Genomic DNA, 57,671 nt, shown 5'->3' with positions numbered 1-57,671 from the left:
CGGATTGAAACCGTTCAACTCGATCACCAGGTCCGCAAGAAAGCGATACCCGGAACCATCGGCAGCATGGAAGTTGATCAGGTTCTGCCCGGCAAACGCACCGACCAGCGCCCGCACCTTGTTCGGGTTCTTGATGTTGAACGCCGGGTGCTGCATCAACGCCTTGACCCGTTCCAGGCCACCCGGCAGCACACTGCCAGACTGGACGCTGAACCATTGGTCCATGACCAGCGGGTTGTCCTTGAAGTGCTCGGCAAAGCTGGCCAGCGCCTTGGCTTTCTCGGCTTCGAACGGCGAGTTCACCAACACGGCAAGTGCGGTCAGGCGCTCGGTCATGTTGTCGCAGGTTTCGAACTGCTCCAGAGTCGCCGCCAGAACTTCCGGCTTGCCGCTGAGCATCAGGTACGACAGCGCGATGTTCTGCAGGGCGCGACGGGCAAAATGCTCGGCTTCGGCCACATACGGAGTTTGCTTCGACAGATCGCGGTTGGCCTGGTAACGCAGCCACAGCCCTTCGAACAACGCATCCGCCAGTTGCTTGCGGGCAAATTCGCGGGCGCTGTGAATGGCTTCGACATCCGCAACTTCACTGATCTCGGTCAGATAGGCTTCGCTTGGCAACGAGAGCATTTCGGCGACCATGGCCTGGTCCAGCGACTCGTCGGACAGCACGCTGCGCAGCGCAGAAACCAGACGCTGATCGAGCACCAGCGTTTCGCCCTTCTGTTGCTGTGCGATCAGCTCCTGCAGCACTAGCACCGACAACTGCTGGCCGGCATCCCAACGGTTGAAACCGTCGCTGTCATGCTGCATCAGGAACATCAGTTGATCGCGGCTGTACGGGAAGCTCAGTTTCACCGGCGCAGAGAAGCCACGCAGCAACGACGGCAGCGGCTGTTCGGCGATGTCGACGAAGGTGAAAGTTTGTTCGGCTTCGGTTACCGAGATCACCCGGGTTGTGCCTTGGGCGGCGGCTTCACCGGCCAGACGCAGGGCAATCTCACCGCCCTTGCTGTCGAGCAGGCCGAGTTCGACCGGAATCACGAACGGCAGTTTTTCAACCTTGTCCGGGGTTTGCGGGCAGCTTTGGCGGAAGGTCAGGCTGTAGGTTTTCGCCGCGGCGTCGTAGGACTCGCTCACCACCAGACGTGGAGTACCCGCCTGGCTGTACCAGCGCTTGAACTGGGTCAGGTCGACGCCATTGGCATCTTCCATGGCCTTGATGAAGTCATCGCAGGTCACGGCCTGGCCGTCATGACGCTCGAAGTACAGGTCGCTGCCTTTACGGAAGCCTTCGGCGCCGAGCAGGGTGTGGATCATGCCGACCACTTCCGAGCCCTTTTCGTACACGGTCAGGGTGTAGAAGTTGGAAATCTCGATGAAGCTGTCCGGGCGCACGGCGTGGGCCATGGGGCCAGCGTCTTCGGCGAACTGGTGGGTACGCAGGTACGCTACGTCCTGGATGCGCTTGACCGTCGCCGAGTTCATGTCCGAGGAGAACCCGGCATCGCGGAACACGGTGAAGCCTTCCTTGAGCGACAGCTGGAACCAGTCCCGGCAGGTCACGCGGTTGCCCGACCAGTTGTGGAAATATTCGTGGGCGACGATCGCCTCGACCCGCTGGTGCGCGGCGTCTGTGGCAGTTTCAGCCCGGGCAAGCACGGCGCTGGAGTTGAAGATGTTGAGGCCCTTGTTTTCCATCGCACCCATGTTGAAGTCATTCACGGCAACGATCATGAAGATGTCCAGATCGTATTCGCGACCGTAGACCTCTTCGTCCCAGCGCATGGATTTCTTCAGGCTGTTCATCGCATGCTGGCACTTGTCGATGTTTTCCGGCTCGACATAAATACGCAGCGCCACGGAGCGCTCGGTCATGGTGGTGAAGGTGTCTTCGACGCACCACAGGTCCCCGGCCACCAGCGCAAACAGGTAGGCCGGCTTCTTGAACGGGTCTTCCCAGGTCGCCCAGTGCCGCCCGTCCTCGCCCGGACCCGAGGCAATCGGGTTACCGTTGGACAGCAGCACCGGATAGCTGTGCTGCTCGGCGACGACCGTGGTGGTAAACGTGCTCATCACGTCCGGGCGGTCGAGGTAATAGGTGATCTTGCGGAAGCCTTCGGCTTCGCACTGGGTGCAGAACATCGTGCCGGACTTGTACAGGCCTTCCAGCGCGGTGTTGGTTTCCGGGTGGATCCTGACGCTGGTGTCGACCGTGAAGGTGGTGCTGGTCGGGTGCAGGGTCAGGTGACTCTCCGTCAACTGATAGTCGACGTCGCTCAACTCGCGATCAGCCAGGGTGACCGACAGCAGCTCCAACTGCTGGCCGTCCAGCACCAGCGGCGGCAGGCCCGGGCCGCGCTCGGGGTTGCGGCGCATCACCAGTTGCGCATGGACCAGGCTGTGGTCCTCGAACAACTCGAAGGTCAGGTGCGTCTCGTCGATCAGGTACTCGGGCGCCTGATAGTCCTTCAGGTAGATCATCTTCGGTTGTTCGGTGCGCATGCTGGAGTCCTTATTGATGCACGGCGAGCTGGTAAGCCGTGTATTTACGAATATTGATCACGCCGGTATCGAAAATCAGGTATTGGCCCTTGATCCCCAGCAGCGTGCCTTCGACAATCGGGTTCTTGTCCAGGTTGAAGCTGACAATTTTCGCCGGGTACTGCTCGACCGGAAAGCGGATTTCAAGGGGCTCGACGTCGGCAATGGTCTGGATCGCCTGCAAGCCGAATCGTTCCTGCAAAGCTTGCAGGCCCTCGGCGCAGCTGTCGAACAATTGGTCACGAATCTGCGGCAGATCCACTGACACTGCATCGCCCTTGAGCAAGGCACGCCAGTTGGTCTTGTCGGCCACCTGAGTGCGAAACAGGTCTTCAACGAAGCCCGATTGCTGGCGAGTGGAGACGCGCATGATCGGCAATGCCTGACTGGCGCCCTGGTCGATCCAGCGGGTCGGTACCTGGGTGGCACGAGTAATCCCGACCTTCACCCCGGAGGAATTCGACAGGTACACAATGTGATCGGTCATGCAGAACGTCTGGCCCCACTCCGGCTCACGGCAGGTGCCGGCCTCGAAGTGGCAACGCTCCGGGCTCATGATGCACACGTCGCACTGGGCCAGTTTGGTCATGCACGGATAGCAGTAACCCTGGCTGAAACTGGTCTTGGTCTTGCGCCCGCAATGGGTGCAGTGGATCGCCCCCAGGTATTCCAGGCGCACCGTGCTGCCGATCAACGGATTGACCGGAACCTCGGTTTCGCCCAGACGAAAAGCATATTGAACATTCGGCCCGTCCAGGCGCGCCGACATTTTGCTGATTGCACCGCGGCCAATCTCGATCAATGGATGGCATCCGACTTGAACAGGATATTGGGCACTTCAATCGACTTGGAGGCGCATTCCTGCGGGCCCATGTAACCGGTACGCTGGTCTTCGGGCAGGTTCTGGATCTCCCAGGCGATCATCGCCTGCAGCGACAGCTCCCGTTGCTCGGCGGTGAGTTTGCCACCGTCGGACCATTTACCGATTTCCACCGCCAGCTTCAGGCTCTCGTAGATATCGGGTGTGATGTTTTTGATCATTTCATTAAAAGAGGACATCAGGTCTCCGTGCTCTTTATTACATGTCTTGAATTAGACGGCCAGTTTACGGCGGTTGTACAAACCACCCAACAAACCGGTGAAGCATCCGATGAGTAACCCGCTGACGTGGGCCGCGTTGGCGATATCGCCGAAACCGATCATCGAGACCAGCCCGGACAGGCACAGCACCAGCCACACCAGCATCATCACCAATACGCCGCGCGGCAGGCGATAGGCCGGGTTTGGCGCCAGCAGTTGAAAGATCCAGCAATGCCCCAGCAGGCCGTACAAGACGCCGGACAGGCCACCGAACAGGCTCGGACCGCTGAACAGATACTGGGTGAAATTGGACACCAGGCTGAACAGCAGGGTCAGGCCGATCAGGTTGATACTGCCCTGGCGCGATTCGATACGCCGGCCCAGCTCCCAGTACCACATGCCGTTCATCGCCAGGTGCAGGATGCCGAAGTGGATCAGCATCGGTGTCACCAGGCGCCACCACTGCCCCGCCGCCAGACTGTCGGCCAGTGGCGTGAAGTGGATGTACTCGCCGACCACACGGAATTCGAGGAAGGTCAGCCAGCGCATGGTTTCCAGGTTGTCGCCCAGCAGCGTCACCGCGCCGACGATCAGGCTCAGCAAGAGCACCAGCGCGGTGGCCCTGGCATGTCGAACCTGCTCGGCGAAGCCTGGGCGGGCCCGGGTTTGCGCGACCGGTATGTCCAGTTGCTGATCGGGATCGCCCGCCGGAAAACGCTCGTACAGCGCACGAACGTCTTCGCTGATGTTGTCGGGCACCCACAACACCTGCTCACCGGCCTCTTCACTGACCCGGTGGGGCACCTGCATGCGTTGCAGCAATTTGACGAACCCGCTCAGGTCCACCGCCAGGGGCAGGCGCAAAACCGCTACGGTGCTCATCGCAGTACCTCCGGTCGCTCGACGTCGACCCAGACGAACTTGTTCGGATCAAGGCGGGTTTCCTGGTCCAGGCGATAGGCGACCAGTTTTCCGTAGAGCACCGCGCTGTAGTCCAGGCAGGCCAGGTTCGATCGGATGGGTGCCGGTTTGCCGCTGCGCCAGTAATGGCCGACGAACAACAGCGGCTCCTCGGCGCCATAACGCAGCAGGTTGTTCTTTTCGCTGGACGTCAGTGGCGTGCGGGCCACGGGTTCTGGCAAGGCGTCTGGCTGGAACACAATGTCTCCATAGGTTTTCGGGTCGTCTTCCCAGAATTTGGTGCGGAAGAACGAACGCACCAGGCCGTCACCGCTGGTCATGGTCAAGCCATGGGGCAAGCGCATGTCGGTGCCGCGCAGCAGGCGGTCGAACACGGTGCAGGCAAAGGTGCCCGACTCGGCCGATGTCTGCAGGAAGTGCTCATCGACACAACCATTGGGGAACAATCTGCGCAGAGGCTCAATCATGCCGGCGTCCCAACAGGCGTGCACCACACGGAAGCGCCCGGCATCGAGGAACAGCGGCAGTTGGTAAAACCACTGCAGGAAGTCATGCCAGTCACCCGGATGGTCTTCGAACTGGGTCAGGGTTTCGTGCAGCAGGCGGGCATGGCGCGGGGTGTGTTCGCGCACGAACTGTTTGCCGCTACCGGGCAGCGCCGGCGTGCTCCAGCCCAGCGCGTTGAATTCATGGTTGCCCATGATGCACAGCGCCTGACCGGCCTCGACCATGTCATGGACGATGTGCAGCGCCTCGCGAATCCGCGGGCCGCGGTCGATGATGTCGCCGACGAACACCGCCATGCGCGAGGCATGGCGCCAGACGCCGCCCTGTTTGTGGTAACCGAGCCGGTCGAGCAAGTGCTCCAGGGTCAGAGCGCAACCGTGCACGTCACCGATCAGGTCGTAGCTACGCGCGGGATCGAGCATCAGTCGCCTCCACCCCCCAACTTGCTGCCCCAGCCGAGCTTGGTCCGGCAAACCTCATAGTAGTTGTGGTCGAGCGGATGAATCAGGCGCAGCTTCTGCGCTTTTTTGCTGATGGTAATGGTGTCACCGGGCGCACAGGTAAAGTGGTTCTGCCCGTCACACGAGACTTGCGGGTAAATCTGCATATCCTTGGACACGACGATTTTCAGCTCACTGTTGCCATCGACCACAATCGGCCTGCCCGACAAGGTATGGGGGTACATCGGCACAATCACAATAGCGTCGAGCTTGGGATGCATGATCGGCCCGCCGGCAGACATCGCATAGGCCGTGGAGCCGGTCGGCGTGGCGACGATCAGGCCGTCGGCCTTCTGGCTACAGACGAACTGACCGTCGATGTACAGCTCGAACTCGATCATCCGCGTCGATTTGCCGGGGTGCAGCACCACGTCGTTCAACGCGTCGCCCTGGCCGATGGCCTCAGCGTGGCGGCGCACTTCGGCCTGCAGCAGGAAGCGGTTTTCCACCAGATAGTGGCCGTCGAGCACTTCGGCGACTTTGACTTCCAGCTCGTCGGGACGGATGTCGGTGAGGAAACCCAGGCTGCCGCGGTTGATGCCGAGCACCGGAATATTGTGCCTGGCCAGCGCCCGGGCGGCGCCGAGCAGGCTGCCGTCGCCGCCGACCACAATGACCATGTCGCAGACTTCGCCGAGCATCTTGCGCGACGAGGTTTGCAGGCCATGCCCCGGCAGGACTTCGGCGATGGTGTCTTCGAGGATCACGTGCAGGTGACGATCGAGCAGAAACCGTTTCAGTCGGCGGACGGTATCCAGCACCTGAGAACTGCCCAGGCGACCGATGATGCCGATATTGCGAAATTGCTCCATGGGGCTCCTGCGGGGGTCGCGGCGAAAAGCACGATTATGGGCGAAAGCCGGCCATAGACAAAATCCTTTCAGCTTCAAGGGTGTGCCCGGGTTTCGGGCTATGCTCGCAAGATGATCCTATTTCCAGACTTGCTTCGCCTGCCCCACCAGTTGCGCCACCCCGAAGTGCGTGACCTGGCGTGGGTCATCCTGGCGCCGCCAATGCTCGGCGATACCCCGTGGCCGCAGCGTCACCCCTTGGCGGGCAGTGACTGGGTGCAGGCACCGGAGCGCCTGGAGCACTGGTTGCTGCAACTTGATCGCGACAGTTATGGCTTGTTGCACTGGCTGGCCCAGGCCCGCACCCGACGCCTGGGCCTGTATTACGAACGGCTCTGGCAGTTCGCCGTGCAGCACGCTCCCGGCATCGAACTGATTGCCGCCAACATGCCGATCCGTCGCGAGGGCCATACCCTGGGCGAACTCGACATGTTGCTGCGTGACCGCGATGGCGTGCATCACCTGGAACTTGCGATCAAACTCTACCTTGGCCCGCAAACCGGCGACGGCCAGGATACTGCGCAGTGGCTTGGTCCCGGCTGCCATGACCGGCTGGATCGCAAGCTGGCGCACCTGAGCCAACATCAACTGCCGATCTCGGCACGCCCGGAGAGCCGCGAGGTGCTGGCGGCGCTGGATATCCGCCAGTTCAGCGCCCATTTGTGGCTCGGCGGCTATCTGCTTTACCCGTGGCCGGGGCAGTCCGTCTCACCGTTGGGTGCGCATCCGCAGCATTTGCGCGGGCGCTGGCTGCATCAGAAGGACTGGACAGCCTTTCTGGCCCAAAGCCCGCCCGGTCGCTGGCAACCCCTGCCCCGCCATGCCTGGCTGGCGCCGGCACATTATTCGGCGGAGCACACCTGGAGTCCACAACAGATGGAGGCGTGGCTGGCCGAACTCGACCCACTGGCCCCGGCACAGTTGCTGGTGCGCCTGACGGAAAATGCCCATGGCGACTGGGAAGAAGCCGAGCGGCTGTTTCTGGTGGCGGATCTGTGGCCGAATGTGCCGGGCAATGCCTGAGTTATTGCGGCGTGTGGTCAGGCCCCATCGCTGGCTCACAGGACACCCGAAAACCCGGCACCACGCCCCTCACGCCGATATCAAACCTTCTTATGCTGCTCCACCCACTGCCCATAAGCATTGATGAAGCTCTGCAGAAACGGCTTGACCTTTTCGGACAACTTTCCCGATTCATCGAACGCCGTACCGGCACCACCCAGATAAGCTTCGGGCGCCTGCATGCACGGCACATCCAGGAACACCATGGATTGGCGCAGGTGATGGTTGGCGCCAAATCCGCCAATCGCCCCCGGCGAAACACTGATGATCGCACCGGGTTTACCACTCCAGGCGCTTTTGCCATAGGGGCGCGAACCGACGTCGATCGCATTTTTCAGCGGCGCCGGCACCGAGCGGTTGTATTCTGGAGTCACAAACAGCACCGCGTCGGATGAACTCACCCGTTGTCGGAAAGTGCTGTAGGCTGCCGGCGGTGAAGCGCCATCGATGTCTTCGTTGTAGAGCGGCAGATCACCGATCTCGACGATCTCGAGCTTGAGGCTGGCCGGTGCCAGGTCGGCCAGGGCCAGCGCGATCTTGCGGTTGATCGATTCCTTTCTCAAGCTGCCGACCACGACGGCGATCGTATAGACGTTGCTCATGGGAGATTCTCGACTGTCCGATGGAAAGAGCTTGTAGTTATAGATGACGATTTGAACAGTGGGCGATGAAAAAACACCCCCCCTGACTATTTTTTTCCCGCAGGAAAACTTACCTCGCCCAAGCACGGTCTACTGAGCCGCAAATTGAGTGATTAATCCCCAGAGGTTCTAAACAGATGGCAGCAGTACTCGTCGGTCAGTTTCATGCAAGAGATGCGCAAGGCCGTATCTACTCGGTGCACGAGTTTCAGGAATCCACCCCGGCGGCCGACGGCTCAGGGCCTGTCACCACGTATAAACTGGCCATCGGCGACCGCGTCAACAGAGTCGATGACAACGAGTTCATGCTGGTGCAAACCGGTGTAACTATCATCCGGGAACCGCAGACCGCTGTTGTTTCATAACCCGCCGTTATGAGCAGAAGTCATATGCGCACACTTGCGGTAGGATTCAGCCACTGACTCCTCCCACCTGCTGAACATGGACTTCACGCATGCGCTTACGCCATATCGAAGTGATCCAGGCGCTCCTGCAGACCGGTCACCTGGGCACCGCCGCCGAATGGCTGCAGTTGCCGGTGGCCGAAGTCGAGCATCTGTTGCGCGATGCCGAGGATCAGTTGGGTTTCATGCTGTTTGCCAGCGTGCGTGGGCGTTTGCAGGCCACCCGCGAAGCGCGGGAACTGCAGCTCGAAATTGCCAGGGTGTACGATGCGCTCGAACCAGTGCAACGCCTGGCCAACAGCCTGAGGCAATACCTGGCGCCACCCCTGCGCATCATCTGCACCCCGCCCCTGGCCCAACACCTGTTGCCGCAAAGCATCGCAACCCTGCGCCGACGCCTGCCCGATGCGCCCTGTACGCTGCTAAGCCAGCCCACCCGAGACATCGTCCGAAGCCTGCTGCTGCGCGAAAGCGACCTGGGGTTGAGCCTGCATGATCCCGATCACGCCGACATCCAGTGCCAGTTGATCGCCCAGGGAAAACTGCAACTGCTCGCCCCCCATGGCTGGCTGCAACCCAAGCAAAAGTACATCTCGCTGCAGGATCTGGCCGGCCAATCGATGATCGGTCTCGAAGGCCATGACCCCCTGAGCCCGGCGCTGGAGAACAAGCTGCACGCCCTGCGCCCGGCTCCGGTGATCCAGACCCGGGTCCAGACCCATCAGATGATGCGCAGCATGGTCGAGGCCGGTGAAGGCCTGGCCATCGTCGACCCCTTCACGGCCCTTGGCGCCAGGTCCTCGGGGCTGGATGCCTGCCCCCTCGCACCTGCGGTGCCAATCAGCCTTTATGCCTTGACCTTGAAGAACCACGAGCCTGCACAGGCGGTCCAGACCCTGCTGGCCATCATCACGGAACAAGCCGCGGCGATGCTGGCGAACTGAGCGCGGTTTCCAGCGGGTTTTCGAACAATCGGTACCAGAACAGCGCGACTTCGGCGGTGTTCGGATCGATGCCGCGATAACGCAGATGGTCGACCCCGCCAACCACATAGCCACAACGCTCATAGAGTCGGCAGGCGTCGAGGTTGTTGTTCTGGGTTTCAAGCATGATGCCTGGCAGCTTTTTCTTGCGACTCCAGAACTGCGCGACGTCCAGCAGCGCTCTGGCCACGCCATGCCGGCGTGCCGGCGCATGCACGGCCAACTCGTCGATATGGGCAAAGCCGTTCCAGTTGGTGCTGACCACCAGATGTCCCACTGGCTGGTCATCGAGATAGGCCATGAAGATCGCACTGTCGGCCGCATCGCGAAAACTGCTGAACTCCTCAGGATCGATGCCGTAGCATTTACGATAAGGCGTGATCGGGGTCACCGGCCACTGCGCCACCGGTTTGCCAATTTGCGCCGCACCATAGGCCGCGACTTCAAAACTGAAGTCGCTGCCCCAGATGTAGGCGGCAAAACCGTCATCGGCAACCCGCACCGAGAGCCCTGGGTAATTCGGATTGATAACCGGCTGCATACTGGGAAAGGTCCTCACTCCTTGATGCAATCGACGGTGTATTGCCGCCCATTGCCCTCATCTTCATGTTGCAATCCGTGCACATCGGCCACGAACCCCGGAAAACTGCTATCGAACGTACGGGCAAATGCCAGGTAGTCGATGATCGAGCGAGTCGCTTCGGTAAAACGTTCGCCAGGCATGATCAAAGGGATTCCCGGCGGGTACGGCACCAGCATGACCGCGGCGATGCGCCCGTCCAGGGCATCGATCGACACCGCTTCAACTTCACCCCGCACCAACTGATCATAGGCGTGCGCCGGCTTCATCGCGACCTCCGGCAACACCGTATACATGCGCTTGAGGTGCTTGGCCGTGGCGTTGCTGCGGTAGCAGGCGTGCAACTGGTCGCACAGGTCGCGCAGGCCCATGCCCTGATAGCGCGCGATATTTGGTTGCGCCACGCACGGTAGGCAGCTTGCCAGGCTGACGTTGGCGTCGTAGCTGCGCTTGAACTCCAGCAGTTCGGTGAGCAGCGTGCTCCATTTGCCCTTGGTGATGCCCATGGAGAACAACACCAGGAACGAGTACAGCCCGGTCTTCTCCACCACCAGCCCGCGCTCCCAGAGGAACTTGCTGACCACTGCTGCCGGAATCCCGCGCTCGCTGAGGGTACCTGCGGCGGTGAGGCCCGGCATTACCAGCGTGACCTTGATGGGATCGAGCAACACATAATCGTCGGTCACGCCGCCGAACCCGTGCCAGTCGGCGTCGGGTTGCAGCAGCCAGTCTTCGGTAGCGACCCGCTCGATGCCTTCGACCGAAGGTGGCTGCCAGATCGAGAACCACCAGTCATCGGCGGCAATATGCTGACGCAGATTGGCCAGCGCGCGGCGAAAGCTCAGGGCCTCGTCGAACATTTCCTGGAGCAGCGAACGCCCCGCCGGCCCCTCCATCATGGCCGAAGCCACATCCAGGGACGCGATGATGCCGTACTGCGGCGATGTCGAGATGTGCATCATGAACGCTTCGTTGAAGCGATCGCGGTCCAGTTGGCGCGCGCCGCCGTCCTGCACGTGGATCATCGATGCCTGGCTGAACGCCGCCAGCAGTTTGTGGGTGGAATGGGTGGTGAACACCAGCGGACTGTCTTCGCCGCGGGACGTGCCCATGCCGTATCGCCCAGCGAAAAACTCATGGAATGCCGCATAGGCGTACCAGGCTTCGTCGAAGTGCAATACCTCGACACTGTTGCCCAACTGCTGCTTGATCAGTTCGGCGTTGTAACACAAGCCGTCATAGGTCGAATTGGTCACCACCGCGAGCTTGACCTTTGGCGCCCGGCCTTTGGTCAAGGGGCTGGCGTCGATCTTGGCCTGGATTGATTCGCGGCTGAATTCGCTCAGCGGAATCGGGCCGATGATCCCCAGTTCATTGCGTTCCGGGCACAGGTACAGCGGGATCGCGCCGGTCATGATGATCGAGTGCAGGACCGATTTATGGCAATTGCGGTCCACCAGCACCAGGTCGTCGCGGCCAACCATCGAGTGCCAGACGATCTTGTTCGCCGTGGAGGTGCCATTGATCACGAAGAAGGTGTGGTCGGCGCCAAAATTGCGCGCCGCGCGGGCTTCCGCTTCGGCCAGGGGGCCGGTGTGGTCCAGCAGCGAACCGAGTTCCGGCACCGACACCGACAAGTCCGAGCGCAAGGTGTTTTCACCGAAAAACTGATGGAACGCCTGCCCTACCGGGCTTTTGTGATACGCCACGCCACCACCGTGGCCGGGGGTGTGCCAGGAATAGTTGGAATCGGCGGTGTGTTGCACCAGTGCCTTGAAAAACGGTGGCAGCAAGCCATCGAGGTATTTGCGCGCAGCCCGTGCCACCTGGCGGGCGAGAAAGGGCACGGTGTCTTCGAATAGATAAAGAATCCCGCGCAACTGATTGAGCTCGGCCATGGCATCGGCGGGGGCGTTTTCCAGGGTGACTTTTTCGCCCAGGGCGAAGATTGGCAGATCGGGTGCACGAACCCGGGCCAGGCCGATCAATTCGGCCATATTCTGCAACAGATGCGAGTGGGTGCTGGCGTCTTCCGAGGCAATCAACATGCAGGACAAACCGTGGTAGGTCGACGCAACCAGTCGCCCTTCGGTGTAATCCACTGCCGAGACGATGCTGAAACCTTCCTGCTCCAGTTCCCGGGCAATGCCGCGCACGCGATCACCGGCCACGGTATCGGCCTTGATGTCGCGATGAACGATCAGGACCGGGAATTTCAAATCTTTATACATGAGGCTCAGTGTCCTGAGGCGGCAGACCTTGGCCTGCCAATCACCTCAGGGTAGAGGGTTGCAGCGGAAGTGGCGAGTGGGACGCCCCAATATGGGTCGGTCAATGTGATCAGAGGACTCAAGTGCAATCTGTGCATTTGTGGCTTGGGGGGCTGTGGCAAGTGGGGCTTGCTGTATCACGGGGGCTTCTGTGGCAGGTGGGGCCTCCTGTGGCAGGCGGGGTCTCCTGTGGCAGGCGGGGGTCTCCTGTGGCAGGCGAGGGTCTCCTGTGGCGAGGGGGCTTGCCCCCGTTCGACTGCGAAGCAGTCGTAAACCATTACATGCGGTGTATCTGTTGCACCTCAGTGACGGGTTTTGGGGCCGCTTCGCGACCCAACGGGGCGGTGCGGCGGTCCGACAAGCCCCTCCCCTCGTCACAATCAGGCCTGGCCTTGCGCCTCGGCCAACTGCACCCACAGCGCCGGAGCACCGGCGGATTTGCCGATGATCTCCAGGCGAGCCGCATGCCGGGCCAGGTCGTCTTCACTGGCGCGAATGATGCGCGTCAGCTGACGGTCGGCAGGCAAGCGGCGAATTTCCGTGGCCGAGTTGTCCGCTCCGTCACCGGAACCGTTGCCATCGGAAGCATTCCCCGCCAGGGACAAGCTGGTCTGCCCGCCGGTCATGGTCAGGTAGACGTCGGCAAGAATCTCGGAGTCGAGCAAGGCGCCGTGCAGTTCACGACCGGAGTTGTCGACACCATAGCGCTTGCACAAGGCATCGAGGCTGTTGCGCTGCCCCGGGTGACGTTCCCGGGCCATCATCAGGGTATCGAGAATCGAGCAGTGTTGCGTGATGTCCGCGCGATCGTGCTGCCCCATCAGGGCAAATTCGTTGTTGATGAAGCCAACGTCGAACGCCGCGTTATGGATGATCAGCTGCGCGCCCTTGATGAACTCGAAGAACTCGTCGGCCACTTCATTGAAGCGCGGCTTGCCGACCAGGAATTCGTTGGTGATGCCATGGACGCCGATCGCGCCCTCGTCACTCTCACGATCCGGCTGCAGGTAGACGTGGAAATGCCGGCCAGTCAGGCGCCGCCCCATCAGCTCGACACAACCGATTTCGATAATCCGGTGGCCGTCGGTCACCGGCATGCCGGTGGTTTCGGTATCGAGTACAACGGATCTGGTGGCCATCAGTGCTCAGCTCTCAATCGGTCAATCGTGCAAAAACGCGGATCTTAACATGCTCGCGGCTGTGTTTCAGGTAGACCGTGTCGCGCCCTTCGCGAGCAAGCCCGCTCACACATTGAGACCGGGACCGCACACGATTTTGTGCTCAGCAGGGATTAAATGTGGGGGCGGGCTTGCTCGCGAAGGACACTACGCGGTTTGCAGCCGAGCTAGGCCTGCTTGTACCCGCGCACTTCGTCCACGCCACGGTTGGCCAGCTGGTCAGCCCGCTCGTTGCCGTGATGGCCAATATGCCCGCGCACCCATTTCCACGTGACCTTGTGGCGGTTGACCTGCTCGTCGAGCAGTTTCCACAGGTCGGCGTTTTTCACCGGCTCTTTCGCCGCGGTTTTCCAGCCACGCTTTTTCCAGTTGTCCATCCACTCGTTGATGCCCTTCATCACATACTGGGAGTCGGTCACCAGCAGTACCTCGCAGGGGCGCTTGAGCTCTTCCAGGCCGCGGATCGCGCCCATCAGCTCCATGCGGTTGTTGGTGGTATTGGCTTCGCCGCCCCAGAGTTCCTTTTCCACGCCCTTGCACACCAGCAATGCGCCCCAGCCGCCAGGGCCCGGGTTGCCTTTGCAGGCACCGTCGGTGAAGAGTTCTACGCTATCGCTCATGCCAATCAATCCAGAATATGCAGTGGCTCACCGATCGCTGATCGACGACGCCTGAAGCCGGGACTTGCCCGGCCGGAAATAAAAAGAGGTGTTACGGCTCGATGTTGCGCCGGTTGACCTTGGCCATCGGCAACGGAATCAGCTTGCCCATCGGCTCGCGACGTTCCTGACGGACCGGCCGCAGGCCTACCACGATCTTGCGTGCCACCAATAAATAGAAGCCGCCACCGGACAGCTGCCAATCACCGGCCTTGCGCTCCCAACCGGCCAGACGGGTCTGCCAGGTGGGGGAAGCAAGCGGCGGACGATAGCACCCGAAGCGGCGTTTCTCCAGCGCGAAGCCCAGCAGGTTCAACCAGTCGGCAACCCGCGACGGCGAAATGCAGCGGGCCTTGCGCAGGGCATCATGGGCGAACACATGGCGCAGGCCCCAACTGCTCCAGGGATTGATCCCGATGATCAGCAGATGCCCGCCGGGTCGCACGCTGCTTGCCGCTTCACGCAACAAGCCGTGGGGTGACAGGCAGAAATCCAGGCCATGCTGCAGCACCACCACATCGGCGGCATGCTCGCTCAACGGCCAGGCCTGCTCCTCACAGACGATCTCGACCCCCGGCAACGGCGCGCCAAGGCGCACGTTACGCTGCACCTGAGGCGCCGACGGCGGCGTCTGGGCCGATGGACCGTAATGCACAAGGTAACCACCGAAAAACCGCCCGAGCTCGTCTTCGAGCATGCGCCGCTCTTCGTCCAGCAGGAATTGCCCGAGGGGACCGGCCAGCCAGTCACGGGCCGCGCTGATCAATGCCAGCCAGTCAGGATCGGCCTGTGCGAACGCTTTATCAGTCATTGCATTCTCCAACGCGCCAGGAAGTTCTAAGATGCACCAATGTTTTCCGCTTGGCGAATCACTCGATGATACAGATCACTGCCCTACCCGCCTTCACTGACAACTACATCTGGTTGTTACAAGACCACAGCACCCAGCGCTGCGCCGTCGTCGATCCGGGCGACGCCGCCCCCGTACAGGCCTGGCTGGCCGCGCACCCCGGCTGGGTGTTGAGCGATATCCTGATCACTCACCACCACCATGATCACGTCGGCGGCGTCGAGCAGCTGAAAAAAGCGACGGACGCAAAGGTCAGCGGGCCGGCCAGTGAAAACATCCCGGCACGGGAGGTTGCGCTCAAGGACAACGACCGCATCAGTGTGCTTGGCTGGGAGTTCGATGTCTTCGCCGTCCCCGGCCATACCCTGGGGCATATTGCCTACTACCATCATGGCCTGCTGTTCTGCGGCGATACCCTGTTCGCCGCCGGCTGCGGACGCCTGTTCGAAGGCACGCCGCAGCAGATGCACGACTCGCTGACCCGCCTCGCCGCGTTGCCTGAGGACACCCTCGTCTACTGCACCCACGAATATACCCTGAGCAATCTGAAATTTGCCGCGGCGGTCGAACCGAACAATCCGGACATTGCCGAGCGCTTGGCCAAAGTCACTCGCCAACGAGAAGCGGGGATCATGACCCTGCCGTCGACACTGGCGCTGGAAAAGCTCACAAATCCGTTCCTGCGCACCGGCGAAACATCCGTTAAAGAAAAAGTGGACGAACGGACCGGCACCGATAACCTGGCGCCAAGCACGATCTTTGCTACGCTTCGAGCTTGGAAAGACAAGTTCTAAACAAGCGGCTGCAAGGTGTTGAAATTCTGAACGGTTGACCTCGCAAGGTGCGCTTTCTAGAATCGTCCGATATTTTTGCCCGGAACTAACTTCCAGCCAATGTCGTCACCTATTCGCAAAGCCATCAGTTCAGACGCATTGACCCGCTTGGCTCAAGCCATCGCGGTGGCTGTGTCCGCCACACTGGCGGGCTGCTCCAGCCATGCGCCGCAGACCGATGCGGCGCACACGCCGAACATCGCCGCGCGCGCCAAGCAGAAGCCGGTCTGGCTCAGCGAAAAACCAAGCCCGCAAATCCCCCAGGACGTCTGGGAGCGCATGCGTCAGGGCTTCCAGTTGCAGGACGAAGCAGGCGTCAACCCACGCATCGAGCAACAGCGCCTGTGGTTCGCCAGTAACCCGTCTTTCCTGGAAAACGCCGGCGAACGTGGCAGCCTTTATATCCACTACATCGTCGAGCGTCTTGAAACACGCAACATGCCACTGGAACTGGCCCTGCTGCCAGTGATTGAAAGCGCCTACAACCCGATGGCCTATTCCCGTGCCCACGCGGTGGGACTCTGGCAATTCATCCCCTCCACCGGGCGTTACTTCAACCTGCGCCAGACCCACTTCTATGATGGCCGTCGCGACATCACTGCCTCGACCACCGCCGCGCTGGATTACCTGACCCGCCTGCACGACATGTTCAACGGCGACTGGCTACTGGCCCTGGCCGCCTACAATGCCGGCGAAGGCACCGTCAGCCGGGCTATCGAACGCAACGAAAGACTTGGCCTGCCGACCGATTACTGGAACCTGCCGCTGCCAGCCGAAACCCAGGCTTACGTACCCAAGCTGCTGGCCCTGTCGCAAGTGGTGATGGCGCCCGAAGCCTATGGCGTGAACCTCAACCCGATCGCCAACGAACCGTATTTCCAGGTCGTCGAAATCAATCAGCGCATGGACCTGTCCAAGGTCGCTGAAGTGGCCAACATCGACGAAGACGAACTGTTCCAGCTCAACCCCGCCTTCAAGCAGCGCACCACCATCGACGGCCCGCAACACCTGCTGGTGCCGACGTCCAAGGCGCAGTTGCTGACCTCCAGCCTGCAAACCATGCGTCCGGAAGAGCTGATCAGCAAGAAGTCGCTCAAGCCGGTCTTCGAAAGTGCCGACGGTCCGGCGGTGGCAAGCGCCAAACGCAGCTACCGGGTCAAGCGCGGCGACAGCCTGGGCTCCATCGCCAAGGCCAACAACGTCGACGTCAAAGACCTGCAGCGCTGGAACAAGCTCAGCGGCAAGAACCTCAAGCCAGGCCAGAAACTGGTCATGCAGGACACTGGCAAGCGCGGCTCCGGCCGGGTCAACACGGTGGTCGCGGCCAACTCCAAGACCCGTAGCGGGAGCAAGAAGGCGCAGACCCAATACAAGGTCCAGCAAGGCGACTCGCTGTACATCGTGGCCAAGCGTTTCAATGTTGAAATGCAGCACCTCAAGCGCTGGAATCCTCGCGTGGGCAAGGCGCTCAAGCCCGGGCAAATGTTGACGGTTGCCAAGCCCCACTAAAAAGGCCCCTGAAACCAGGTAACGCTGTTCACTGAAGCGGGTAGCACACTTTGTGGCGAGGGGGCTTTTTATGCGTGCCCGGTTCATAAGCGAGCGCAATCCCTGTGGGAGCGAGCCTGCTCGCGATGGCTGCGTAACTGCTTGCATTGATGTCGACTGAACCACCGCCATCGCGAGCAGGCTCACTCCCACAGGAATTACGGCCTGGCCGAAATCACGCATTCAGCGCCTGTCTTTTTCCTGCCCGGACAAGCTGTTACTGTACCGTCCACAAAGCCCAAGCCGCCCGGATCGGATTCCATATTTGAAGCGCCCCCTGCTCCTGTTCCTGATCAGCCTGGCCTTGAGCTCCACCGCAAGCGCGACGATCAGCGAAAGCCATGGTTATGCGCAGTTCGGCACGCTCAAGTACCCGGCCCGATTTACCCACTTCGACTGGGTGAACCCGCAAGCACCCAAGGGCGGTACGTTGCGGGTCATGGCGTTTGGCACCTTCGATACGCTCAACCCATACACTTTCAAGGGGACCAGCCCGGTCACCACCCCCGGCTTCCTGCAATACGGCATCAACGAACTCAACGAACCGCTGATGGTCGGCACTGGCCAGTACGCGCCATCCGGCGATGAGCCGGCGTCCAGTTATGGCCTGATCGCTCGCTCGGTGGAGTACAGCGAAGATCGCAGTTGGGTGGTGTTCAATCTGCGCCCTGAAGCACGTTTTCATGACGGCACCCCGATCACTGCCCGCGACGTCGCGTTCTCCTACCGTCTACTGCTCAAGGAAGGCCACCCGCTGTACCGCACCAGCCTGCAGGAAGTGCTGCGGGTCGATATCCTCAACCCGCAGCGCATTCGCTTTGTGTTCAAGCGCGCCGGAAATCCGTTGTTGATCCTGCGTTTGGGCGAGTTGCCAGTGCTACCTCAGCATTACTGGAAAAATCGCGATTTCAAGGCCACCACCTTCGAACCGCCTCTGGGCAGCGGGCCCTACCGCATTACCTCAGTCACGCCGGGGCGGCAGATCGTCTTCGAACGGGTCAAGGACTACTGGGGCAAGGACCTGCCGGTCAATCGCGGCAAGTACAACTTCAATCGCATGGAGGTCGACTTCTACCGCGATAGCGGCGTGGCTTTCGAAGCGTTCAAGGCTGGCGAGTTCGACATCTATATCGAACATCAGGCGAAGAACTGGGACACCGGCTACAACTTCCCGGCAATTCGCCGTGGCGAAGTGATCAAGGCGCAGATCCCCCATCAGATCCCGACCCAGACCCAGGGCCTGTTCATCAACAGCCGCCGCCCGGCATTCGCCCAGGACAAGGTCCGTGAAGCGCTGGGACTGATGTTCGACTTCGAGTGGACCAATCGCACCCTGTTCAGCGGCGCCTACAAGCGCGCCATGAGCTACTACCCCAACAGCGAGTTCTCCGCCACCGGTTTGCCGGTCGGGCATGAATGGCTGCTGCTCAAGCCCTGGCGCGAACAGTTGCCGGCCAGGCTGTTCACCGAGCCATTCACCTTGCCGCAAACCGATGGTCGCGGCATTCCCCGGGAAACCCTGCGCAAGGCCCTGGGCCTGCTCGCCGAAGCCGGCTGGAAGCTCAATGGCCAGCGCCTGCAGAACGCTGCCGGGCAGCCGCTGCGAGTGGAGTTGTTGCTGGTCAACCCGAACCTGGAACGCATTCTCCAGCCCTACGTCGAGAACCTCGCCAGCATCGGCGTCGATGCACGGCTGCGCACCGTCGATCGCGCCCAGTACAAGCAGCGCCTCGACCAGTTCGACTTCGACATGATCCTGATGCCCCTCAACCAGACCCTCAGCCCGGGCCTGGAGCAATGGCAGTACTTCCATTCCAGTCAGGCTACCGTCAAGGGCAGCAAGAACTACGCGGGCATCGCCAACCCTGTGGTCGATCACCTGCTAGAACAATTGCTCGCGGCAAAGACCCGCGATGAGCAAGTCGCCGCCGGCAAAGCCCTCGACCGGGTGCTGCTGTGGCAGCACTTCATCATTCCCAACTGGTACCTCAATAATCACCGCCTGGCCTACCGCAGCCGGCTGGCCTTCGTCACCACGCCGCCCTACACCCTGGGCTTGAACACGTGGTGGCTGAAGTCTTCGGAGAAAGATCAATGAAACCTGTACGCGCCCTGCTCCTGCAGGCCAGCGGCCTGTTGTTCGCCGGGCTGGCCTGCGCCGCCCCGCAACACGCCCTGACCCTGTACAACGAGCCGCCGAAATATCCGGCAGGCTTCAAGCACTTCGACTACGTCAACCCCGACGCCCCCAAGGGCGGGATCTTCCGTCAGGCCGGCTTCGGCGGCTTCGACAGCCTCAACCCGTTCATCAGCAAGGGTGTGCCGGCCGACGATATCGGCATGATCTACGACACCCTGGCCAAACAGGGCCTGGACGAGCCGTTCACCGAGTACGGCCTGATCGCCGGGCAGATCGAAAAAGCCCCGGACAACAGCTGGGTGCGCTTCTACCTGCGCCCCGAAGCACGCTTCCACGACGGCCATCCGGTCCGCGCCGAAGACGTGGTGTTCAGCTTCCAGATGCTGACCAAGGACGGCGCTCCGATGTATCGCGGCTACTACAACGACGTGGCAGAAGTGATCGCCGAAGATCCCCTGCGCGTGCTGTTCAAGTTCAAGCACAGCAACAACCGCGAACTGCCGCTGATCCTTGGCCAGTTGCCGGTGCTGCCCAAGCACTGGTGGGCAGAACGCGACTTCAACAAGGGCAACCTGGAAATCCCCCTGGGCAGCGGCCCGTACAAGGTCAGCGAAGTCAAAGCCGGGCGCTCGATACGTTATGAGCGGGTCAAGGACTACTGGGGCAAGGACCTGCCGGTCAACCGAGGCTTCTATAACTTCGACGTCATGACCACCGACTATTACCGGGATAACACCGTCGCCCTGGAAGCGCTCAAGGCCGGGCAGTTCGATTTCTGGCAGGAAATGTCGGCAAAAAACTGGGCCAACGCCTACAACATCCCGGCGGTCAGTGAAGGCCGCATGGTCAAGGAACAGATCGCCAACGGCAACCCGACCGGCATGCAAGGTTTCGTCTTCAACCTGCGTCGCCCACTGTTCCAGGACGTGCGCGTGCGTCAGGCGCTGACGCTGATGCTGGACTTCGAATGGACCAACAAGCAGCTGTTCAACGGCGCCTACGCCCGCACCCGCAGCTATTTCGAGAACTCGGAAATGGCCGCCACCGGCCTGCCCGATGCCGATCAGCTGGCGATCCTCGATCCGTTTCGCAGTCAGTTGCCCACGCAGGTATTCGACGCGGCCTTTGAAAACCCGAAAACCGATGGCAGCGGCATGATCCGCACCCAGCAGCGGCAAGCCTACCAACTGCTGCAGGATGCCGGCTGGCGCATCGTCGACGACAAGATGGTCGATACCACCGGCAAACCGGTGGTCATCGAATTTCTTTTGGCCCAGACCGAATTCGAACGGGTGCTGCTGCCGTTCAAACGCAACCTGAGCGACCTGGGCATCGACCTGGTGATCCGCCGGGTCGACGTCTCGCAATACATCAACCGCGTACGCTCGCGGGACTTCGACATGATCGTCGGCAGCTTCCCGCAGTCCAGCTCGCCGGGCAACGAGCAGCGCGAATTCTGGATGACGGCCGCCGCCGACAAACCCGGCAGCCGCAATTCCATGGGCCTCAAGGACCCGGTGGTCGACCAACTGGTCGAACACCTGATCAACGCCGACTCGCGCAAGAGCCTGGTGGCCCACGCCCGAGCGCTGGACCGTGTGCTGCAATGGGGCTATTACGTCATACCCAACTGGCACATCAAGACCTGGCGCGTGGCGTACTGGAACCACATCGGCCATCCAAAAGTCTCGCCAACATATGACATCGGCACGGCCACCTGGTGGGTCAAGCCCGACATCACGCCGGCGATAGAAGTCGAAACCAAACTGCAGACTGATCCTGCGGGCACGGAGTAATCAGATGCTGGCGTATATTTTTCGGCGACTGCTGCTGATCATTCCGACCTTGTTCGGCATTCTGCTGATCAACTTCGTGATCATTCAGGCGGCCCCCGGCGGGCCGGTGGAACAAATGATCGCCAAGCTTGAAGGCTTCGAAGGTGCCACCAGCCGCATTGCCGGTGGCGGCGCCGAAGTCTCGGTAGCCGGCTCGGCCTATCGCGGCGCCCAGGGCCTGGACCCGGCGCTGATCAAGGAAATCGAGCACATGTACGGCTTCGACAAATCGGCGCCGGAACGCTTGTGGATCATGGTCAAGAACTATGCGTCCCTGGATTTCGGCGATAGCTTCTTCCGCGACGCCAGGGTCATCGACCTGATCAAGGAAAAGATGCCGGTGTCGATCTCCCTCGGGTTGTGGAGCACCCTGATCATGTACCTGGTGTCGATCCCCCTGGGGATCGCCAAGGCCACGCGCCATGGCAGCCACTTCGACGTGTGGACCAGTTCGGCGATCATCGTCGGCTACGCGATCCCCGCCTTCCTGTTTGCCATCCTGCTTATCGTGGTATTCGCCGGCGGCAGTTATCTGGACTGGTTCCCCTTGCGCGGGCTGACATCGAACAACTTCGATGAGCTGAGCATGGGCGGCAAGATCCTCGATTACTTCTGGCACCTGGCCCTGCCGGTGACCGCGCTGGTGATCGGCAACTTCGCGACCATGACCCTGCTGACCAAAAACAGCTTCCTCGACGAGATCAACAAACAGTACGTGGTCACCGCCAAGGCCAAGGGCCTGACCAACCACCGCGTGCTGTATGGCCATGTGTTCCGCAACGCGATGCTGCTGGTGATCGCCGGCTTCCCGTCGGCCTTCATCGGCATCTTCTTCACCGGTTCGCTGCTGGTCGAGGTGATCTTCTCCCTCGACGGTCTAGGCCTGATGAGTTTCGAAGCGGCGATCAACCGCGACTACCCGGTGGTGTTCGGCACGCTGTTCATCTTCACCTTGCTGGGACTGGTGGTGAAACTGATCGGCGACCTGACCTACACCTTTGTCGATCCACGCATCGACTTCGAAAGCCGGGAGCATTGAGATGAACCTGTCCCCCCTCAATCGCCGCCGCTTCGAACTGTTCAAGGCCAACCGCCGTGGCTGGTGGTCACTGTGGCTGTTCCTGATCCTGTTTGGCGCCAGCCTCGGCGCCGAGCTGATCGCCAACGACAAACCGCTGGCCGTGCACTACGACAACGGCTGGTATTTCCCGGCCCTCAAGCGCTACCCGGAAACCACCTTCGGCGGTGAATTCCCGCTGGAAGCCAACTACAAGAGCCCGTACATCCGTGAACTGCTCAAGGCCAAGGACGCCTGGGTGCTGTGGGCGCCGATCCCCTACAGCTACCAGAGCATCAACTACGACCTGAAGGTTCCGGCGCCGGCGCCCCCTTCGATGGACAACCTGCTGGGCACCGACGACCAGGGCCGCGATGTGCTGGCCCGGGTGATCTATGGTTTTCGCATCTCGGTGCTGTTTGCCCTGACCCTGACCGTGCTCAGCTCGATCATCGGTGTGATCGCCGGTGCCCTGCAGGGTTTCTATGGTGGCTGGGTCGACCTGGCCGGCCAGCGCTTCCTGGAAATCTGGTCCGGGCTGCCGGTGCTGTATCTGCTGATCATCCTCGCCAGTTTCGTCCAGCCGAACTTCTGGTGGCTGCTGGGGATCATGCTGCTGTTCTCGTGGATGAGCCTGGTGGACGTGGTGCGCGCCGAGTTCCTGCGCGGGCGTAACCTGGAATACGTGCGCGCCGCCCGCGCCCTGGGCATGCAGAACGGTGCGATCATGTTCCGCCACATCCTGCCCAACGCGATGGTCTCGACCATGACCTTCATGCCGTTCATTCTCACCGGCGCCATCGGCACCCTGACCGCCCTGGATTTCCTCGGCTTCGGCCTGCCGGCGGGCAGCCCGTCCCTGGGTGAGCTGGTGGCCCAGGGCAAGTCCAACCTGCAAGCGCCATGGCTGGGAATCAGCGCGTTTACCGTGCTGGCATTGATGTTGAGTCTGCTGGTGTTCATCGGCGAGTCCGCTCGCGATGCCTTCGACCCGAGGAAGTGAAATGAATCAGGACAATCTGATCGAAGTGCGCGACCTGTCAGTCGAATTCGTCGTCGGCAATCGCTGCCAGCGAGCGGTCGAAGGCATCAGTTTCGATATCAAACGCGGTGAAACCCTGGCCTTGGTGGGCGAAAGCGGCTCCGGCAAATCGGTGACCGCGCACTCGATCCTGCGCCTGCTGCCCTACCCGCTGGCCCGGCATCCGTCCGGCACCATCGAATATTCAGGGCGTAACCTGTTGAGCCTGGATGAAAAAACCATCCGCCACATCCGCGGCAACCGGATCGCCATGATCTTCCAGGAGCCGATGACCTCGCTCAATCCGCTGCATTCGATCGAGAAGCAGATCAACGAGATATTGGGTATCCACAAGGGCCTGGTCGGCAAGGCCGCGACCAGGCGCACCCTTGAGCTACTGGAATTGGTCGGCATCCCCGAGCCGCACAAACGCCTCAAGGCCCTGCCCCACGAATTGTCCGGCGGCCAGCGCCAACGGGTGATGATCGCCATGGCCCTGGCCAATGAGCCGGAACTGCTGATCGCCGACGAGCCAACCACTGCGCTGGACGTGACCGTTCAGCTGAAAATCCTCGAATTGCTCAAGGAACTGCAGGCGCGCCTGGGCATGGCCTTGCTGCTGATCAGCCACGATTTGAACCTTGTGCGAAGAATTGCGCATCGCGTATGTGTCATGCAGCGAGGTTGCATCGTCGAACAGGCATCGTGTGAACAATTGTTCCGCGCGCCGCAGCATCCGTACACTCGAGAACTGCTGGCAGCGGAGCCCAGCGGGACGCCTGCGACCAACGTGATCGGCCCGCCCTTGCTGCAAGTCGAGGACCTGAAAGTCTGGTTCCCGATCAAGAAAGGCCTGCTCAAGCGCACGGTGGACTACGTCAAGGCAGTGGACGGCATCAATTTCAGCCTGCCCCAGGGCCAGACTCTGGGGATTGTGGGGGAAAGCGGTTCCGGCAAATCCACGTTGGGCCTGGCGATTTTGCGGCTGATCGGCAGCAAAGGCGCGATCCGTTTTGAAGGCAAGCAGCTAGACTGCCTGACGCAGAACGAGGTTCGCCCGTTGCGTCGGGAGATGCAGGTGGTGTTTCAGGACCCGTTTGGCAGCCTGAGCCCGCGGATGTGCGTGAGCGACATCGTTGGCGAAGGCCTGCGGATTCACAAGATGGGCAGCGCCGCCGAGCAGGAAACGGCGATAATTGCGGCATTGAAGGAGGTAGGTCTGGATCCGGAAACCCGGCACCGCTACCCCCACGAATTTTCCGGTGGGCAACGGCAGCGAATCGCCATTGCCCGGGCTTTGGTGCTGAAACCGGCGCTGATCCTGCTGGACGAGCCGACTTCGGCGCTCGACCGGACGGTGCAGCGGCAAGTGGTGGAGCTGTTGCGTTCACTGCAAGCCAAGTACAACCTGACGTATTTGTTCATCAGCCATGATCTGGCTGTTGTTAAAGCGCTGAGCCACCAGTTGATGGTGGTCAAGCATGGCCAAGTGGTCGAACAGGGAGACGCGCAAGCTATCTTTGCCGCCCCCCAACATCCGTATACACAGCAGTTGCTGGAAGCCGCTTTTTTGGCACCAGCCACTGCGCAATAACCTGAAAGAGGAGCAACACATGGGTTTTCTCGCCGGTAAGCGCGTACTGATCGTCGGTGTCGCCAGCAAGCTGTCCATCGCATCCGGCATCGCTGCCGCCATGCATCGCGAGGGCGCTGAGCTTGCCTTCACTTATCAGAACGACAAACTGAAAGGTCGTGTCGAAGAATTCGCACAAGGCTGGGGTTCGAGCCCTGAGCTGTGCTTCCCGTGCGACGTGGCCAGCGATGAAGAAATCGCCAAGGTCTTCGAAGAATTGAGCAAGAAGTGGGACGGCCTGGACTGCATCGTGCACTCCGTGGGCTTCGCCCCGGGCGACCAACTGGACGGCGACTTCACCGAAGCCACCACCCGTGAAGGTTTCCGCATCGCTCACGACATCAGCGCCTACAGCTTCGTGGCCCTGGCCAAGGCTGGCCGCGAAATGATGAAAGGCCGCAACGGCAGCCTGCTGACCCTGTCGTACCTGGGTGCCGAGCGCACCATGCCTAACTACAACGTAATGGGCATGGCCAAGGCTTCGCTGGAAGCTGGCGTACGTTACCTGGCCGGCTCCCTGGGCCCGGACGGCACCCGCGTGAACTGCGTATCGGCAGGCCCGATCCGCACCCTCGCCGCTTCCGGCATCAAGAACTTCCGCAAGATGCTGGCCGCCAACGAAGCGCAAACCCCGCTGCGTCGCAACGTCACCATCGACGAAGTCGGCAACGCCGGCGCCTTCCTGTGCTCGGACCTGGCGTCGGGCATCAGCGGCGAAATCATGTACGTGGACGGTGGCTTCAACACCACGGCCATGGGCAGCATCGAAGAGTAATCTTCGACCGGCCTGAAAAAACCCGCCTTTTGGCGGGTTTTTTGTGCCTGCGATTTCGCCGCACGTGCAGAATCTGTGGGAGCTGGCCTGCTGGCGATTAGGCCGGTACATCCAACATCTCTGGTGACTGATACTCCGCCATCGCTGGCAAGCCAGCTCCCACAGGGATTGATCGCCAGCCGTGATTTTTTGTGTTCACTGAAGATCAAACTGTGGGAGCTAGCCTGCTGGCGATGAGGCCGGCACATCCAGCATCAAGGGCGACTGACACGCAGCCATCGCCGGCAGGCCAGCTCCCACAGGGATTGTTTTCCGGCCAGATTTTTTGTGATCACTGAAGATCAAATTGTGGGAGCGGGCTTGCTCGCGAAGGCAGTGTGTCAGCCAACAATGATGTTGAATGTGCCCGCACTCATCGTCGGAACGCCGCCCCGAGCAAGCCTCTTCCCACAGGAGGATGTGTGTTTAATCAACGATCTGTGTGTCCAGGCACTTGGCAAACAATTGCTGTATCGGCTGCGTCCGCTGGCTGTATCGTTGCAGCAGCACTATCTCCCGATAGAACGTCAACGCCCCCAACCGAATGATCCGCACCTTTGCTCCATGCTCGAGCCACAACCCCGCCTCGGGCAGCAGCGATACACCCAATCCGCATTCGACCATTTTCACAATGGCCTCCAGCTCATCCAGTTCCAGCGCGACATGCACATCAAGTTGCTGTTCACGCAGGAACCGCGTCACCAGACGCCCGCCGAAGGAGTTGCGGTCGTAGCGTACATGCGCATGTTCGGCCAACAGTTGCAGCGGATCGTCCCCTTCAAGCTGCGCCGGCACAATCAGTACGAACGGCTCTTTGCGGATGACTTGTATCGACAGTTCCTTGGGCAATTCGAATGGCGGTTTGATCACAATGGCCAGGTCCACTTCGCCGGTATCGACCTGGCTCAACAGGTTCAACGAAACACCGGGCACCAGTTTCGCTTCCAGCAACGGTGCCTGTTGACGCAAACGCAGCAGGGCCTGTGGCAGTAATCCAGTCTGCACCGTGGCCACTGCACCGATTTTCAGTTCGCCGCGAAAATCGCTGACATCCTCGCTGACAGCCATGCGTGCGAAAATGTCCAGCATCTCCCGGGCCATCGGCAACGCACGCTGGCCGGCGGCATTGAGCAATGCCTGGCGTCCTGTGCGATCGAACAGACGAATACCCAGCGCCTGTTCCAGGTTGCGGATCTGCGCACTCACCGCCGACTGGGTCAAGCCTGTGTGCATGCCTGCCGCAGCAAAGGTGCCGTAGCGCGTCACGGCAATGAAGGTTTTCAGTTCGCGCAACATAGGCTTCTCGACTGATCGAAATAATTTGAGCTCGCTGCAAAAACTATCGTCTTTCAATCGAAATGCACAGGGGTAAACTCAGACTCAACTGCAGACAGTCGAGAAGAGCCCATGCAACTATCCCCGTTTCACCTGGCCATCCCGGTTTACGACCTGAATGCCGCACGCACCTTCTACGGCCAAGTGTTCGGTCTGGAAGAAGGTCGCTCCAGCGACCATTGGGTGGATTTCAACTTCTTCGGCCATCAACTGGTCATTCACCTGGCGCCGAAAAACGCCTCCCAGGAAGCTGCGCACACCAATGCCGTAGACGGTCACAACGTGCCGGTACCGCACTTTGGCGTGGTATTGGGCATGCCCGAATGGGAAGCACTGGCACAGCGCCTGCAAGCACTGGGCACTGACTTCGTGATCGAACCGGGCATTCGTTTTCAGGGGTTGGTGGGCGAGCAAGCGACGATGTTTCTGTTCGATCCGTGCGGGAATGCCCTGGAGTTCAAGGCATTCAAGGACATCGATCAGTTATTCGCCAAATGAATTCTGCCTGCCCTGACACCTGAGCTGAGCTGAGCGAAGCCAAGACTGATCTTAAAATTCGATCGTGCCTTGATGACAAATATCATCGAGAGCCGCCATTAAGCGCTCCACCGAACGATGGATGTCGGGGTCGAATTCGAGCTGAGCGATACTGAAGCCGATGTCATAACCGCGATGCAGCGTCCCGTTGCGCTCGTCGAGAATCTCTTCGAGCCGCGCCCTGATCGCGCTGATTTCCACGGCGCCGGACCCGGTCAGCAACGCAGCGAACTCATCGCTACCCAGCCGGCCGATCACGTCGCTCTCACGAAAAGCGATACGCAGCACATCGGCAAAGGTTTTCAGCGCATCGTCGCCTTCGGTGCGGCCATACAGTTCGTTGATACGTTTGAACTGATCGAGATCGAAAAACAGCAGGGTCGCCGGTTTGTCCAGTTCCTGACACGCATCCAGCCCAAGCTGCGCCAAGGCCTGAAAGCCATGCCGATTCGAGAGCAACGTCAACTCATCCATGCTTGCCATTTGCACAGCCATCAACTCCCGTTCGGCTTCGCGTGCCAGATCCCGTAGCCGTTCGCGCTGCTGCAGCGCACTGTCGAAAACCTTGGTCGCGGCACCCAAGCCTGTTGTAACCGGATTGCCTGGAGTAATCATCATCCACTCCGTTGAAGGGTATACACATTAGAGATGGCAATGACCGGTTTGACTCCCGCCAGGACTACCGCTGGTCAGCTGCCCTCCAGTGGACATGGCCCTCCGGCGCCAGCCCAGAGCTTGAATTGAGTGACGAAGATGTCGTGCGGCACCGGCACGGGCGCACGGTTGCCGCCCGGATTCCAGCCCCACAGCACCAGTTTGTCATCACTGACGTGCTTGATCAGCGCCGCGAAATCCCGATCGCCATTGCCGGAACGGTCCTTGATCATCGCGCACAAGCGGTCGGCCGGCAGGCCGATCCAGGCCATGCGCTGCGCGGCCGGCGGCAGGCTCCAGTGCGGTGCGCCCGGAGGCGCGTGGGGGCCGTAACTGGCAGGCGGATTGCTTTCGCCATGGCACGAGGCACAGGGTAAACCGGCCGCCCCCTTGCCATCCAACCCGCGCACCACGTTCATCCCATGGGGAATCCCGGCATCGAATTGCAGTGGTGAGTCACCCGGAATGTGGCAGTTCTGGCAGCGCGGGCTCTGGAAAACCTTCTGCACGGTACCGAACGCCTGCAAGGCTTCCCGGTCGTCAGCCAACAGCCCGGTTGCATAGATAAACAGGCCAATCAGCAGCACCGCCCCGCGTAGCCAATGATGTCGTTTCATCTCACACCCCCGACAACTGCAGCGGCAACTCGCGCAAACGCTGGCCAGTCAGGGCATACACCGCATTGGAGACTGCCGGCGCCGTCGGCGGCACACCCGCCTCGCCTATGCCGCCCGGCTTGTCGCTGCTGGGCACGATGTGCACTTCCACCACCGGCATCTCGTTGAGCCGCAGCACCTGATAGTCGTGATAGTTGGACTGCACCACCTGCCCGTCCTTGATCGTCAGTTTGCTGTGCAAGGCAAACCCGAGGCCGAAGGTGATACACGACTCCATCTGCGCGGCAATGCTCTGCGGGTTGACCGCAATGCCGCAGTCCACCGCACACACCACCCGGTGCACACGAATTACCAGGTTGTCCTGGGACACCTCGGCGACCTGCGCCACGTAGCTGCCGAAGGATTCATGCACCGCCACGCCCAAGGCATGACCATCCGGCAAAGGCGCTTTCCAGTCGGCCCTCTCCACAGCCAGGTTCAACACGCCAAGATGGCGCGGATGGTCCTTGAGCAAGGTGCGTCGATACTCGACCGGATCCTTGCCGGCAGCGGCGGCCATTTCGTCGATCAATGACTCCATGACGAATGCGGTGTGGCTGTGACCCACAGAGCGCAACCACAGCACGCTGATCCCGGTTTGCGGTGAATGCAGTTCGACCTGATGATTGGCCAGGCCCTTGATATACGGGCTGTCGGCGACGCCTTCGACGGAGGTCTTGTCGATGCCGTCCTTGACCATCGTCGCTTCGAGGGAGGTGCCGGCCATGATCGACTGGCCGACCAGCACGTGTTTCCAGGCCAACGGCAAGCCATTGGCTCCCAGGCCAATCCTGGCATGGTGCAGGAACGCCGAGCGGTAATAGCCGCCTCGGATGTCATCCTCCCGCGCCCACACGGTTTTCACCGGCCCGCCCGCCGCCTTGGCGACATACACCGCTTCGCTGACGAAATCCGAAGTCGGATTGGCCCGGCGCCCGAATCCGCCACCAAGAAACTCAGTGTGAATCTCGACCTGCTCGGGTCTGAGCCCGGTGATTTTCCCCGCGATCATCTGGTCCAGGGTCTGGAACTGCGTACCGGTCCAGATCTCGCACTTGTCCTGGCTGATGCGCACCGTGCAGTTGAGCGGCTCCATCGGTGCGTGGGCCAGAAAAGGCACGTTGTATTCGACGTCGATGGTCTTCGCCGCCTTCGCCAGCGCCGCCTGAGTATCGCCCGCCTTGCCCGCGTCCAGCCCCTGTGTGGCAGCAAGTTTGCGGAAACTTTCCAGCATGGCGCCGCTGTCGAGCCCGGCATTGGGCCCCGCCTCCCACTCGATTTTCAGCGCATCGCGGCCCAGCTTCGCCGCCCAGTAGTGATCGGCGATGACCGCCACCCCCGTCGGCACCTCCACCACTTTATGCACGCCGGGAATCGCCAAGGCCCCGGCACCTTCGAAGGACTTCAGGCTACCGCCGAACACCGGCGGCCGGGCAACCATGGCCGTCATCAAGCCGTCGAACTGCACGTCCATGCCGAACTTCGCCCGGCCGCTGATTTTTTCCGGGGTGTCCAGGCGTTGTGTGGGTTTGCCGATCAGCCGCCAGTCCTTCGCCTCCTTGAGTTTGATCGAGGTTGGGTCAGGCATGGGGAGCTTGCCGGCGTCATCGGCCAGCTCGCCATAAGTCGCGCGGTGTTCACCGGCAATCACGATGCCCGACTCGGTGTGGATTGCCGACGGTGCAACGTTGAAACGCTTGGCGGCAGCCTCGATCAACATCAGGCGAGCGGCTGCACCCGCCTGGCGGTAACGGTCGAACTCCATCCAGGTCGAGGTCGAGCCGCCGGTGATCTGCATCCCGCCAAACCCGGCCATGCCGTAATCGGCGGCCGATGCCGGGGAGTGCTCGACGCGGATTTTCGACCAGTCGGCGTCCAGTTCTTCGGCAATCAGCATGGTCAGGCCGGTCCAGATGCCCTGGCCCATTTCCGAATGACCAAGCAGTACGGTGACGCTGTTGTCATTGCCGATGCGCAGGAAGGCATTGGGGGCGAACACGTTGCCCTGATTCTCTGCGCCCATGGCAAAACGGTGTGCCCCGGGAATGACAAACGCCACCACCAGACCGCCACCGAGCAAAGCACTGCCCTTGAGAAAGCCACGACGCGATAACGGATTGCCCGGGTTCATGGTCGTCTCATCCCAATTCGGCAGCGCGTTTGACCGCCGCGCGAATCCTTGGATAGGTGCCGCAACGACAGATGTTGCCCGATAATGCCTGGTCGATATCGCTGTCGGTCGGTTGCGCAATTTTCGCCAGCAAGGCCGCCGCTGACATGATCTGCCCGGACTGGCAGTAACCACACTGGACCACATCGAGTTCCGCCCAGGCCTGTTGCACCGGGTGCGTGCCGTCAGTGGAAAGGCCCTCGATGGTGAGGATTTTCTGGCCATGGGCCACGGCCATGGCGGGGGTGATACAGGAACGCCGCGGTGCGCCGTCGACGTGCACCGTGCAGGCACCGCACTGGGCCATGCCGCAACCGAACTTGGTACCGGTCAGGTGCGCGACGTCGCGCAGGACCCACAACAGGGGCATATCGGCGGCTACATCAAGCTCTTGGTCCTGGCCATTGATGTTCAGGGTCAGCATTGCGCATTTCCTCAGACTCACGGTGATCTGAAGGGGCGCAGCTACAGCAGTACCGTGCCTGCGCGCGCCTCGGGTTATCCCTTCAGCTAAGCGCAGTTTTAATGGAACGCCGAGGCGCATCGACCACCGGTCAAAAAATGTCCGAATGTGCCTTCAATACATCCATGCCCCCTCCCCCGTAGGAGCGAGCATGCTCGCGATGGTCTGTCATTCACCGCTGGCTTGCAGGTGTACATATCCATTCCTGCGCCAACGGTTACTCAACACTCACGCCACCCACCCTGTAGGAGCGAACATGCTCGCGATGCACGCGAGGACGCTGTGGGGCATCAGGCACCCAGCGTCTTCGTTGACGACCTTCGCGAGCAAGCTCGCTCCTACAGGGAATCGGCACAAGCCAATAGCAGCCCGGTTCATCAGGCGACCACTGCGGCCACCTGCGAGTGAATCCGGTACTGGGACAGCAGCCGCATCACATAACCAACTTTCAACAAGGTCGGGCCGAGAATGGTCAAGGCATGCATCGATACCAACACAAGGATCGACAGCGTGCCGGCATAGAGATAGGCGCCATAAATTCCGCCGAGCAACATCACCAGACCGACTGCCAGCACCTGGCTGGACAGGCGCAGAACGTTATGAGGGTTGCTGAAAAAATGGAACATTTTTCGATACTCCTGAAGTCGTTCAGTTAGTACCTTGCTGTTTCATGTTCCGTGCCAAAATTCTACCCCTGCAATATCAATGACCTGGACCAAACGCAGTCATTTAGACCAAATTGGAAAGCAGTCATTTACACCCGAAATAGAGTCATTTTGACAAACCAACCTCCCCTTTCCAATGAACACACCCTAAAAGCAAACCAATATCATTTGCGTCACCGATGGCATTTTGGTTTAATCGCGATCAATTCTTATTTGTACAAGGGCGCGTATCGCCCATGGACCTGCATTGCCCATGACGGCTGTCGACTCCTCCTGCGTCCAGACGCTCTACACCAGCCATCACCGCTGGCTGCAGGAGCTGCTGCGGCGTCGCCTGAACAACGCGTTCGATGCCGCCGACCTGGCCCATGACACTTTCATCCGGGTCCTCAAGCGCCCTCAGGTTTTCCAGGGCGAAACCCACGAACGCTCCTACCTGGCGACTATCGCCCGGGGCCTGTGCATCGATCACTGGCGGCGTCGACAGCTGGAACAGGCATGGCTGGAGACTCTGGCTGCGCAGCCACAAGCCGTGCAGCCGTCGCCGGAGCAACGGGCGATCATCGTCGAAACCCTCTACGAGGTGGACGCCATGTTGCAACGTCTGCCCCAGCGGGTATGCGATGCGTTCATCCTCGCCCAGGTGCATGGCCTGCCCTACCGCGCCATCGCCGATGAAATCGGTGTGTGCGAACGCATGGTGAAAAGATACCTGGCCCAGGCACTGATGCATTGCGCGATGCTCGAAGCAGAACTTGATGGCCTGCTGATCCAATGACCCAGGCCTGCGCAAACGCAATCAGTCATGCCAGCCTCGAACAGGCGGCGCAGTGGTACGTGCAACTCAACGATCTGCAGGTCGACGAGCAGCAGCGTCGGCACTGGCAAGCCTGGCTGGCGCAAAGCGGTGAACATCAGGCTGCCTGGCACTATGTCGAGCGGGTTGGCCAACGCTTCGCCGCCTTGCAGCAAGAGCATCCCCATGCAGCCAGCCATGTGCTGCGCAACACCGAACGCACGGCCATCAGCCGCCGCCAGGCCGTCAAGAGCCTGCTGGTGCTGGTTTCAGGTGGTTTGCTTGGATGGAGCGCCTGCAAGCAAAGCGCGCTGCCGCTTGCCTTGGCGCGCTGGACCGCCGACCTCGCCACCGGCACGGGCGAAACCCGCGAAGCCCGGCTCAGCGATGGCAGCCGGATCTGGCTCAACGCACTGAGTGCGGTGAATGTACGCTTCGACGCCAGCCAGCGCCTGCTGCTGTTGCAGGCCGGCGAAGTACTGGTCGATACCGCCAAAGACCCCGATCGTCCATTGCGGGTACAAACCGCCCAGGGCTGGATGCGCGCGCTGGGCACCCGTTTCAGCGTGCGCCAGGACAACCTGCAAACGTTGCTGAACGTTTACGAAGGCGCCGTCGAAGTCCGCACGCGCGAGGGTCAGGTCCGGGTGGTCGAAGCCGCAAGCCAATTGCTCTTCAGTGACAACCACAGCCCTGTCCCGACTACCGCCACGGCAACCCGCGAAGCCTGGCGCCGGGGCCTGTTGCTGGCGGACAACATGCCCCTTGGCCAACTGATCGAAGAGCTGAGCCGCTACCGTCCGGGGCACTTGGGGTGCGATCCGGCGGTCGCCAGCTTGCCGGTCATGGGCTCGTTCCCGCTCAGGGACACCGACCAGGCGTTGCGCCTGCTGGAGGCAGCCTTGCCGGTGCGGGTGATAAAGACCCTGGATTGGTGGGTCAGCGTCGGCCCGAAAGCCTGAAGATTTTTTGTTACGCCGGTTCCCTTTCGGGTTTTTCGCTCGGTTAACCCTCAAGGCCCCTCGTTTGTCGATCGATCCACTTCCCGGGAACTCCATGCCGCGCTTCACCCTTGCCCGCTACCGCTTTGCCTTGCGCCCGCTGGTGCTGGCCCTCGCGGCTGTCCTGGCGGGCCTGGCAGCGCCACTGAGCCATGCGGACAACCCGACCGGCAGTGAACAGTCCTCCAGCGAGAAGCGTCATTACGATATCGCCGCCGGCTCCCTGATCAGCGCCCTCAACCGCTTTGCCGAACAGGCCGGTATCTTTCTCGCCGGTCACAACGACATCGCGGCCGGCAAACTCAGCTCCGGCCTGAACGGTGACTACAGCGCACAACAAGCGCTGCAACGACTCCTGCACGGCAGCGGCCTGCAGGCGCTGCCCCAGGGTCATGGCGGCTACGTGCTGCACACCGCGGCGGCCGCGCCAGGAGCCCTGGAGCTGGGCGCCACGAACATCTCCGCGCAGCCGCCAGGGGGGATCAGCGAAGACAGCGGCTCATACACCATAGGCTCGACCTCTTCGGCCACCGGGCTGCCATTGTCCCTGCGCGAAACGCCACAATCGGTCTCGGTCATCACCCGTCAGCTCATGGACGACCAGGGCTCCAGCAACATTGCCGACGCCCTGCGCCGGGTGCCCGGGATCAGCGTGCAAAACTACGACAGCGAACGCTGGGAGTTTTCCAGTCGCGGCCTGCCGATCAGCAACTTTCAATACGACGGAGTCAACACCGACTACGACGGCGTGTACGACTACGGCACCAGCAGCACCGATCTGGCGCCTTACGATCGCGTCGAGATCATCAAGGGCGCGACCGGCCTGATGACCGGTGCGGGCGATCCGTCGGCGACGGTCAATCTGATCCGCAAGCGACCCACCAAAGTCTTCAAGGCCTCGCTCAGCGGCGCGGCCGGTTCCTGGGACAGCTATCGCGGCGAGGGCGATATTTCCGGCCCGTTGACGGCGGACGGCGCAGTGCGCGGCCGGTTTGTCGGCGCCTGGCAGGACCGCAGTGCCTACATCGACCATTACCAGAACACCCGGGACATCGCCTACGGCATAGTCGAAGCCGCTCTCACGCCTGACACACTGTTGACCTTGGGCATCGACCAGCAGGACAGCCGCTCCCGCGGCGCCAGCTGGACCGGTTTCCCGATGTACAACAGCGACGGTTCGCGTACCCGTTTCTCCCGTTCCTTCAACCCGGCCACCGACTGGAGCCGCCGCGATTTCAGTAACCAGACGCTCTTCGCATCGGTAGCGCAGCAACTGGCCAGCGACTGGTCCCTCAAGATCAGTTACGACCGCAAGCACCGCCGTCACGATACCTTCCTCGCCTCCGCCAGTGGCGGTAATCCGGACCCGGTCAGTGGTGACGGCATGTTCATGTACATGGGCAAGTTCGAGGGCGATCAGGTGCAGAACAACATTGATGTCAACCTCAGCGGTCCGTTCACCTGGCTCGGCCGCGGGCACGAATTGATCGCCGGTTTCATGTCGATGGACGCCCGCCAGGACAACCCGGTGTACGGCTCGGTCTATCCGCCCGTGGACGGCAGCATCAACGACTGGCAAGGCGAGTACCCGAAACCGCAGATTCCCCAGGTGGGCGACGACGAAATCGTCCAGCGCCAGAGCGGCGCCTACCTGGCCACCCGGCTCAAGCCGGGCGACGATCTGGCGCTGATCTTCGGTGCACGCGTCAGTGACTTCAAGGGGCACGACGACCTGGACTACCACGACCCGAACAGCGCCGACGTGCGTGACAGCTATCACCAGACCGGGGTGGTCACGCCCTACGCCGGGCTGGTCTACGACCTCGACGACACCTGGTCGGTGTACAGCAGCTACACCAGCATCTACCAGCCGCAGATGAGCAAGGACGCCGATCGCCAGTTGCTCGATCCGGTGCAAGGCAAGAGTTATGAGGCGGGAATCCTCGCCGGATACTTCGGCGGACGCCTGAACGCGCGGTTCGCCCTGTACCGGATCGAGCAGGACAACATCGCCCAGTACGTCAGCGGCGTCGATAGCGACTCGGTGTACCGCGCGACCCAGGGCGCCACCACCAAGGGTTTTGAGCTCGAACTGGCCGGTGAAATCCGCGACGGCTGGAGTCTGTCCGCCGGCTACACCTACAACCACACCCGCGATGCCAAGGGGGATCATGTCTACGCCTCGATCCTGCAAACCACGGCACCGGAACAGGTCATACGCCTGTTCAGCGCTTACCGGCTGCCCGGGACGTGGAACAAGCTCACGGTCGGTACGGGAGTGAACTGGCAGAGTGAATTCCTTGGCCAGGTGTTCCAGCCCAATCCTGACGACAGCGTCGATTTCGGCCAGTCCTCGACCATCACCCAGCCGGACTACGCCCTGATCGATGTGATGGCGCGCTATCGATTCAACGAGCACCTGAGCACCACGCTGAACGTGAAGAACCTCTTCGACAAAACCTACTACACCGGGCTCGGCAACTTCGGCACCGGTTTCTATGGCGAGCCCCGCTCGTTGCAACTGAGCACCCGCTGGGATTTCTGAGCGCGGGTCGATCTACGGTACTGCCGAACGCGCTGTGGCTGGCTACGCTTTAAATCCTGCCTGCATAACCTGCCGAGGAGTGCCTGCCATGCAACGCGTCCAAAAACTCACGCCCTGCCTGTGGTTCGATAATGAGGCCGAAGAAGCCGCGAAATTCTACTGCTCGATCTTCGATCACTCGAAAATCACCGCAACCACCCACTACAGCGAGGCCGGTTTCGAGTTCCACGGCAGGCCTGCGGGCTCGGTGATGACCGTCAGTTTCGAACTCGACGGACAGAGTTTCACCGGTCTCAACGGCGGGCCGCAGTTCAAGTTCAGCGAAGCGACCTCGTTTCAGGTCAACTGCCAGACCCAGGACGAAGTCGACCATTTCTGGGGCAACCTGTCCACCGGCGGCCCTGTCGAAGCCCAGCAATGCGGCTGGCTCAAGGACAAGTTCGGGTTGTCCTGGCAGATCGTTCCGATCGTATTGATGGACATGATGAAAGACCCCGACACGAAGAAATCGCAACGGGCCATGGAAGCCATGCTGCAAATGAAAAAACTCGATATCGCGGCGTTGCAGCGAGCCTTTGACGGCGAGAGCTAATACACTCGGGTGCTGAACTGCCGAGGACCGACCATGAAGCATGCCGCTGCCAAAGACGCCAACAAGGCCCCGCGTTTCTGGCGCGATGACGCCCTGCCCTTCATCGAAGCCCGCTCCATCGCCGACGGGCGCGAGGTCTGCTACACCCGGCATGCCCACGAGCATTTTTCCATCGGTGCCATTACCGCCGGGCGCAGCACCTACCTCCATGAGCAGTCGGCATTCGAAGTCAGCGTCGGCACCGTGGTGCTGATGAACCCTGGCGATGTCCACGCCTGCAACCCCATCGACGACCAGCCCTGGTCGTACCTGATGCTGTATGTCGACACGCCCTGGCTTACCGATTTGCAGCATCAACTGGGCTTCAGCAACGATTCGGCATTTCGCCGCTTCTCGGCCACCCACACAGAGGACGCCAGCCTGTTTGCCGGTCTCCAGGATCTGTACGAGGTGCTGGTCGATCCGCTGCAGGAGGTGCTGCGCAAACACAGCGTGACAGTGGAGTTTTTCACCGAGGTGCAACTACGCCTCAACCCCGCCGATCACCCCCAGCGCGAGCCCAACTTCAAACTCGAACGCGCCGCCGACTACATCCGCGAGCACTGCACGCAAATGCTCAAGCTCGAAGACATCTGCGCAGCGGCGCAACTGTCGCCGTCCTACCTGATCCGCGCCTTCAAGCAGCACTACGGCATGACGCCCCATGCCTTCCTGGTCAATCGGCGCATCCAGTTCGCCCGGGAGCAGTTGCGCAATGGCAAGCTGATTGCCGATGTGGCCCTGGAAGCGGGGTTTGCGGATCAGGCGCATTTTCAGCGGGCGTTTAAACAGCATTTGGCGGCTACGCCGGGGCAGTATCGGGGGTGAAGGAGTGTTAAAGCCTCAAGCCATCTACCACTCCATTGATTTCCTTGAGAGAGTTCTAATCGCGCATGCACTCAGCAGCCCCCTGAAAGCTAAGCATCGCTTGCGATAGCCACCCGTCTGTTATGTGTCCCCCATGATAACGAACTTTAAACCACTCTCCATTATTAGCCGAGTCAAGTATTGAGACCCTATCACCCTTGACAATATATGCTTTCGTAACATCTGCTGCTGACGGGGAGTTTGATAGGTAAGCTCGACTAGCATCCACACAAGCATTAGCAGATATATTAGTACCAAGGAATTTTATCGAAAACTCTTCTTTTCCTTGTCGGTTGAAGTTCGTGACCTTTTCCAGATCGGAGTTTATCGGCTCTCTGGTCTGATTTCGATGGAGCTCACCCTGCTCAATCATGTAGGTTTCAATTACTGAAAATGGCCCATCGCGTTTGACACTTGTCAACTCCCCACGATCATTAATATAGGGAGATCCAAACAGCTCTTCATACTCAGAAAAAACAACTGCACCATCTTTCTTTGACGCGATGAATAGTGCGTAAATATTGTTAGCGCCGCTCTCAAACAACTTTACAAACACGTCATTTATATGATTTTTGTTAACATCCATTAAAATAACTTCTTTACCGCCACCGCCCTCTATCACACCAGCTTTTAGAACACGCCATTCTACCTCCCCAAATCGATACAAATATTTATCGCCAACCAATTTTATGTAAATTCTATTGTTTTCAAACAGTTCAGCTTCAAACGTTTTAGAATATTCTTCCGCCTGCGATGCGTATGGAACTACTGCCTGCAAAAGCAGCACCAGCGAGAACAAACAAACTTTACCTCTTAAATATTTCATCGCTCTCACCAAAATAACGCTTCCATATACCAGACCCTACCGTGCTATCCCTTAGTGAGCTTTCGGAAAGCTTGTATTTTCTATAATGTCCTCCTCCGTGTACCGGGCAACTTGAAACTTTTAGCTTATCAATCAGTGCCAAAGCATATTCCTCCCGTTCATATGCATGATTAAACCCGCCATTCACACCAATAATTACTTTAATTAAGTCGTTATTTTTCGAGTACTTGCTCAGATCTCCCCAAGCGGATCCTTTCCTCCAAAACCAGCCGGCAGAGCCAGTAATAAATCGCACATTACTAGCAACAGCCTCCACAGAAGTAGCAATGGAAACTTGCTCACTGCTAAAATAGGCGTGATAATTATCTATATGCGTCAGTTGTATCAAGCCCCTCCCATGGTAGTCGCTACCACCCCTATAACTGTTCCAGTGAACGGGTATTGAGTTGTCTCGGTTTTTATATTCCGTAGTTGTATTAAATGCATCACTCTCAACTGCAAGATTTGACAAAAATAACGCTTTATCCAGACAGGTATCAATCCTATATCTATCCATCGCCTGATTTAGTGCAATTAAAAAGGATTCCGCCTCAATATTTTTAACCTCCGGAAAACTGGATTTCTGAAAAAGACCATTGATTATTTGCTGCTCAGAAATCACAACTCGCATTTCATCCAGCGTAATATCTCTTTTGCAAGCACAAGAACGCTGTGTAAAAGCACCAATGAGCCCTATCGGATGAAAGTGATACGGCCTCCCCCACGAAGGCAACCCGACTTTCTCCGCCACCTCACTCCACCAACTGATCTGCTCGATCCGCTGCTTCTCCGCCTGCCAATTCCAGTGCGGCGTCGAGCCGCTGTGGCCGAGCAACTCATCCAGCGCATCCCACTTCTGCGTCTGGTGAAACCACTCGCTTTCCTTGCGCAAGACCATCTGGGAAATGGATTGCGCCAACGCCGGGAGTTGCAGAGCCGCCTGTACCTCCTCGGCAGTGATCTTGTCGTCGCCGTTGCGGTCGAGAATCGCGTTCAGGCGGCTTTTCATCGGCCCTTGATTACTTTTCTCGGCCAAGGGGCGAAAGCGCTCGCGTTGTCCTTCGTTAAAACGGCCGACAGCACTGAAAAACGACGCCATTTCATGTCGCGGCGTGCTGTAGTCGAAAATCACCTCATAGCCTTCCCACGACCACGGGCTGACCCATGGGGTGGCGTCGACCTCTTCGCACACCCAGCCGTCGAGCAAGTTGTGGTCCGCATCGTGCAGCAGCCCGTCCAGGCGATACCAGTTGCGAGCCTTGCGGTAATCGGTCGCTGGCACGTGGATTTTTCCCTCCGCAGGCAGGCCGTCCAGAAGGCTCTTGGGGACTAACAGGTCGGCGGCGCTGCGTGGGCTGGCATCACTCGCCGCCTGCAGGCGCGCGGCCGTGACCCATTCTTCATGAGGCACCACCGGTGTGCCCTTGACCAGCTTCAGCCAGGTGCGCTCTTTCGCGGGCAAGCGCTTTGCCCAGTCCCGACTGGCGTCGAGAAACAAGTCGACGTCATCGCCGGTGAACACTTCCAGGTGGAGTTTTTCCTCCGGTCGATCCGCGCCCATGCTCTGATACTCGCCGATGTGGCCGATCGAGGCGCCGGCCTGGATCGGCACCGGCTGGTCGAGCACCACGACGCGGTCGGTGGCCAGCGGAGCGAACTCGCTTTGCAGTGAGGCAAAATGCACATACTGGTTGACGCGTTCCAGCTTGCGAAAATCGCCCTCACCACTGACCGTGACGACCGAGCCGGTCGGCAACTCAAGAAGAACCTTACTCGTCAGGCTCGGCCCGGCGCGAACATTCACCGCCGGTTCCGACGAGGTGATGCGGTACTCGTTGTCCCTGACGGGTCGCAGCAGCTTGACGGCGATGTAACCAGCCAGCGCCCCGTCGGCGGTGATCAGGACGGCCGGACCGAGGCGATTTTCCAGTTTGCGATAGGCCCCCGAGCCACTAACGGTCACCAGCGCACCGCGCGGCAGAAGGTCAATGATCTTGCCCTGGGTAGGCTGGTGACGCACGTTCAGGCCGCGCTGTTCCAGCGGACCGGGGCGAACATCTTTGGCGGTTTGTGGTACCCGCAGGGTCGGACTCGCGGGCCAGAATCCCGGGCGCTCAATGGCATCATTTTGTTCGTACTTCGCCCAATCCTGCAGGTGCATGTACAGGCTGTAGAAGGTCAGGCTGGGCGGTATGTCCGCGCTGCCAATGATCCTGGGCGGCTGCAGGCGATGGCGCACCAGGACGAAGTTGCGCGAGAACGGCTTGTCGATGGTCAGCTCGCCGATGAAGTAGCGCGTGGTCGGCGCGTGCGTGTCGATGCGGTACGCCACCACTTCGCCGTCGGCCAGGCATCGGACGCTGGATTGATCAAGGGTGCCGGCGGTGCCTGCGTCGAAATGGATGCCGCCGTGGAACAGGCCACTGCGACCGATCGGGTAGTAGCCGCCGGCGGCCTTGGCCAAGTGGGTCAGCTGCATCAGTGGGTTCAAGTTGCTCTTGAACGGATGGCACCAGTTTTTCAGTGGGGCCGGGCTCGCGGGCTGCGCGATGAGCCGGGTAACAGGTGTCGGCAGAATCGGTGCGCGGGGGGGCCGCAGGCGTTACAGGCGGGGGCGGTTCGTGTAAGCCAAACAGTCGGGCAAGCAAACTGGCCATGTTGTATGTCGCTCCTTGTCGTGCAAACTTGGCGGGATTGCGCAGGAACGAACTTCGGTCGACCTTTCCAGCGATGTTGGGCATCAGATACTGCTCCCACAGCACCCGGTTCTCCGCCGGTCAAGGGGGATGCCCTAAAGCTGAAAGCCACCCTCGTTCAAGCGCTTGCAAGTTTTAACGAGGGTGAAAAACACGGATATAGGCTATTTCCGATAAGTGCGTAGGGCGTTTCTGGGTGCTAGCTGAGCCCCCCGCTTCAGTGCATCTATGGCAATACCAAATAAACCGCACTCACCGCCAACAACCCCGCCATCACCCGATTGAACAGGCGCATCCCGGCGGGATTGTTCAGGTACCCGCGCAAAAACGTCCCGACATAGGCCCAGCAGCCGATGGACAGGTAACAGATCACCAGATACACCGCCGCAAACTGCCACACCAGCCGCGCCTCGCCATCGGCGACGAACGCGCCCATGCCGGCCACGCAGGCCAGCCAGGCTTTGGGGTTGAGCCATTGCATGATGGCGCCGTACAGCATCGACGGCGCTTGCGTCGACTCCTTCGTCTGCAACTGCCCGTTGTCGGCCGCCAGCTTGAAGGCCATGTACAACAGAAAGGCCACGCCCGCCCATTGCACCCACAGGGTCAGCGCCGGCCATAACTGCAAAAGCTCATGCAAGCCCAGGCCCATCAGTACCAGCAGCAAGACAAACCCCAAGGTCGCACCGGCCACATGCCGCTGACTGGCCCTGAAACCAAATCGCGCACCGGAACTCAACGCGACAATGTTCACAGGCCCCGGGGTAATTGACGCGGCCAGCGCAAACGCGGCCATGGAGATCATCAGACTCATTGCACACCTTCTTTCTTCGAGTTGAACCAGGCTCTCAAGGTAAACAGCCGCTTGGCGCAGGTATTGAAGAAAAATGCCCTGTCAGGCGTACAGGCTGACCACCCTCCTGACTTTCAGCAGCGCATCGCGCAAGTCATCCATGCCCACGGACCCCAGCGCCAACCGTAGCGCGTGGGGAACGTGGTCCGAGATCGCGAAGGGCTCGGCGGTTGATACGCATACCTGCTCGCGCATCAGGGCCACGGCGATCTGATCCGCCCGCGCCTCTTCCGGCAGCGGCAACCAGGTGAAATAGGAACACGGATGGCTGATGGTGTTCAGGCCCGTCAACACTTCCCGGGCCAAGGCCTGGCGGGCTTGCGCGTCGGCGCGTTTTTGCGCCTCCAGGCGGATCACGGTGCCGTCATCGATCCATCCGCAGGCGATGGCCGTCAGCACGCCGGGGGTGTTCCAGGTGGTCGCGCGAATCGTGCGCTCCAGGGCCGCGACCCAATGTTCAGGCGCTGCAATGAAGCCGACCCGCAAACCGGTGGCGACATTTTTTGACAGGCCGGACACGTAGACCGTGCGCTCGGGCGCCAGCTCGGCCAGGGGTGGTGGTGGATTTTCCGCGAGAAAAGCATAGGCGCCGTCTTCAATGAGAATCAGATCGTGCCGGCGCGCAATCGACACCAGCCGCTCACGCTGCCCGGCGGGCATCACCCAGCCCAATGGGTTGTGCAGCGTCGGCATGCTGTAGACAGCGCGTACCGCACGACTGCGGCACAACATCTCGAGCGCCTCCAGGTCAGGCCCATCCGCAGTGACCGGAATCGGCACCATTTCCAGGTGCAGCGCTTCGGCGAGCACCTTGAATCCCGAGTAGGTCAAGGCATCGGCAGCGATCACATCGCCGGGCCGTAGCAGCGCCATCATCGTCACGGTCAACCCATGCTGGGCGCCGCTGACGATCAACATCTGCGAGGCCTGCACGGTCAGGCCGCGGCTGCCAAGGTGACGCGCGAAAGCGGCCCGCTCATGCTGGCGCCCCGCATGGGGCTGGTAGCGCAACAAGGCTTCAAGGTCGCCGGACAGCGCGAGCTGTCGCAAGGCGCCGCGCAACAGATCGGCCTGACCCGGCAGCGATGGATAGTTGAAGTTGAGGTCGATCATTCCGGCCACGACCTCGGGTTGATCTATCCCGTGCTGGGGCGGCAAGGAGGTCTCCCTGACGAAAGTCCCGCGCCCGGTTTCGCCACTGACCAGCCCCATGGCCTCCAGCTCGGCATAGACCCGGCTTGCCGTGACCAGCGCCAGTCCCTCGGCGGCCGCCAGTTCGCGGTGAGTCGGCAAGCGTGTGCCGGGCAGCAGCCGCCCTGAGCGGATGTCGCCAGCCAAGGCATCAACCAGAGATTTGTATCGAGCGCGCGGCATGGGATGTATCCATGACAATTTTTTGATTGTACCGATAATCAGCCATAGGATGGCTTTAGTGCAACCACAACAATGAGCGTGAGCCACATGGAACAGACTTCAAACCTGCAAAACCACACGCGGCAGAACACTAGCAGCGGCTGGATCAATGGCCTGATCGGCGTGGTGATCTTCAGCGGCTCGCTGCCGGCGACTCGTGTGGCGGTGCTGGAGTTCGACCCGGTGTTCCTCACCGTCGCGCGCGCGACCATCGCTGCCGTTCTCGCGCTCTGCCTGTTATTGCTGTTCAAGGAAAAACGCCCCGGCCGGCATCAGCTACTACCCCTGGCGATTGTCGCCCTGGGCGTGGTGATCGGCTTTCCCCTGCTGACTGCGCTGGCGCTGCAGTACGTCACCTCCGCCCACTCCATCGTGTTCGTTGGCCTGCTGCCTTTGGCGACCGCAGTATTCGCCGTGTTGCGCGGCGGCGAGCGACCGCGCCCGGCGTTCTGGATCTTCTCGGTGCTGGGCAGTTCGCTGGTGGCTGGGTTTGCCCTGTCCCAGGGGCTGACCGCCTCGCCCCAGGGCGACATCCTGATGCTGCTGGCGATCCTGGCCTGCGGCCTGGGTTATGCCGAGGGGGCGAAGCTGTCCAGGACGCTCGGCGGCTGGCAGGTCATCTGCTGGGCGCTGGTGCTGGCGTTGCCGCTCATGGTCGCACTCACCTGGTGGCGGATGCCCGCGACCTTCGCCAACATCAGCACCCCGGCCTGGTTCAGCCTGGCTTATGTGTCACTGTTCAGCATGCTGATCGGATTCGTGTTCTGGTACCGCGGGCTGGCGCAAGGCGGCATCGCCGCCGTCGGGCAGCTGCAACTGCTGCAGCCGTTTTTCGGCCTGACCCTGGCCGCGACGATGCTGCACGAACAGGTCAGCATTGGCATGCTCGGGGTCACCGTGGCCGTGATCCTGTGCGTGATCGGGGCGAAAAAGTTCGCTCGCTAGTACTGGTACGCTACCTGAGTCCATCACTGTACGGGTCAGGTCAACCGGCAGCTGTGTAAAAATATGGCTCCAGCTGCCGGAGCCGATCATGGACCTCACCACCCTCACCCTCTTTCTCCCGGCCTGCTTCGCCCTGAACATGGCGCCAGGCCCGAACAACCTGCTGTCGGTCAGCAACTCGACCCGCTATGGCTACCGCACCGCTTGCCTTGCCGGTATGGGTCGCTTGCTGGCGTTCGCCTTGATGATTGCACTTGCCTCGGCGGGGCTGGCGGTGGTGCTGCAAACCTCGGAATTGCTGTTCTACGGGATCAAGATTCTCGGTGCGGCGTACCTGTTCTACCTCGCCTGGCAATTGTGGCGCGCTGACCCCGGCGCAGAAAAACTGGTGACCACTGCGCCGGTGGGAATGCTGGCGCTGACCCGACAAGAGTTTCTGGTGGCGGCCGGCAACCCGAAAGCCATCCTGATTTTTACCGCATTCCTGCCACAATTCGTCGACTCGACCCGGGCCATCGCACCACAATTTGCGCTGCTGGGCGCACTGTTCCTGATCCTAGAATGGATCGCCATTGGTCTGTACGCTTACATGGGCTTGCACATGCGCCGCTGGTTTGCCAAACCGTCGGGCAAGCGGATGTTCAATCGCTGCTGCGCCGGGTTGTTGTCGGCGGCGGCTTCGGTGTTGCTGCTCGCCCGTCGGGCCTGAAATTTATCCCACCTATGAAGCCAGGTTGAACGATCGCGCAGTTGCCAGCAATTCCCTGTCGATTTTCCGGTGGAGGCTGGCCATGACGCGTTCTATGCTGCCTCCATGAACCTACAAAACACGTTACTGCCGCCCCGCGCCGAGATGGTTCGGGCCATGCTCGAACGAGACACCGCCTACGAGGGGGTGTTCTTTACTGCGGTCAAGACCACCGGGATCTTCTGCCGCCCGGGCTGCACGGCACGCTCGCCGAAGCCGGACAACGTCGAGTTCTTCGCCCATGCCGACGAGTGCCTTTCGGCGGGCTACCGCGCCTGCCTGCGCTGCAAACCGCTGGACGCTGCGGCCATTGCCCCGCACTGGGTGCAGAAACTGCTCAAGGCGGTAGACGCCGACCCCGAGCAGCGCTGGACCGATGCCCAGTTGCAAGCCGAAGGCATCGAACCACTGAAACTGCGGCGCTGGTTCAAGCAGCATTTCGGCATGACCTTTCACGCCTGGCTGCGCACCCGACGCCTGGGCATAGCGCTGGGCGGGATCAAACAGGGCGACTCGATCGACAGCGCGGCATTTGATTCGGGTTACGAATCCCTGAGCGGTTTTCGCGATGCGTTTCAAAAATCCTTTCACATCACCCCGGGCCGCGCTGCCCACAGCGAAGCCTTGCTGTTCACCCGCCTGACTACCCCTTTGGGCCCGATGATCGCAATGGCCGAGCGCCGCGGCCTGGTATTGCTGGAGTTTCTCGATCGGCCAGCACTGACGCGGGAAGTCGAAGAGCTGCAGAACCGCTATAGCTATGCCGTGGCGCCAGGACACAACCAGCACTTGCAGCAGATCGAAGAACAGCTTGCCGGGTATTTCGCTGGCCAACTCAAGCAATTCAGCGTTGCCTTGCACCTGCCCGGCAGCGAATTCTCTCGCCAGGTCTGGGCCGAGCTGGGGAAAATCCCCTATGGCCACACCACTACCTATGGCGCCATAGCCGCCACGCTGGGCAAACCCGGCGCCAGTCGTGCGGTGGGTCTGGCCAATGGGCACAACCGGCTTTCGATAGTCGTACCTTGCCATCGGGTAATCGGTGCCGACGGCTCGCTGACCGGTTACGGTGGTGGCCAGCCGCGCAAGGCGTTTTTGCTCAGGCTGGAAAACGCGACGGTGCAGATGACCCGGCAGTTGGCGTTTTGACGCTTGGGCTCAAGAAGGAATCGATGAGCAGGCCAGCCCCTTATTTGCCCGCCAGTGACTTTCTGGCCTCCCTCGACGATGACTGGCGCCGCCACATCGACGCTATCGGCCCGTGCCTCCATCAACCCCACCCGGCTCGCGATCCCTATGAATCGCTGGTACGGGCGATTGCCTATCAGCAACTGCATGCCAAGGCTGGCGATGCGATAGTCGGCCGGCTGCTGGCGCTGTTCCCCCAGCACGGGTTTCCACGACCAGAGGAGATTGTCGCCACGGACTTCGATCGCCTGCGCAGCTGCGGGTTTTCCGCGAGCAAGATCGCGACCATTCAGGGCATTGCCCAGGCGACGCTGGACGGCGTGGTACCGGATTACGCCACGGCGCAGGTCATGGACGATGAAGCGCTGATCGAGCGCTTGATCACCTTGCGCGGTGTCGGCCGCTGGACAGTGGAGATGCTTCTGATCTACAGCCTGGAGCGTCCGGACATTTTACCGGCCGATGACTTTGGCGTACGTGAGGGGTATCGACGGCTCAAGGGCCTGGAGTTGCAGCCGACACGCAAGCAAATGACCGAGATCGGCGCGGCTTGGAGCCCGTATCGGACGGTGGCCGCCTGGTATCTGTGGCGGGTGCCAGGCCGGTAGACCGCGTTATCGTTCTTCGCCAGCAAGCCGGCTCCCACAGTGGATAGGTGCCGGCCATGAGTTTTGTGCTCACTGAAGATCAAATTGTGGGAGCTAGCCTGCTGGCGATGAGGCCGGCACATACAACATCACGGGTGACTGACACTCCGCCATCGCTGGCAGGCCAGCTCCCACAGGTTTAGCGGTATACATATATTCTGTATACCACTCGAACACGGTGGGAGCTGACTTGCCAGCGATGAGGCCCGCCCATTCACCCTGCATGCAACTGCCCATCACACTCAAACAGTTCAACACGAACACCTCGGCTTGAGCCGCTGAGAATACTTATCAAGTATTTTCGCAGCGCAGTTCCCCTTTGCATTTTTCGTTCGGTTAACCAGCAGAAGCACTTCAACTACCGATCGATTCGATGCAAAGGGATCTCCATGTCGCACCACCTCGCCGTCCGTTTTCGTTTTGCCTTGTGCCCGCTGGCACTCGCCCTGCCCGCCGCGCTGCTGAGCCTGGCAACTGCCGCTCACGCTGCTGACAGCGGCGCCGATAAAAAGATCGCCAAGGACGACGGTGTGCTGCAACTGGGTGCTACCACCATCTCCGCCCAAGGCCTGGGCGCGACCACCGAAGGCACCCATTCCTACACCACCGGCTCGACATCGTCGGCCACCGGCCTGCCGTTGTCACTGCGCGAAACACCGCAATCGGTCACCGTCATTACCCGTCAGCAAATGGATGACCAAGGCGTACAGAGCATCAGCGACGCGCTGCGCAATGCCCCCGGTGTCTCGATGCAGAAATACGACAGCGACCGCACCGAGTTTTCCGCCCGTGGGTTTGCCATCACCAACTTCCAGTACGACGGCATCAACATCCCCTATGACGGCGTCTACGGGGAGAACCCCAACAATGGCGACGACGCCGCCAGCCTCGATCGCATCGAAATCATCAAAGGCGCGACGGGCTTGTTGACCGGATCGGGCGATCCGTCGGCCACCGTCAACCTGATCCGCAAGAAACCGACCAAGGAATTCAAGGCGTCGATCAGCGGCACCGTCGGGTCCTGGGACGCCTACCGCAGCGTCGGCGACATTTCCGGATCGCTGAACGAGTCCGGCAGCGTGCGTGGGCGCTTCGTCGGTGCCTACTCGGACAAGAACTCCTACATGGATCATTACAGCCAGAAAAAAGACCTGTACTACGGCATCCTCGAAGCCGACCTGACACCCGACACCCTGCTGACGTTCGGCATCGACAAGTCGAGTACGACCCCACGAGGCTCGTCCTGGACGGGCAACGCGGTGTATTTCACTGACGGCGGCCGCACCGACTTCCCCCGTCACTTCAACCCGGGCGCCGACTGGAGCCGTCGCGACTACGATGACATCACCTATTTCGCGTCCCTGGAACAGGCGCTGGCCAACGACTGGAAGTTCAAGGTCAGCCTCGACCAGAAAACCACCGATCACGATACCCGCCTGGCTTCAGCCAGCGGGGGCAGCCCGGACCGTGCCACGGGCGAAGGCATGTTTCTTTACTGGGGCCGCTGGGAAGGTCATCGCGTGCAGAACACCGCAGACGTCAACGTCTGCGGCCCGTTCACCCTGGGCGGTCGCGAACATGAATTGCTCGCAGGTTTCATGGCGTCCCACTCGCGCCAGACCGGCGACACCTACGACACCAGTGCAACCGGCGAGGTCCCCGGGAGCATTTATGACTGGAACGGCAATCTGCCGGAACAGGAATTCCCGAAAAACGGCAAATACGAACGCACCCAGAGCCAGAACGGCATTTACCTGGCCACCCGCCTGCACCCGACCGACGATCTGTCGTTCATCCTCGGCGGCCGCCTGAGTACGTTCAAGTACAACGAGGATTACACCTACCGTCCGGACGCCGGCCTGAGCGACACCAATGCGAGCTACAAGGAACACGGAGTCGTGACGCCTTATGCCGGTGTGGTCTATGACCTGGACGACACCTACTCGGTCTACGCCAGCTACACCAATATCTACCAGCCCCAAATCTACAAGGACGCCAGCGGCAAAACCCTGAACCCGGTGGAAGGCGACAGCTACGAGGCCGGCCTGAAAGCGGCGTACCTGGAAGGCAAAGTGATCGCCAGCCTGGCCTTCTTCCGCATCGAACAGGACAACGTCGCCCAATACCTCACCACCGATGGCACCGGCCAAGACGTCTACAAAGCGATTTCCGGCGCAACCACCCAGGGTGTGGAACTGGAACTGGCCGGCGAAGTGGCCGATGGCTGGAACCTGTCCGCCGGCTATACCTACGCCCGCACCCGTGACCAGGACGAGCAGCGCATCTATGGTTTCCCGCTGGCGACCACCAAGCCGGAACACGTCGTGCGCACCTTCACCACCTACCGCCTGCCTGGCGCGCTGGAGAAGGTCACCGTCGGTGGCGGTGTCAGCTGGCAGAGTGCTTTCTACGGTCAGAGTTACAGCCCGGTCGAAGGCGCCACCTCACTCAAGCAAGGCGGCTACACCCTCGTCGACCTGATGACGCGCTACGAGTTTGACGACCACCTGAGCTTCACCGTCAATGCCAACAACGTCTTTGACAAGAAGTACCTCAATGGCCTGGGCAACTTCGGCACCACCTACTACGGCGAGCCGCGCAACGTGTCGCTGACCACCAAGTGGGATTTCTAAGCTGAACCCAGCCCTTAAGCCCAACATCGCAACGCCTGCCCACCCCCTGTAGGAGCGAGCACGCTCGCGATGAACGTCAACGATAACGCGGGGTGTCAGACAACCCGAGGTGTTCTTGCGTTCTTCGCGAGCATGCTCGCTCCTACAGATGAAATGCGTTTTCAATGTGGAAGCGAGCCTGCTCGCGAATGCGAATTATGCGGCGGCAGGTATACCGCTGTGGAAGCGGAACTCGACATCCGGCGTCTCGATCAGCTCCTGCTCGGCGGCGCGCACCCTGTCAATCACCTGGGCGATATCCTTGGCGTCACCATACTGGTAAGCCAGTTTCAGGTAACCCTGGAAATGCCGGGCCTCACTCTTGAGCAAACCGAAGTAGAACTTGCCCAGTTCTTCGTCCAGATGCGGTACCAGCGCCTCGAAACGCTCGCAACTGCGGGCTTCGATAAACGCACCGACCACCAAAGTATCCACCAGTTTCACCGGCTCATGGCTGCGCACCACCTTGCGTAGCCCCGAGGCGTAGCGCCCGGCGGACAGCTGGCGCAGCTCGATCTTGCGCCGCTTCATCAGGCGCATGACCTGCTCGTGATGCACCAGCTCTTCCCGGGCCAGGCGTGACATCATATTGATCAGGTCAACGTGGGAGTGATACTTGGCAATCAGGCTCAATGCAGTGCTGGCGGCCTTGAATTCGCAGTTCTTGTGGTCGATCAGCAGTGTTTCCTGGTCAGCCAGCGCGGCCTGAATCCAGCCGTCAGGGGTGCGACAGCCAAGGAATTCGTGAATTTCGGGAAGGATCATGGGGCCCACGGATAAGAGGTTGAAACGAAAGGCGTCGATTATACCGGCCAACCGACAGACCACCAGTCGCCAACCGTTGATATGCATCAAGTCGCTCAATGGCGGGCAGCAACTATAGTTGTGCAACGCCGTGCTTTTTCATTTTCAGGAGATAGTGATCATGCAAGCCATTCGCAGCATTCTGGTGGTCATCGAACCCGAGCACCCGGAGAGTCTGGCGCTCAAACGGGCCAAAGTGATCGCCGGTGTCACCCAGGCGCACCTGCACCTGCTGGTATGCGACCGCAGGCATGACCACGCCACCATGCTGGGCGCGCTCAAGGCCACGCTGCTGGAGGACGGTTACAGCGCCACCACGGAACAGGCCTGGAACGAAAGCCAGCACGAAACCATTGTGCAAGTGCAGCAAGCCGAAGGCTGCGGCCTGGTGGTCAAGCAACACTTCCCGGACAGTCCGTTGAAAAAAGCCCTGCTGACGCCAGAGGACTGGAAACTGCTGCGCTCCTGTCCAACCCCGGTACTGCTGGTGAAAACCGCCGATTCCTGGAAGGACCGGGTGATTCTGGCGGCGGTCGACGTCGGCAATACCGATCTTGAGCACCGGCATCTGCACAACACCATCATCGATCACGGCTACGACATTGCCAGCCTGGCCAGAGCCCATTTGCACGTGATCAGCGCCCATCCGTCGCCGATGCTGTCCTCGGCCGACCCGACCTTCCAGCTCAGCGAAACCATTCAGGCGCGCTACCGCGAGCAGTGCAAAGCGTTTCAGGCGGAATTCGACATCGACGAAGATCGCCTGCATATCGAGGAAGGCCCGGCGGATGTGCTGATTCCATTCATGGCGCACAAGCTGAAAGCGGCGGTGACGGTGATCGGCACCGTGGCACGCACCGGGCTGTCAGGGGCGTTGATCGGCAATACCGCGGAAGTGGTGCTTGATAAGCTGGAAAGCGATGTGCTGGTGCTCAAGCCGGCGGAAGTGGCGGATCACCTTGAGGAGTTGGCCGACAAGCATTGAATGTCTGGCATCAGGTCGATCGTTATCGCCGGCAAGCCGGCTCCTGCAGAAGTTAGCGGTTTTGTGTAGGAGCCGGCTTGCCGGCGATGCTTTTCAATCTCCCAAGGCGTCCTTGAGAAACCCCGGCGCGATGTACCGCTGGTAGTGTGCTTCGGACAGCAGGAAAAATTCCCGATCAATGGCATCGCGCAGTTCCGGCAGGTTCCAGTCGCGAAATTCCGGCAGCAATACCATGCCGTAGGCTTCCAGATTATTGATCACCCGCGCGCCCCGGGCGATCAACTGGTACGCCCAGCAATATTCCGACTGATGGGGCACGAAGCGAATCTTGCGCTGTTCCAGCTGCATCCTGAGCTGCGCCGGATCGAAAATCTCCACCTTGGCGGCCATCACCTGGGACAGCAACTGCTCCAGACGCAGCCAGACCGCGCGTTTTTCATCCTCGTTGTAGCCGTTCCAGTGAATCACTTCATGGTGGAAACGCTTGCAGCCACGACACACCAGATCTCCGTAAACAGTGGAGCAGAGGCCGACGCAGGGGGTCTTGATGGTCTGGTTGGGCATAGGTAGGCAAAAAACGCGCAAAAGCAAAACAGGTCGGCATATTAGCCCTTTGTCTAAGATGAATCACCCCTGAAAATTAAGGCTCGCAACTTACCTTTAATATTTTTTTGCCGTAGAATCAGCCAGCCTTTTTAGGCGCCAATGTCCGTTAGAAGCTGTTTTCAAAGCGTCACGAGCACAGTCGTTCCTTCAGAGCGGTGTTGGCGAAGGGTTTTTCCAGCGGGGAAAAGCTCGGCGCCAACCCTCATCAGCTCCCGTTCTGCAGGCGTAAAACTTTGAAAGCAGCTTCTGTAAGGAATTGTCGGTAATTCTGGCTAATGGGCCCACAACGCCCTGCAGCGCATGAGTACGGCAATTTCGGGATGAGCGTCCCGGACACCCATTTGGGACCACTGATGAGGGTAATAACTGTGCTTGAAGCCTACCGCAAACATATCGAAGAGCGCGCAGCACTGGGTATCGTTCCCCAGCCGCTAAACGCCGAACAAACTGCAGGCCTGGTTGAGCTGCTGAAAAACCCCCCGGCTGGCGAAGAAGCTTTCCTCGTTGACCTGATCACCAATCGCGTTCCACCTGGAGTGGACGAAGCAGCCTATGTCAAGGCCGGCTTCCTCTCCGCCATCGCCAAGGGCGAAGCTCAATCCCCCCTGATCGACAAGAAGCGCGCTGTTGAACTGCTCGGCACCATGCAGGGCGGCTACAACATCGTGACTCTGGTGGACCTGCTGGACGACGCCGAACTGGCGCCAGTGGCCGCCAAGGAACTCAAGCACACGCTGCTGATGTTCGACACCTTCCACGACGTCTCTGAAAAAGCCAAGAAAGGCAATGTTCACGCTCAAGGCGTGCTGCAATCCTGGGCTGACGGCGAGTGGTTCGTGAAGCGTCCGGTGCTGGCCGACAAGATCAGCCTGCGCGTGTTCAAGGTGACTGGCGAGACCAACACCGACGACCTGTCCCCTGCCCCTGATGCCTGGTCCCGTCCAGACATCCCGCTGCACGCCCTGGCCATGCTGAAAATGGCTCGCGACGGCATCGTGCCGGACGTACAAGGCGTCACCGGTCCGATGAAGCAGATCGAAGAAATGCGCGGCCAAGGCTTCCCGATCGCCTACGTCGGTGACGTGGTCGGTACCGGTTCCTCGCGTAAATCGGCGACCAACTCGGTACTGTGGTTCTTCGGCGACGACGTTCCTTACGTGCCGAACAAGCGTGCCGGCGGTTTCTGCTTCGGCAACAAGATCGCACCGATTTTCTACAACACCATGGAAGACGCCGGCGCCCTGCCGATCGAATTCGATGTGTCCGGCATGAACATGGGCGACCTGATCGACCTGTACCCGCATGCTGGCAAAGTCTGCAAGCACGGCACCGACGAAGTCCTGACCACCTTCGAAATGAAGACCCCGGTCCTGTTGGACGAAGTTCGCGCTGGCGGCCGTATTCCGCTGATCATCGGCCGTGGCCTGACCGAGAAGGCTCGCGCCGAGCTGGGTCTGCCGCCTTCGGAGCTGTTCAAGAAGCCTGAAGCACCGGCTGAAAGCACCAAGGGCTACACCCTGGCGCAGAAAATGGTCGGCAAGGCGTGCGGCGTAGAGGGTATCCGTCCGGGCACCTACTGCGAACCGAAGATGACCACCGTCGGCTCCCAGGACACCACCGGTCCAATGACCCGTGACGAACTGAAAGACCTGGCGTGCATCGGCTTCTCCGCCGACCTGGTGATGCAGTCCTTCTGCCACACCGCGGCCTATCCAAAGCCGATCGACGTGACCACCCACCACACCCTGCCTGACTTCATGATGACCCGCGGTGGCGTTTCCCTGCGTCCGGGCGACGGCATCATCCACAGCTGGCTGAACCGCATGCTGCTGCCGGACACCGTCGGTACCGGTGGTGACTCCCACACCCGTTTCCCGATCGGTATCTCGTTCCCGGCCGGTTCCGGTCTGGTCGCGTTCGCCGCTGCCACTGGCGTGATGCCACTGGACATGCCTGAGTCGATCCTGGTTCGCTTCAAAGGCGAACTGCAACCAGGCGTCACCCTGCGTGACCTGGTTCACGCCATTCCTTACTACGCGATCCAGTCTGGCTTGCTGACCGTAGAGAAGAAAGGCAAGAAGAACGCCTTCTCCGGCCGCATCCTGGAGATCGAAGGTCTGTCCAAGCTGACCGTCGAGCAAGCTTTCGAACTGTCCGACGCCTCGGCCGAACGTTCGGCTGCCGGTTGCACCATCAAGCTGTCCAAAGAATCGATCGCCGAATACCTGCAGTCGAACATCACCCTGCTGCGCTGGATGATCGGCGAAGGCTACGGCGATGCTCGTACCCTGGAACGTCGTGCGCAAGCGATGGAAGCCTGGCTGGCCAACCCTGAGCTGCTGGAAGCTGACAAAGACGCTGAATACGCCGAAATCATCGAGATCGACCTGGCCGACATCAAGGAGCCTGTGCTCTGCGCGCCGAACGACCCGGACGACGCTCGCCTGCTCTCCAGCGTTGCTGGCGAGAAAATCGACGAAGTGTTCATCGGTTCGTGCATGACCAACATCGGTCACTTCCGCGCTGCCGGCAAGTTGCTGGAGCAGGTCAAGGGTCAGCTGCCAACTCGTCTGTGGCTGTCGCCGCCGACCAAGATGGACGCTCACCAGCTGACCGAAGAAGGCTACTACGGCATCTACGGCAAGGCTGGCGCGCGCATGGAAATGCCGGGCTGCTCGCTGTGCATGGGTAACCAGGCACGTGTAGAGCCGAACTCGACTGTTGTGTCGACTTCGACCCGTAACTTCCCGAACCGTCTGGGTGACGGCGCGAACGTCTACCTGGCTTCGGCTGAGCTGGCGTCCGTGGCTTCCATCCTGGGTCGCCTGCCGACCGTCGAGGAGTACATGGAATACGCTGGCAAGATCGACAGCATGGCGGCCGATGTCTACCGCTACCTGTCCTTCGACCAGATCGCCGAGTTCCGTGAAGCTGCTGCGAACGCCAACATTCCGGTCGTTCAAGCCTAACGTTACAGAGCCATAAAAAACGCCGCCCATCGTGAGATGGGCGGCGTTTTTTTATGCCTGGAATAACTACCGCCGATAAACCTGTGGGAGCGGGCTTGCTCGCGAATGCGGTGAATCAGTCAACCGATGTGTTAAATGACACACCGCATTCGCGAGCAAGCCCGCTCCCACAAGGGGAGTTCGTGGCGGGTCAGGCAGTCAGGGAGTAGATCAACGCTGAAATAGCCACCAGCCCCACCGCTGTCACAAAGACATTGGAAGCCTGCCCGCGATAACGCGCCATCGCCGGTACCTTGCGAATGGCGTACATCGGCATCAGGAACAGGATCGCCGCGATCACCGGGCCACCCAGGGTTTCGATCATGCCCAGAATGCTCGGGTTCAACGTCGCCACAATCCAGCACACCACCAGCATGAACGCCGCTACGATGCGGTCCAGGGTCTTGGCTGCCGGGCGCTTGCCGCTCTTGACGATCAGGCCCTTGAGGCCTTCACTGGCACCGATGTAATGCCCCAGGAACGACTTGGAAATGGCCACAAAGGCAATCAACGGCGCGGCGAAGGCGATGGTCGGGTTGCTGAAGTGGTTGGCCAGGTAAGACAGGATCGACAGGTTCTGTGCCTTGGCTTCGGCCAGTTGTGCCGGCGACAGGGTCAATACACAGCTGAAGACGAAGAACAGCACCATCGCCACCATCAGCAGGTGGGCACGGGACAGGATCTGCGAGCTGCGCTCTTCGGCATGCTCACCATACTGACGCTTCTGGTCGACCGCGAACGCCGAAATGATCGGCGAATGGTTGAACGAGAACACCATCACCGGAATCGCCAGCCACAGGGTACGCAGCAGCGCAGATGGCTCCGGCAGCGTGGTGGCCGTGGTCAGGATGCCGCCGTTCCAGTGTGGAATCAAAAACACCGCCAGGAACAGCAAGGCGACGATGAAGGGGTAGACCATCAGGCTCATGGCCTTGACGATGATCTGCTCGCCGCAACGCACCACGGCCAGCAGGCCGAGGATCAGCACCAGCGACAGCACGGCGCGCGGGGGCGGCATGATGTGCAGTTGATGCTCAAGGAAACTGCCCACGGTATTGGTCAACGCCACGCTGTAGATCAGCAGGATCGGGAAGATCGCGAAGAAGTACAGCAAGGTGATCAACGCGCCGGCCTTGATTCCGAAGTGCTCTTCGACCACCTCGGTAATGTCCGCACCATCGCGTCCGGACAGGACGAAGCGAGTCAGGCCACGGTGTGCATAGAAGGTCATCGGAAACGCGAGCAACGCCAGGATCAGCAGCGGCCAGAAACCGCCCAGCCCCGCGTTGATCGGCAAAAACAGGGTTCCCGCACCAATTGCCGTGCCAAACAGGCCCAGCATCCAGGTGGTGTCTTGGCGATTCCAGCTCGAAAGTGTCGCGGGTGTTGCTGCTACATAGCGTTTGTTGACGCTATTGGCCTGATCATTCATCCGGTGGGATCTCCACATTCCGGTCACTTGCCACCCGGCCAGGACGCGTCGGAATACCCGACAGGCATCGCCATGGCCGAAACAGGGGCGCGATTCTGGAGGATTAGTGAACAGAAGCAAAGACTTAGGTGAGGAACGGCAGTACCAATAGACCTTTCTTGAGCGTTGGAACGCCTGGATCGTCCAGCGCGAACAAGAAAAGTACCCGCCGCGCCCTGATCGAGCCTTTTCTGTCAGATTGCGCCAGACCTTCAACGGAGCCTTGGCAGTTTGCTGCAAACGCTCGACTTCTTGATGGACACCAGCGACACCACTCGGGAACGGTAGCGCTCGGCGGGGTGAAATTAAACATTGACTGCCCCCAACCTGGAAACAGCGAATATGCCTACAAAAAACACAGACAAAAACTACAACTAACAAACTACTTAAATTAAAACGACACTGAACTGTTACAAGCAAATACCCAACCATTGTACCGCGTCTACTCCCGGCCTATATTTTTACTCACCGAACCAAGAAAATTGATAGCGCCCCCATTCCCAGGAGTTGCCCGCATGCAAAAACACACTATTGCATCT

50 protein-coding genes (2 of these 50 cut by a window edge) are annotated in these 57,671 nt (G+C 60.4%); 25 read left to right on the top strand and 25 right to left on the bottom strand.

The window, feature by feature from the left end; translation table 11 throughout:
• The 6 genes in view from pepN to ASE98_RS06185 are tightly spaced (at most 33 nt apart) and all read right to left on the bottom strand, a layout consistent with a single transcriptional unit that may run on beyond the window.
• Window positions 1–2,505, bottom strand: partial view of an aminopeptidase N gene (gene pepN / locus ASE98_RS06210; protein WP_060540509.1) — the 5' portion only. Its footprint begins 153 nt before the window's first position; 2,505 of the gene's 2,658 nt are visible here — the first part of the coding sequence; the start codon lies at window positions 2,503–2,505; its stop codon lies off the left edge, out of view.
• A gap of 10 nt (window positions 2,506–2,515) precedes the next feature.
• Window positions 2,516–3,346 (bottom strand): DUF2797 domain-containing protein, encoded by an 831-nt coding sequence (locus ASE98_RS06205; RefSeq protein ID WP_060540508.1) that lies wholly within the window; start codon window positions 3,344–3,346, stop codon window positions 2,516–2,518.
• Window positions 3,343–3,603 (bottom strand): YeaC family protein, encoded by a 261-nt coding sequence (locus tag ASE98_RS06200; protein WP_060540507.1) that lies wholly within the window; start codon window positions 3,601–3,603, stop codon window positions 3,343–3,345. Before ASE98_RS06200 ends, ASE98_RS06205 begins: the two co-directional genes overlap by 4 nt.
• 33 nt (window positions 3,604–3,636) lie before the next feature.
• Entirely contained in the window at window positions 3,637–4,506 is an 870-nt protein-coding gene (locus ASE98_RS06195) for a rhomboid family intramembrane serine protease (protein WP_060540506.1), read from the bottom strand.
• On the bottom strand, window positions 4,503–5,474 hold the full coding sequence (locus ASE98_RS06190) for a metallophosphoesterase (protein ID WP_060540505.1): 972 nt from the start codon (window positions 5,472–5,474) through the stop codon (window positions 4,503–4,505). The genes ASE98_RS06195 and ASE98_RS06190 overlap by 4 nt, the downstream gene beginning before the upstream one ends.
• Window positions 5,474–6,364: an NAD(+) kinase gene (locus tag ASE98_RS06185; protein WP_060540504.1), complete on the bottom strand. Its 891-nt coding sequence runs from the start codon at window positions 6,362–6,364 to the stop codon at window positions 5,474–5,476. Before ASE98_RS06185 ends, ASE98_RS06190 begins: the two co-directional genes overlap by 1 nt.
• 111 nt (window positions 6,365–6,475) lie before the next feature.
• Between ASE98_RS06185 and ASE98_RS06180 the strand changes: the two genes are divergently transcribed.
• Window positions 6,476–7,426 (top strand): DUF1853 family protein, encoded by a 951-nt coding sequence (locus ASE98_RS06180; RefSeq protein ID WP_060540503.1) that lies wholly within the window; start codon window positions 6,476–6,478, stop codon window positions 7,424–7,426.
• Between the two features lie 80 nt (window positions 7,427–7,506).
• Here ASE98_RS06180 and ASE98_RS06175 read toward each other — a convergent pair whose 3' ends face one another.
• Window positions 7,507–8,067: an NADPH-dependent FMN reductase gene (locus ASE98_RS06175; protein ID WP_060540502.1), complete on the bottom strand. Its 561-nt coding sequence runs from the start codon at window positions 8,065–8,067 to the stop codon at window positions 7,507–7,509.
• A 176-nt stretch (window positions 8,068–8,243) separates the two neighbouring features.
• On the opposite strand from ASE98_RS06175, the gene ASE98_RS06170 reads away from it, so the two are divergent.
• Window positions 8,244–8,471 (top strand): hypothetical protein, encoded by a 228-nt coding sequence (locus ASE98_RS06170; RefSeq protein ID WP_060540501.1) that lies wholly within the window; start codon window positions 8,244–8,246, stop codon window positions 8,469–8,471.
• 89 nt (window positions 8,472–8,560) lie between these two features.
• The gene (locus ASE98_RS06165; RefSeq protein WP_060540500.1) at window positions 8,561–9,454 is read left to right on the top strand and encodes a LysR substrate-binding domain-containing protein; all 894 of its coding nucleotides are present in this window, start codon (window positions 8,561–8,563) and stop codon (window positions 9,452–9,454) included.
• Here ASE98_RS06165 and ASE98_RS06160 read toward each other — a convergent pair.
• The 5 genes from ASE98_RS06160 to ASE98_RS06140 form a co-directional block, all read right to left on the bottom strand.
• Window positions 9,420–10,034, bottom strand: coding sequence for a GNAT family N-acetyltransferase (locus ASE98_RS06160; protein ID WP_060540499.1), 615 nt, complete (start codon window positions 10,032–10,034; stop codon window positions 9,420–9,422). The genes ASE98_RS06165 and ASE98_RS06160 overlap by 35 nt on opposite strands.
• 14 nt (window positions 10,035–10,048) lie before the next feature.
• Complete coding sequence (locus ASE98_RS06155; protein WP_060540498.1) at window positions 10,049–12,304, bottom strand: Orn/Lys/Arg decarboxylase N-terminal domain-containing protein; 2,256 nt, start codon at window positions 12,302–12,304, stop codon at window positions 10,049–10,051.
• A gap of 419 nt (window positions 12,305–12,723) precedes the next feature.
• The gene (gene dnaQ, locus ASE98_RS06150; RefSeq protein ID WP_060540497.1) at window positions 12,724–13,482 is read right to left on the bottom strand and encodes a DNA polymerase III subunit epsilon; all 759 of its coding nucleotides are present in this window, start codon (window positions 13,480–13,482) and stop codon (window positions 12,724–12,726) included.
• A 206-nt stretch (window positions 13,483–13,688) separates the two neighbouring features.
• Window positions 13,689–14,141: a ribonuclease HI gene (gene rnhA / locus ASE98_RS06145; protein ID WP_060540496.1), complete on the bottom strand. Its 453-nt coding sequence runs from the start codon at window positions 14,139–14,141 to the stop codon at window positions 13,689–13,691.
• Window positions 14,142–14,232: 91 nt separating this feature from the next.
• The gene (locus tag ASE98_RS06140) at window positions 14,233–14,991 is read right to left on the bottom strand and encodes a methyltransferase domain-containing protein (protein WP_060540495.1); all 759 of its coding nucleotides are present in this window, start codon (window positions 14,989–14,991) and stop codon (window positions 14,233–14,235) included.
• Window positions 14,992–15,056: 65 nt separating this feature from the next.
• Here ASE98_RS06140 and gloB point away from each other — a divergent pair, with 65 nt between their 5' ends.
• From gloB to fabI, 8 genes are all read left to right on the top strand, one after another.
• Window positions 15,057–15,824 (top strand): hydroxyacylglutathione hydrolase, encoded by a 768-nt coding sequence (gene gloB / locus ASE98_RS06135; protein WP_060540494.1) that lies wholly within the window; start codon window positions 15,057–15,059, stop codon window positions 15,822–15,824.
• A gap of 99 nt (window positions 15,825–15,923) precedes the next feature.
• Window positions 15,924–17,372, top strand: coding sequence for a LysM peptidoglycan-binding domain-containing protein (locus tag ASE98_RS06130; protein ID WP_060540493.1), 1,449 nt, complete (start codon window positions 15,924–15,926; stop codon window positions 17,370–17,372).
• Window positions 17,373–17,688: 316 nt separating this feature from the next.
• On the top strand, window positions 17,689–19,509 hold the full coding sequence (locus ASE98_RS06125) for an extracellular solute-binding protein (protein ID WP_442962697.1): 1,821 nt from the start codon (window positions 17,689–17,691) through the stop codon (window positions 19,507–19,509).
• On the top strand, window positions 19,506–21,347 hold the full coding sequence (locus ASE98_RS06120) for an extracellular solute-binding protein (protein WP_060540491.1): 1,842 nt from the start codon (window positions 19,506–19,508) through the stop codon (window positions 21,345–21,347). The genes ASE98_RS06125 and ASE98_RS06120 overlap by 4 nt, the downstream gene beginning before the upstream one ends.
• A 4-nt stretch (window positions 21,348–21,351) precedes the next feature.
• Window positions 21,352–22,425, top strand: coding sequence for a microcin C ABC transporter permease YejB (locus tag ASE98_RS06115; protein WP_060540490.1), 1,074 nt, complete (start codon window positions 21,352–21,354; stop codon window positions 22,423–22,425).
• A gap of 1 nt (window position 22,426) precedes the next feature.
• A complete protein-coding gene (locus ASE98_RS06110; protein ID WP_060540489.1) occupies window positions 22,427–23,446 on the top strand; it encodes an ABC transporter permease in 1,020 nt (339 codons plus the stop codon).
• Between the two features lies 1 nt (window position 23,447).
• Window positions 23,448–25,058 carry an ABC transporter ATP-binding protein gene (locus tag ASE98_RS06105; protein ID WP_060540488.1) on the top strand — a complete coding sequence of 537 codons (1,611 nt, stop codon included), beginning with the start codon at window positions 23,448–23,450 and terminating at the stop codon, window positions 25,056–25,058.
• 19 nt (window positions 25,059–25,077) lie between these two features.
• On the top strand, window positions 25,078–25,872 hold the full coding sequence (fabI, locus tag ASE98_RS06100) for an enoyl-ACP reductase FabI (protein ID WP_060540487.1): 795 nt from the start codon (window positions 25,078–25,080) through the stop codon (window positions 25,870–25,872).
• A 465-nt stretch (window positions 25,873–26,337) separates the two neighbouring features.
• Here fabI and ASE98_RS06095 read toward each other — a convergent pair whose 3' ends face one another.
• Complete coding sequence (locus ASE98_RS06095) at window positions 26,338–27,207, bottom strand: LysR family transcriptional regulator (RefSeq protein ID WP_060540486.1); 870 nt, start codon at window positions 27,205–27,207, stop codon at window positions 26,338–26,340.
• Window positions 27,208–27,318: 111 nt separating this feature from the next.
• On the opposite strand from ASE98_RS06095, the gene ASE98_RS06090 reads away from it, so the two are divergent.
• Entirely contained in the window at window positions 27,319–27,744 is a 426-nt protein-coding gene (locus tag ASE98_RS06090; protein WP_060540485.1) for a VOC family protein, read from the top strand.
• A gap of 51 nt (window positions 27,745–27,795) precedes the next feature.
• Here the strand turns inward: ASE98_RS06090 and ASE98_RS06085 are convergent, their stop codons facing one another.
• The 5 genes from ASE98_RS06085 to ASE98_RS06065 all read right to left on the bottom strand — a co-directional run bounded on the left by ASE98_RS06085 (window position 27,796) and on the right by ASE98_RS06065 (window position 32,352).
• A complete protein-coding gene (locus tag ASE98_RS06085) occupies window positions 27,796–28,398 on the bottom strand; it encodes a GGDEF domain-containing protein (RefSeq protein WP_060540484.1) in 603 nt (200 codons plus the stop codon).
• 74 nt (window positions 28,399–28,472) lie between these two features.
• Entirely contained in the window at window positions 28,473–29,054 is a 582-nt protein-coding gene (locus ASE98_RS06080; RefSeq protein WP_060540483.1) for a hypothetical protein, read from the bottom strand.
• Between the two features lies 1 nt (window position 29,055).
• Window positions 29,056–31,224: a xanthine dehydrogenase family protein molybdopterin-binding subunit gene (locus tag ASE98_RS06075; protein WP_060540482.1), complete on the bottom strand. Its 2,169-nt coding sequence runs from the start codon at window positions 31,222–31,224 to the stop codon at window positions 29,056–29,058.
• Window positions 31,225–31,231: 7 nt separating this feature from the next.
• Window positions 31,232–31,687 (bottom strand): (2Fe-2S)-binding protein, encoded by a 456-nt coding sequence (locus tag ASE98_RS06070; protein WP_060540481.1) that lies wholly within the window; start codon window positions 31,685–31,687, stop codon window positions 31,232–31,234.
• A 416-nt stretch (window positions 31,688–32,103) separates the two neighbouring features.
• Window positions 32,104–32,352, bottom strand: coding sequence for a hypothetical protein (locus ASE98_RS06065; protein ID WP_060540480.1), 249 nt, complete (start codon window positions 32,350–32,352; stop codon window positions 32,104–32,106).
• Window positions 32,353–32,644: 292 nt separating this feature from the next.
• On the opposite strand from ASE98_RS06065, the gene ASE98_RS06060 reads away from it, so the two are divergent.
• The 5 genes from ASE98_RS06060 to ASE98_RS06040 all read left to right on the top strand — a co-directional run bounded on the left by ASE98_RS06060 (window position 32,645) and on the right by ASE98_RS06040 (window position 38,192).
• A complete protein-coding gene (locus tag ASE98_RS06060; RefSeq protein ID WP_060540479.1) occupies window positions 32,645–33,169 on the top strand; it encodes a sigma-70 family RNA polymerase sigma factor in 525 nt (174 codons plus the stop codon).
• Entirely contained in the window at window positions 33,166–34,149 is a 984-nt protein-coding gene (locus tag ASE98_RS06055) for a FecR domain-containing protein (protein ID WP_060540478.1), read from the top strand. The genes ASE98_RS06060 and ASE98_RS06055 overlap by 4 nt, the downstream gene beginning before the upstream one ends.
• Before the next feature lie 94 nt (window positions 34,150–34,243).
• Entirely contained in the window at window positions 34,244–36,733 is a 2,490-nt protein-coding gene (locus ASE98_RS06050; protein WP_060540477.1) for a TonB-dependent siderophore receptor, read from the top strand.
• Window positions 36,734–36,821: 88 nt separating this feature from the next.
• The gene (locus tag ASE98_RS06045) at window positions 36,822–37,325 is read left to right on the top strand and encodes a VOC family protein (RefSeq protein WP_060540476.1); all 504 of its coding nucleotides are present in this window, start codon (window positions 36,822–36,824) and stop codon (window positions 37,323–37,325) included.
• Window positions 37,326–37,358: 33 nt separating this feature from the next.
• Complete coding sequence (locus tag ASE98_RS06040) at window positions 37,359–38,192, top strand: AraC family transcriptional regulator (protein WP_060540475.1); 834 nt, start codon at window positions 37,359–37,361, stop codon at window positions 38,190–38,192.
• A 55-nt stretch (window positions 38,193–38,247) separates the two neighbouring features.
• Here ASE98_RS06040 and ASE98_RS06035 read toward each other — a convergent pair whose 3' ends face one another.
• The 4 genes from ASE98_RS06035 to ASE98_RS06020 all read right to left on the bottom strand — a co-directional run bounded on the left by ASE98_RS06035 (window position 38,248) and on the right by ASE98_RS06020 (window position 44,019).
• A complete protein-coding gene (locus ASE98_RS06035) occupies window positions 38,248–39,057 on the bottom strand; it encodes an SH3 domain-containing protein (protein ID WP_156465475.1) in 810 nt (269 codons plus the stop codon).
• Window positions 39,038–41,575 carry a hypothetical protein gene (locus ASE98_RS26895; RefSeq protein WP_060540473.1) on the bottom strand — a complete coding sequence of 846 codons (2,538 nt, stop codon included), beginning with the start codon at window positions 41,573–41,575 and terminating at the stop codon, window positions 39,038–39,040. The genes ASE98_RS06035 and ASE98_RS26895 overlap by 20 nt, the downstream gene beginning before the upstream one ends.
• Window positions 41,576–42,018: 443 nt before the next feature.
• Window positions 42,019–42,606 (bottom strand): LysE family translocator, encoded by a 588-nt coding sequence (locus ASE98_RS06025; protein ID WP_060540472.1) that lies wholly within the window; start codon window positions 42,604–42,606, stop codon window positions 42,019–42,021.
• An 81-nt stretch (window positions 42,607–42,687) separates the two neighbouring features.
• On the bottom strand, window positions 42,688–44,019 hold the full coding sequence (locus tag ASE98_RS06020) for an aminotransferase-like domain-containing protein (RefSeq protein ID WP_060540471.1): 1,332 nt from the start codon (window positions 44,017–44,019) through the stop codon (window positions 42,688–42,690).
• Window positions 44,020–44,106: 87 nt separating this feature from the next.
• Here ASE98_RS06020 and ASE98_RS06015 point away from each other — a divergent pair, with 87 nt between their 5' ends.
• From ASE98_RS06015 to ASE98_RS05995, 5 genes are all read left to right on the top strand, one after another.
• Entirely contained in the window at window positions 44,107–45,003 is an 897-nt protein-coding gene (locus tag ASE98_RS06015) for a DMT family transporter (RefSeq protein WP_060540470.1), read from the top strand.
• 88 nt (window positions 45,004–45,091) lie between these two features.
• Window positions 45,092–45,712: a LysE family translocator gene (locus tag ASE98_RS06010; RefSeq protein WP_060540469.1), complete on the top strand. Its 621-nt coding sequence runs from the start codon at window positions 45,092–45,094 to the stop codon at window positions 45,710–45,712.
• Window positions 45,713–45,817: 105 nt separating this feature from the next.
• The gene (locus ASE98_RS06005; protein WP_060540468.1) at window positions 45,818–46,900 is read left to right on the top strand and encodes a bifunctional transcriptional activator/DNA repair enzyme AdaA; all 1,083 of its coding nucleotides are present in this window, start codon (window positions 45,818–45,820) and stop codon (window positions 46,898–46,900) included.
• A 23-nt stretch (window positions 46,901–46,923) separates the two neighbouring features.
• Window positions 46,924–47,547 (top strand): DNA-3-methyladenine glycosylase family protein, encoded by a 624-nt coding sequence (locus tag ASE98_RS06000; protein WP_060540467.1) that lies wholly within the window; start codon window positions 46,924–46,926, stop codon window positions 47,545–47,547.
• 428 nt (window positions 47,548–47,975) lie between these two features.
• Complete coding sequence (locus tag ASE98_RS05995) at window positions 47,976–50,219, top strand: TonB-dependent siderophore receptor (protein ID WP_060540466.1); 2,244 nt, start codon at window positions 47,976–47,978, stop codon at window positions 50,217–50,219.
• Between the two features lie 195 nt (window positions 50,220–50,414).
• On the opposite strand, the gene ASE98_RS05990 is transcribed toward ASE98_RS05995, so the two are convergent.
• The gene (locus ASE98_RS05990) at window positions 50,415–51,023 is read right to left on the bottom strand and encodes a tRNA-(ms[2]io[6]A)-hydroxylase (protein WP_060540548.1); all 609 of its coding nucleotides are present in this window, start codon (window positions 51,021–51,023) and stop codon (window positions 50,415–50,417) included.
• A 160-nt stretch (window positions 51,024–51,183) separates the two neighbouring features.
• Between ASE98_RS05990 and ASE98_RS05985 the strand changes: the two genes are divergently transcribed.
• Window positions 51,184–52,047, top strand: coding sequence for a universal stress protein (locus ASE98_RS05985; protein WP_060540465.1), 864 nt, complete (start codon window positions 51,184–51,186; stop codon window positions 52,045–52,047).
• Window positions 52,048–52,140: 93 nt separating this feature from the next.
• Here the strand turns inward: ASE98_RS05985 and ASE98_RS05980 are convergent, their stop codons facing one another.
• Complete coding sequence (locus tag ASE98_RS05980; RefSeq protein ID WP_060540464.1) at window positions 52,141–52,611, bottom strand: DUF1289 domain-containing protein; 471 nt, start codon at window positions 52,609–52,611, stop codon at window positions 52,141–52,143.
• A gap of 410 nt (window positions 52,612–53,021) precedes the next feature.
• Here ASE98_RS05980 and acnB point away from each other — a divergent pair, with 410 nt between their 5' ends.
• Window positions 53,022–55,622, top strand: coding sequence for a bifunctional aconitate hydratase 2/2-methylisocitrate dehydratase (acnB, locus tag ASE98_RS05975; protein ID WP_060540463.1), 2,601 nt, complete (start codon window positions 53,022–53,024; stop codon window positions 55,620–55,622).
• Window positions 55,623–55,812: 190 nt separating this feature from the next.
• Here the strand turns inward: acnB and ASE98_RS05970 are convergent, their stop codons facing one another.
• Window positions 55,813–57,093, bottom strand: coding sequence for a serine/threonine transporter (locus ASE98_RS05970; protein WP_060540462.1), 1,281 nt, complete (start codon window positions 57,091–57,093; stop codon window positions 55,813–55,815).
• A gap of 554 nt (window positions 57,094–57,647) precedes the next feature.
• Between ASE98_RS05970 and ASE98_RS05965 the strand changes: the two genes are divergently transcribed.
• A protein-coding gene (locus tag ASE98_RS05965) for a DUF4822 domain-containing protein (RefSeq protein ID WP_060540461.1) crosses the window boundary here: on the top strand, window positions 57,648–57,671 show its 5' portion. The gene runs 456 nt beyond the window's last position; only the first 24 of its 480 coding nucleotides appear in the window; it begins with the start codon at window positions 57,648–57,650; the stop codon falls past the right edge of the window.

This window comes from Pseudomonas sp. Leaf48 (genome assembly GCF_001421885.1).
Classification (GTDB): Bacteria; Pseudomonadota; Gammaproteobacteria; order Pseudomonadales; family Pseudomonadaceae; genus Aquipseudomonas.
Note: the sequence above shows the minus strand (reverse complement) of the source record. Positions and strands in the feature narration are given on the sequence as shown.

What these genes read in the sequence shown, in the direction of transcription:
- ASE98_RS06200 (WP_060540507.1), bottom strand. Translation starts at nt 3,603, where the DNA reads ATGTCCTCTTTTAATGAAATGATCAAAAACATCACACCCGATATCTAC.
- ASE98_RS06195 (WP_060540506.1), bottom strand. Translation starts at nt 4,506, where the DNA reads ATGAGCACCGTAGCGGTTTTGCGCCTGCCCCTGGCGGTGGACCTGAGC.
- ASE98_RS06190 (WP_060540505.1), bottom strand. Translation starts at nt 5,474, where the DNA reads ATGCTCGATCCCGCGCGTAGCTACGACCTGATCGGTGACGTGCACGGT.
- ASE98_RS06185 (WP_060540504.1), bottom strand. Translation starts at nt 6,364, where the DNA reads ATGGAGCAATTTCGCAATATCGGCATCATCGGTCGCCTGGGCAGTTCT.
- ASE98_RS06180 (WP_060540503.1), top strand. Translation starts at nt 6,476, where the DNA reads ATGATCCTATTTCCAGACTTGCTTCGCCTGCCCCACCAGTTGCGCCAC.
- ASE98_RS06175 (WP_060540502.1), bottom strand. Translation starts at nt 8,067, where the DNA reads ATGAGCAACGTCTATACGATCGCCGTCGTGGTCGGCAGCTTGAGAAAG.
- ASE98_RS06170 (WP_060540501.1), top strand. Translation starts at nt 8,244, where the DNA reads ATGGCAGCAGTACTCGTCGGTCAGTTTCATGCAAGAGATGCGCAAGGC.
- ASE98_RS06165 (WP_060540500.1), top strand. Translation starts at nt 8,561, where the DNA reads ATGCGCTTACGCCATATCGAAGTGATCCAGGCGCTCCTGCAGACCGGT.
- ASE98_RS06160 (WP_060540499.1), bottom strand. Translation starts at nt 10,034, where the DNA reads ATGCAGCCGGTTATCAATCCGAATTACCCAGGGCTCTCGGTGCGGGTT.
- ASE98_RS06155 (WP_060540498.1), bottom strand. Translation starts at nt 12,304, where the DNA reads ATGTATAAAGATTTGAAATTCCCGGTCCTGATCGTTCATCGCGACATC.
- dnaQ (WP_060540497.1), bottom strand. Translation starts at nt 13,482, where the DNA reads ATGGCCACCAGATCCGTTGTACTCGATACCGAAACCACCGGCATGCCG.
- rnhA (WP_060540496.1), bottom strand. Translation starts at nt 14,141, where the DNA reads ATGAGCGATAGCGTAGAACTCTTCACCGACGGTGCCTGCAAAGGCAAC.
- ASE98_RS06140 (WP_060540495.1), bottom strand. Translation starts at nt 14,991, where the DNA reads ATGACTGATAAAGCGTTCGCACAGGCCGATCCTGACTGGCTGGCATTG.
- gloB (WP_060540494.1), top strand. Translation starts at nt 15,057, where the DNA reads ATGATACAGATCACTGCCCTACCCGCCTTCACTGACAACTACATCTGG.
- ASE98_RS06130 (WP_060540493.1), top strand. Translation starts at nt 15,924, where the DNA reads ATGTCGTCACCTATTCGCAAAGCCATCAGTTCAGACGCATTGACCCGC.
- ASE98_RS06120 (WP_060540491.1), top strand. Translation starts at nt 19,506, where the DNA reads ATGAAACCTGTACGCGCCCTGCTCCTGCAGGCCAGCGGCCTGTTGTTC.
- ASE98_RS06115 (WP_060540490.1), top strand. Translation starts at nt 21,352, where the DNA reads ATGCTGGCGTATATTTTTCGGCGACTGCTGCTGATCATTCCGACCTTG.
- ASE98_RS06110 (WP_060540489.1), top strand. Translation starts at nt 22,427, where the DNA reads ATGAACCTGTCCCCCCTCAATCGCCGCCGCTTCGAACTGTTCAAGGCC.
- ASE98_RS06105 (WP_060540488.1), top strand. Translation starts at nt 23,448, where the DNA reads ATGAATCAGGACAATCTGATCGAAGTGCGCGACCTGTCAGTCGAATTC.
- fabI (WP_060540487.1), top strand. Translation starts at nt 25,078, where the DNA reads ATGGGTTTTCTCGCCGGTAAGCGCGTACTGATCGTCGGTGTCGCCAGC.
- ASE98_RS06095 (WP_060540486.1), bottom strand. Translation starts at nt 27,207, where the DNA reads ATGTTGCGCGAACTGAAAACCTTCATTGCCGTGACGCGCTACGGCACC.
- ASE98_RS06090 (WP_060540485.1), top strand. Translation starts at nt 27,319, where the DNA reads ATGCAACTATCCCCGTTTCACCTGGCCATCCCGGTTTACGACCTGAAT.
- ASE98_RS06085 (WP_060540484.1), bottom strand. Translation starts at nt 28,398, where the DNA reads ATGATTACTCCAGGCAATCCGGTTACAACAGGCTTGGGTGCCGCGACC.
- ASE98_RS06080 (WP_060540483.1), bottom strand. Translation starts at nt 29,054, where the DNA reads ATGAAACGACATCATTGGCTACGCGGGGCGGTGCTGCTGATTGGCCTG.
- ASE98_RS06075 (WP_060540482.1), bottom strand. Translation starts at nt 31,224, where the DNA reads ATGAACCCGGGCAATCCGTTATCGCGTCGTGGCTTTCTCAAGGGCAGT.
- ASE98_RS06070 (WP_060540481.1), bottom strand. Translation starts at nt 31,687, where the DNA reads ATGCTGACCCTGAACATCAATGGCCAGGACCAAGAGCTTGATGTAGCC.
- ASE98_RS06065 (WP_060540480.1), bottom strand. Translation starts at nt 32,352, where the DNA reads ATGTTCCATTTTTTCAGCAACCCTCATAACGTTCTGCGCCTGTCCAGC.
- ASE98_RS06060 (WP_060540479.1), top strand. Translation starts at nt 32,645, where the DNA reads ATGACGGCTGTCGACTCCTCCTGCGTCCAGACGCTCTACACCAGCCAT.
- ASE98_RS06055 (WP_060540478.1), top strand. Translation starts at nt 33,166, where the DNA reads ATGACCCAGGCCTGCGCAAACGCAATCAGTCATGCCAGCCTCGAACAG.
- ASE98_RS06050 (WP_060540477.1), top strand. Translation starts at nt 34,244, where the DNA reads ATGCCGCGCTTCACCCTTGCCCGCTACCGCTTTGCCTTGCGCCCGCTG.
- ASE98_RS06045 (WP_060540476.1), top strand. Translation starts at nt 36,822, where the DNA reads ATGCAACGCGTCCAAAAACTCACGCCCTGCCTGTGGTTCGATAATGAG.
- ASE98_RS06040 (WP_060540475.1), top strand. Translation starts at nt 37,359, where the DNA reads ATGAAGCATGCCGCTGCCAAAGACGCCAACAAGGCCCCGCGTTTCTGG.
- ASE98_RS06035 (WP_156465475.1), bottom strand. Translation starts at nt 39,057, where the DNA reads ATGAAATATTTAAGAGGTAAAGTTTGTTTGTTCTCGCTGGTGCTGCTT.
- ASE98_RS26895 (WP_060540473.1), bottom strand. Translation starts at nt 41,575, where the DNA reads ATGCAGCTGACCCACTTGGCCAAGGCCGCCGGCGGCTACTACCCGATC.
- ASE98_RS06025 (WP_060540472.1), bottom strand. Translation starts at nt 42,606, where the DNA reads ATGAGTCTGATGATCTCCATGGCCGCGTTTGCGCTGGCCGCGTCAATT.
- ASE98_RS06020 (WP_060540471.1), bottom strand. Translation starts at nt 44,019, where the DNA reads ATGCCGCGCGCTCGATACAAATCTCTGGTTGATGCCTTGGCTGGCGAC.
- ASE98_RS06015 (WP_060540470.1), top strand. Translation starts at nt 44,107, where the DNA reads ATGGAACAGACTTCAAACCTGCAAAACCACACGCGGCAGAACACTAGC.
- ASE98_RS06010 (WP_060540469.1), top strand. Translation starts at nt 45,092, where the DNA reads ATGGACCTCACCACCCTCACCCTCTTTCTCCCGGCCTGCTTCGCCCTG.
- ASE98_RS06005 (WP_060540468.1), top strand. Translation starts at nt 45,818, where the DNA reads ATGAACCTACAAAACACGTTACTGCCGCCCCGCGCCGAGATGGTTCGG.
- ASE98_RS06000 (WP_060540467.1), top strand. Translation starts at nt 46,924, where the DNA reads ATGAGCAGGCCAGCCCCTTATTTGCCCGCCAGTGACTTTCTGGCCTCC.
- ASE98_RS05995 (WP_060540466.1), top strand. Translation starts at nt 47,976, where the DNA reads ATGTCGCACCACCTCGCCGTCCGTTTTCGTTTTGCCTTGTGCCCGCTG.
- ASE98_RS05990 (WP_060540548.1), bottom strand. Translation starts at nt 51,023, where the DNA reads ATGATCCTTCCCGAAATTCACGAATTCCTTGGCTGTCGCACCCCTGAC.
- ASE98_RS05985 (WP_060540465.1), top strand. Translation starts at nt 51,184, where the DNA reads ATGCAAGCCATTCGCAGCATTCTGGTGGTCATCGAACCCGAGCACCCG.
- ASE98_RS05980 (WP_060540464.1), bottom strand. Translation starts at nt 52,611, where the DNA reads ATGCCCAACCAGACCATCAAGACCCCCTGCGTCGGCCTCTGCTCCACT.
- ASE98_RS05970 (WP_060540462.1), bottom strand. Translation starts at nt 57,093, where the DNA reads ATGAATGATCAGGCCAATAGCGTCAACAAACGCTATGTAGCAGCAACA.